At 68.1% G+C, this 57,671-nt stretch carries 51 protein-coding genes and 4 pseudogenes (2 of these 55 running past the window's edge); 17 read left to right on the forward strand and 38 right to left on the reverse strand.

All coding sequences use genetic code 11. The features are described from left to right. Nucleotides 1-123, forward strand: partial view of an SLATT domain-containing protein gene (locus APZ21_RS19370; protein WP_162240356.1) — the 3' portion only. Its footprint begins 486 nt before the window's first position; only the last 123 of its 609 coding nucleotides appear in the window; its start codon lies beyond the left edge, outside the window; its stop codon occupies nucleotides 121-123. Here APZ21_RS19370 and APZ21_RS19375 read toward each other — a convergent pair. From APZ21_RS19375 to APZ21_RS19405, 7 genes are all read right to left on the reverse strand, one after another. Next, complete coding sequence (locus APZ21_RS19375; RefSeq protein ID WP_054814745.1) at nucleotides 32-1,432, reverse strand: cytochrome P450; 1,401 nt, start codon at nucleotides 1,430-1,432, stop codon at nucleotides 32-34. The genes APZ21_RS19370 and APZ21_RS19375 overlap by 92 nt on opposite strands. Then, a complete protein-coding gene (locus APZ21_RS19380) occupies nucleotides 1,429-2,022 on the reverse strand; it encodes a TetR/AcrR family transcriptional regulator (protein ID WP_054814746.1) in 594 nt (197 codons plus the stop codon). The genes APZ21_RS19375 and APZ21_RS19380 overlap by 4 nt, the downstream gene beginning before the upstream one ends. 133 nt (nucleotides 2,023-2,155) lie before the next feature. Continuing rightward, nucleotides 2,156-3,196: an NAD(P)-dependent alcohol dehydrogenase gene (locus tag APZ21_RS19385; RefSeq protein WP_204249122.1), complete on the reverse strand. Its 1,041-nt coding sequence runs from the start codon at nucleotides 3,194-3,196 to the stop codon at nucleotides 2,156-2,158. A gap of 20 nt (nucleotides 3,197-3,216) precedes the next feature. Further along, nucleotides 3,217-3,870, reverse strand: a complete 654-nt coding sequence (locus APZ21_RS19390) for a DUF2306 domain-containing protein (RefSeq protein ID WP_054814812.1) — start codon at nucleotides 3,868-3,870, stop codon at nucleotides 3,217-3,219. 102 nt (nucleotides 3,871-3,972) lie between these two features. Further along, entirely contained in the window at nucleotides 3,973-4,635 is a 663-nt protein-coding gene (locus APZ21_RS19395) for a response regulator (protein WP_054814747.1), read from the reverse strand. Then, nucleotides 4,632-5,774, reverse strand: a complete 1,143-nt coding sequence (locus APZ21_RS19400) for a sensor histidine kinase (RefSeq protein ID WP_054814748.1) — start codon at nucleotides 5,772-5,774, stop codon at nucleotides 4,632-4,634. Before APZ21_RS19400 ends, APZ21_RS19395 begins: the two co-directional genes overlap by 4 nt. A gap of 153 nt (nucleotides 5,775-5,927) precedes the next feature. Then, nucleotides 5,928-6,251 (reverse strand): hypothetical protein, encoded by a 324-nt coding sequence (locus APZ21_RS19405; protein WP_156371194.1) that lies wholly within the window; start codon nucleotides 6,249-6,251, stop codon nucleotides 5,928-5,930. A gap of 464 nt (nucleotides 6,252-6,715) precedes the next feature. Here APZ21_RS19405 and APZ21_RS19410 point away from each other — a divergent pair, with 464 nt between their 5' ends. The 5 genes from APZ21_RS19410 (at nucleotide 6,716) to APZ21_RS19430 (ending at nucleotide 12,364) form a co-directional block, all read left to right on the forward strand. Beyond that, complete coding sequence (locus APZ21_RS19410; RefSeq protein ID WP_174553627.1) at nucleotides 6,716-7,978, forward strand: ABC transporter substrate-binding protein; 1,263 nt, start codon at nucleotides 6,716-6,718, stop codon at nucleotides 7,976-7,978. A 79-nt stretch (nucleotides 7,979-8,057) separates the two neighbouring features. Next, nucleotides 8,058-10,067 carry an ABC transporter permease gene (locus APZ21_RS19415; RefSeq protein WP_054814750.1) on the forward strand — a complete coding sequence of 670 codons (2,010 nt, stop codon included), beginning with the start codon at nucleotides 8,058-8,060 and terminating at the stop codon, nucleotides 10,065-10,067. Next, nucleotides 10,060-10,884: an ABC transporter ATP-binding protein gene (locus tag APZ21_RS19420; RefSeq protein ID WP_082393270.1), complete on the forward strand. Its 825-nt coding sequence runs from the start codon at nucleotides 10,060-10,062 to the stop codon at nucleotides 10,882-10,884. Before APZ21_RS19415 ends, APZ21_RS19420 begins: the two co-directional genes overlap by 8 nt. After that, a complete protein-coding gene (locus APZ21_RS19425; protein WP_054814751.1) occupies nucleotides 10,881-11,645 on the forward strand; it encodes an ABC transporter ATP-binding protein in 765 nt (254 codons plus the stop codon). Before APZ21_RS19420 ends, APZ21_RS19425 begins: the two co-directional genes overlap by 4 nt. 50 nt (nucleotides 11,646-11,695) lie before the next feature. Continuing rightward, nucleotides 11,696-12,364, forward strand: a complete 669-nt coding sequence (locus tag APZ21_RS19430; protein WP_054814752.1) for a TetR/AcrR family transcriptional regulator — start codon at nucleotides 11,696-11,698, stop codon at nucleotides 12,362-12,364. A gap of 64 nt (nucleotides 12,365-12,428) precedes the next feature. Here the strand turns inward: APZ21_RS19430 and APZ21_RS19435 are convergent, their stop codons facing one another. Beyond that, entirely contained in the window at nucleotides 12,429-13,262 is an 834-nt protein-coding gene (locus tag APZ21_RS19435; protein ID WP_054814753.1) for a helix-turn-helix domain-containing protein, read from the reverse strand. A 375-nt stretch (nucleotides 13,263-13,637) separates the two neighbouring features. Here APZ21_RS19435 and APZ21_RS19440 point away from each other — a divergent pair, with 375 nt between their 5' ends. Both APZ21_RS19440 and APZ21_RS19445 read left to right on the forward strand, forming a co-directional pair. Further along, on the forward strand, nucleotides 13,638-14,732 hold the full coding sequence (locus APZ21_RS19440; protein WP_162240357.1) for a pyridoxal phosphate-dependent aminotransferase: 1,095 nt from the start codon (nucleotides 13,638-13,640) through the stop codon (nucleotides 14,730-14,732). Nucleotides 14,733-14,851: 119 nt separating this feature from the next. Continuing rightward, complete coding sequence (locus APZ21_RS19445) at nucleotides 14,852-15,820, forward strand: 2-hydroxyacid dehydrogenase (RefSeq protein ID WP_054814755.1); 969 nt, start codon at nucleotides 14,852-14,854, stop codon at nucleotides 15,818-15,820. 11 nt (nucleotides 15,821-15,831) lie between these two features. On the opposite strand, the gene APZ21_RS19450 is transcribed toward APZ21_RS19445, so the two are convergent. Beyond that, nucleotides 15,832-17,052, reverse strand: coding sequence for an NsdA family TPR-like regulatory protein (locus APZ21_RS19450; RefSeq protein ID WP_156371195.1), 1,221 nt, complete (start codon nucleotides 17,050-17,052; stop codon nucleotides 15,832-15,834). A 544-nt stretch (nucleotides 17,053-17,596) separates the two neighbouring features. On the opposite strand from APZ21_RS19450, the gene APZ21_RS19455 reads away from it, so the two are divergent. Together APZ21_RS19455 and APZ21_RS19460 are read left to right on the forward strand one after the other, a co-directional pair. Next, nucleotides 17,597-17,920, forward strand: coding sequence for a hypothetical protein (locus APZ21_RS19455; protein WP_239476715.1), 324 nt, complete (start codon nucleotides 17,597-17,599; stop codon nucleotides 17,918-17,920). A 291-nt stretch (nucleotides 17,921-18,211) separates the two neighbouring features. Further along, nucleotides 18,212-19,504 carry a serine hydrolase domain-containing protein gene (locus APZ21_RS19460; RefSeq protein ID WP_162240359.1) on the forward strand — a complete coding sequence of 431 codons (1,293 nt, stop codon included), beginning with the start codon at nucleotides 18,212-18,214 and terminating at the stop codon, nucleotides 19,502-19,504. Between the two features lie 31 nt (nucleotides 19,505-19,535). Here APZ21_RS19460 and APZ21_RS19465 read toward each other — a convergent pair whose 3' ends face one another. From APZ21_RS19465 to APZ21_RS19520, 12 genes are all read right to left on the reverse strand, one after another. Next, the gene (locus tag APZ21_RS19465) at nucleotides 19,536-19,769 is read right to left on the reverse strand and encodes a DUF5652 family protein (protein ID WP_204249123.1); all 234 of its coding nucleotides are present in this window, start codon (nucleotides 19,767-19,769) and stop codon (nucleotides 19,536-19,538) included. A 99-nt stretch (nucleotides 19,770-19,868) separates the two neighbouring features. Further along, nucleotides 19,869-20,525: a class I SAM-dependent methyltransferase gene (locus APZ21_RS19470; protein ID WP_054814758.1), complete on the reverse strand. Its 657-nt coding sequence runs from the start codon at nucleotides 20,523-20,525 to the stop codon at nucleotides 19,869-19,871. 176 nt (nucleotides 20,526-20,701) lie between these two features. Continuing rightward, nucleotides 20,702-21,016 (reverse strand): gas vesicle protein K, encoded by a 315-nt coding sequence (locus APZ21_RS19475; RefSeq protein WP_054814759.1) that lies wholly within the window; start codon nucleotides 21,014-21,016, stop codon nucleotides 20,702-20,704. Next, nucleotides 21,009-21,227: a gas vesicle protein gene (locus APZ21_RS19480; RefSeq protein ID WP_054814760.1), complete on the reverse strand. Its 219-nt coding sequence runs from the start codon at nucleotides 21,225-21,227 to the stop codon at nucleotides 21,009-21,011. Before APZ21_RS19480 ends, APZ21_RS19475 begins: the two co-directional genes overlap by 8 nt. Next, entirely contained in the window at nucleotides 21,224-22,012 is a 789-nt protein-coding gene (locus APZ21_RS19485; RefSeq protein WP_054814761.1) for a GvpL/GvpF family gas vesicle protein, read from the reverse strand. Before APZ21_RS19485 ends, APZ21_RS19480 begins: the two co-directional genes overlap by 4 nt. Next, nucleotides 22,009-22,413, reverse strand: a complete 405-nt coding sequence (locus APZ21_RS19490) for a gas vesicle protein (protein WP_054814762.1) — start codon at nucleotides 22,411-22,413, stop codon at nucleotides 22,009-22,011. Before APZ21_RS19490 ends, APZ21_RS19485 begins: the two co-directional genes overlap by 4 nt. Continuing rightward, nucleotides 22,410-22,742, reverse strand: a complete 333-nt coding sequence (gvpO, locus tag APZ21_RS19495; protein WP_082393283.1) for a gas vesicle protein GvpO — start codon at nucleotides 22,740-22,742, stop codon at nucleotides 22,410-22,412. The genes APZ21_RS19490 and gvpO overlap by 4 nt, the downstream gene beginning before the upstream one ends. 5 nt (nucleotides 22,743-22,747) lie before the next feature. Then, a complete protein-coding gene (locus APZ21_RS19500; RefSeq protein ID WP_054814763.1) occupies nucleotides 22,748-23,005 on the reverse strand; it encodes a gas vesicle protein GvpG in 258 nt (85 codons plus the stop codon). A 4-nt stretch (nucleotides 23,006-23,009) separates the two neighbouring features. Further along, the gene (locus APZ21_RS19505) at nucleotides 23,010-23,762 is read right to left on the reverse strand and encodes a GvpL/GvpF family gas vesicle protein (RefSeq protein ID WP_054814817.1); all 753 of its coding nucleotides are present in this window, start codon (nucleotides 23,760-23,762) and stop codon (nucleotides 23,010-23,012) included. After that, the gene (gene gvpJ / locus APZ21_RS19510; RefSeq protein WP_054814764.1) at nucleotides 23,762-24,169 is read right to left on the reverse strand and encodes a gas vesicle protein GvpJ; all 408 of its coding nucleotides are present in this window, start codon (nucleotides 24,167-24,169) and stop codon (nucleotides 23,762-23,764) included. Before gvpJ ends, APZ21_RS19505 begins: the two co-directional genes overlap by 1 nt. Beyond that, the gene (locus APZ21_RS19515; RefSeq protein WP_156371196.1) at nucleotides 24,166-25,302 is read right to left on the reverse strand and encodes an SRPBCC family protein; all 1,137 of its coding nucleotides are present in this window, start codon (nucleotides 25,300-25,302) and stop codon (nucleotides 24,166-24,168) included. Before APZ21_RS19515 ends, gvpJ begins: the two co-directional genes overlap by 4 nt. 5 nt (nucleotides 25,303-25,307) lie before the next feature. Further along, a complete protein-coding gene (locus APZ21_RS19520) occupies nucleotides 25,308-25,892 on the reverse strand; it encodes a hypothetical protein (RefSeq protein WP_054814765.1) in 585 nt (194 codons plus the stop codon). A gap of 238 nt (nucleotides 25,893-26,130) precedes the next feature. Here APZ21_RS19520 and APZ21_RS19525 point away from each other — a divergent pair. Further along, nucleotides 26,131-26,763, forward strand: a pseudogene (locus APZ21_RS19525) (MFS transporter); the annotation flags it as partial. A gap of 211 nt (nucleotides 26,764-26,974) precedes the next feature. On the opposite strand, the gene APZ21_RS19530 reads toward APZ21_RS19525, so the two are convergent. Continuing rightward, nucleotides 26,975-27,478, reverse strand: coding sequence for a MarR family winged helix-turn-helix transcriptional regulator (locus APZ21_RS19530; RefSeq protein WP_156371197.1), 504 nt, complete (start codon nucleotides 27,476-27,478; stop codon nucleotides 26,975-26,977). A gap of 86 nt (nucleotides 27,479-27,564) precedes the next feature. On the opposite strand from APZ21_RS19530, the gene APZ21_RS19535 reads away from it, so the two are divergent. Further along, nucleotides 27,565-27,888: a rhodanese-like domain-containing protein gene (locus tag APZ21_RS19535; protein WP_054814767.1), complete on the forward strand. Its 324-nt coding sequence runs from the start codon at nucleotides 27,565-27,567 to the stop codon at nucleotides 27,886-27,888. A gap of 79 nt (nucleotides 27,889-27,967) precedes the next feature. Here the strand turns inward: APZ21_RS19535 and APZ21_RS19540 are convergent, their stop codons facing one another. Continuing rightward, entirely contained in the window at nucleotides 27,968-28,510 is a 543-nt protein-coding gene (locus APZ21_RS19540; RefSeq protein WP_054814768.1) for a TetR/AcrR family transcriptional regulator, read from the reverse strand. 462 nt (nucleotides 28,511-28,972) lie between these two features. Between APZ21_RS19540 and APZ21_RS19550 the strand changes: the two genes are divergently transcribed. From APZ21_RS19550 to APZ21_RS19560, 3 genes are all read left to right on the forward strand, one after another. Further along, nucleotides 28,973-30,802: a multicopper oxidase family protein gene (locus APZ21_RS19550; protein WP_054814770.1), complete on the forward strand. Its 1,830-nt coding sequence runs from the start codon at nucleotides 28,973-28,975 to the stop codon at nucleotides 30,800-30,802. A gap of 167 nt (nucleotides 30,803-30,969) precedes the next feature. Further along, entirely contained in the window at nucleotides 30,970-32,247 is a 1,278-nt protein-coding gene (locus tag APZ21_RS19555) for an oxygenase MpaB family protein (RefSeq protein WP_054814819.1), read from the forward strand. Nucleotides 32,248-32,277: 30 nt separating this feature from the next. Next, complete coding sequence (locus APZ21_RS19560) at nucleotides 32,278-33,339, forward strand: lipocalin-like domain-containing protein (RefSeq protein WP_054814771.1); 1,062 nt, start codon at nucleotides 32,278-32,280, stop codon at nucleotides 33,337-33,339. 232 nt (nucleotides 33,340-33,571) lie between these two features. Here the strand turns inward: APZ21_RS19560 and APZ21_RS19565 are convergent, their stop codons facing one another. Beyond that, nucleotides 33,572-34,117 carry a TetR/AcrR family transcriptional regulator gene (locus APZ21_RS19565; RefSeq protein ID WP_054814820.1) on the reverse strand — a complete coding sequence of 182 codons (546 nt, stop codon included), beginning with the start codon at nucleotides 34,115-34,117 and terminating at the stop codon, nucleotides 33,572-33,574. Between the two features lie 188 nt (nucleotides 34,118-34,305). On the opposite strand from APZ21_RS19565, the gene APZ21_RS19570 reads away from it, so the two are divergent. Further along, nucleotides 34,306-35,526: a cytochrome P450 gene (locus APZ21_RS19570; protein WP_054814772.1), complete on the forward strand. Its 1,221-nt coding sequence runs from the start codon at nucleotides 34,306-34,308 to the stop codon at nucleotides 35,524-35,526. 390 nt (nucleotides 35,527-35,916) lie between these two features. Here APZ21_RS19570 and APZ21_RS19575 read toward each other — a convergent pair whose 3' ends face one another. From APZ21_RS19575 to APZ21_RS19600, 6 genes are all read right to left on the reverse strand, one after another. Next, entirely contained in the window at nucleotides 35,917-36,915 is a 999-nt protein-coding gene (locus APZ21_RS19575; RefSeq protein ID WP_082393276.1) for a FecCD family ABC transporter permease, read from the reverse strand. A gap of 338 nt (nucleotides 36,916-37,253) precedes the next feature. After that, nucleotides 37,254-37,526: a hypothetical protein gene (locus APZ21_RS34180; protein WP_156371198.1), complete on the reverse strand. Its 273-nt coding sequence runs from the start codon at nucleotides 37,524-37,526 to the stop codon at nucleotides 37,254-37,256. A gap of 159 nt (nucleotides 37,527-37,685) precedes the next feature. Then, complete coding sequence (locus APZ21_RS19585; protein ID WP_054814774.1) at nucleotides 37,686-38,120, reverse strand: ester cyclase; 435 nt, start codon at nucleotides 38,118-38,120, stop codon at nucleotides 37,686-37,688. A gap of 621 nt (nucleotides 38,121-38,741) precedes the next feature. Beyond that, nucleotides 38,742-39,113 carry a hypothetical protein gene (locus tag APZ21_RS19590; protein WP_156371199.1) on the reverse strand — a complete coding sequence of 124 codons (372 nt, stop codon included), beginning with the start codon at nucleotides 39,111-39,113 and terminating at the stop codon, nucleotides 38,742-38,744. Nucleotides 39,114-39,385: 272 nt separating this feature from the next. Beyond that, nucleotides 39,386-39,766, reverse strand: a complete 381-nt coding sequence (locus APZ21_RS19595) for a peptidase inhibitor family I36 protein (RefSeq protein ID WP_162240360.1) — start codon at nucleotides 39,764-39,766, stop codon at nucleotides 39,386-39,388. 126 nt (nucleotides 39,767-39,892) lie between these two features. Next, on the reverse strand, nucleotides 39,893-40,807 hold the full coding sequence (locus APZ21_RS19600) for an AraC family transcriptional regulator (protein WP_156371200.1): 915 nt from the start codon (nucleotides 40,805-40,807) through the stop codon (nucleotides 39,893-39,895). A 494-nt stretch (nucleotides 40,808-41,301) separates the two neighbouring features. Here APZ21_RS19600 and APZ21_RS19605 point away from each other — a divergent pair, with 494 nt between their 5' ends. Further along, nucleotides 41,302-42,231, forward strand: coding sequence for a tetratricopeptide repeat protein (locus APZ21_RS19605; protein WP_054814778.1), 930 nt, complete (start codon nucleotides 41,302-41,304; stop codon nucleotides 42,229-42,231). 72 nt (nucleotides 42,232-42,303) lie between these two features. On the opposite strand, the pseudogene APZ21_RS33120 reads toward APZ21_RS19605, so the two are convergent. The 8 genes and pseudogenes from APZ21_RS33120 to APZ21_RS19645 form a co-directional block, all read right to left on the reverse strand. Continuing rightward, nucleotides 42,304-42,881: pseudogene (locus APZ21_RS33120) on the reverse strand (3-hydroxyacyl-CoA dehydrogenase NAD-binding domain-containing protein); the annotation flags it as partial. 61 nt (nucleotides 42,882-42,942) lie between these two features. Continuing rightward, nucleotides 42,943-43,098: pseudogene (locus APZ21_RS36385) on the reverse strand (enoyl-CoA hydratase-related protein); the annotation flags it as partial. A gap of 16 nt (nucleotides 43,099-43,114) precedes the next feature. Next, nucleotides 43,115-43,297, reverse strand: a complete 183-nt coding sequence (locus APZ21_RS35675) for a hypothetical protein (RefSeq protein WP_239476717.1) — start codon at nucleotides 43,295-43,297, stop codon at nucleotides 43,115-43,117. 146 nt (nucleotides 43,298-43,443) lie between these two features. Further along, nucleotides 43,444-44,238 (reverse strand): thioesterase II family protein, encoded by a 795-nt coding sequence (locus APZ21_RS19625; RefSeq protein ID WP_054814781.1) that lies wholly within the window; start codon nucleotides 44,236-44,238, stop codon nucleotides 43,444-43,446. Continuing rightward, nucleotides 44,235-45,254 carry a Gfo/Idh/MocA family oxidoreductase gene (locus APZ21_RS19630; protein WP_239476718.1) on the reverse strand — a complete coding sequence of 340 codons (1,020 nt, stop codon included), beginning with the start codon at nucleotides 45,252-45,254 and terminating at the stop codon, nucleotides 44,235-44,237. The genes APZ21_RS19625 and APZ21_RS19630 overlap by 4 nt, the downstream gene beginning before the upstream one ends. A gap of 743 nt (nucleotides 45,255-45,997) precedes the next feature. Beyond that, a pseudogene (locus APZ21_RS36390) lies at nucleotides 45,998-46,342 on the reverse strand (saccharopine dehydrogenase NADP-binding domain-containing protein); the annotation flags it as partial. Then, nucleotides 46,339-51,819, reverse strand: a complete 5,481-nt coding sequence (locus tag APZ21_RS19640) for a non-ribosomal peptide synthetase (RefSeq protein ID WP_162240361.1) — start codon at nucleotides 51,817-51,819, stop codon at nucleotides 46,339-46,341. The pseudogene APZ21_RS36390 and the gene APZ21_RS19640, both read right to left, overlap by 4 nt. Next, nucleotides 51,816-57,671 carry the 3' portion of a non-ribosomal peptide synthetase gene (locus APZ21_RS19645; protein ID WP_239476719.1) on the reverse strand. Its footprint extends 3,093 nt past the window's final position, so only the last 5,856 of its 8,949 coding nucleotides appear in the window; its start codon lies off the right edge, out of view — the gene reads right to left on this strand; it ends in the stop codon at nucleotides 51,816-51,818. Before APZ21_RS19645 ends, APZ21_RS19640 begins: the two co-directional genes overlap by 4 nt.

The following is a 57,671-nucleotide window of genomic DNA, read 5'->3' on the forward strand; positions in this document are numbered from 1 at the left end:
CTCAAGGAATTCTCCTATCGAGCCAACGAGGTCATCGCCCGCGAAACCAATACATGGACCTCACAATTGCCTCTCTCCGCCGAACCCCGCGGCCCCCGCTTCGATCGGAGGAATGCCTACTGATCGTGCGTACAGCGTCGATCTCGCTGCTTTCCCGCCGGTGGTCGTGTCGATCCTGCTGACCGGTGCCGAGTCGCCCGGCCTCCGGTGCGGTCAGCGGGCGTTCGTCGGTGCAAGTGACCGGTTGACTGCGCAGGCCGCGCAGGACCGGACTCTCGACACGTCGAGGCGGCGCCGATGGGGTCAGGTCGGGAACCCTGCCCATGATCTCCTCGATGGCCGCGGTGGCTTCGAGACGGGCCAGCGCGCCGCCGATGCAGTAATGGATGCCCGCGCCGAAGCCGAGATGGTCGTTGACCTCGGGTCGGTGCAACAGGAATTCGTCGGGATCGGTGAAGTGGCGTGGGTCGCGGTTGGCCGATCCGATGAGCGGCAGGACATAGGAGCCCGCCGGAATGGTCGTGCCGCCGAGCTCGACAGCGGTGGTCGCGCGTCGCAACAGGGCCTGGGCCGGCCCGTCGAATCGCAGGGCTTCGGCGACCACGGCGGCGGCCAGCTCCGGCTGTTCGCGGATTCGCTCGCGTAACGCGGGCCGGTCGAACAGTGCGAGCATGGTGTTGGCGATGAGATTGGTCGTGGTCTCGTGTCCCGCGACGAGTAGCAGGATGCAGAAGTTCACGGCTTCGCCGGTGGTGAGCGATTCCTCGCCCGTGCCGGTGACCAGTGCGCTGATCAGGTCGTCGCCGGGCGCGGCGCGGCGACGACGGATGATACGGGCGAAGAACCAGGAGATGGCGATCGCGCTGCGGACCATGGCGATTCGGCTGCCACCGGTGAGCAGGCCGTCGATGAGTTCGTCCGACCACCGCTTGAAGTCGTCGCGGCGTTCGGCGGGCACACCGAGGATTTCGGCGATGATGATCGCGGGCAGCGGTGCGGCCAGGTCGCGGACCAGATCGGGCTCGTCGGTGTCGAGCAGGGCATCCACGAGTCCTGCGGTGACTTCCCGAATCCGCGGCTCCCATTCGGCGATGCGGCGGGGAGTAAACGCCCGCGCCACCTTGCGCCGCAACATGGTGTGATCGGGCGGATCGGTGGTCAACAGCACCCGCGCGGTGGGAATTCGAGTGAGTATGGCGGACAACCACTTCGGGGTCGGCGAGGGATTGAAGGGGTCCGACCCGATCGTGGAGATCACCGAAGAGAACCGCTGCGCGTCGCGGACAACGGTGCGGACATCGTCGTAGCGGCTGACGATCCAGAGATCGGCATCGCTGCGGTGATGGACGGGCGCGTGCTCGCGTAGCAGCGCGTAGCTCGGATAGGGGTTCGCGATCACGGCCGGATCGTTGAGATCGAAGGTGTGTGTCATGGTTTCGCCCCCAGCGTGGTCATCAGCGAGTCGACCCATCCGTCGATGAATCGGTCGTCGGTCATGCCGAACGGACTATGGTGGTGGATGTTCGACATCACCCAGTAGTTCTCGATCGCGCCGAGCCATATCGTTGTCAGCGCTTCGAAATCCTGTTCCGGCAGGTGTTCCTCGGCGGCGCGCTCGGTGAGCCAACCGGCCAGATATTCGTAGGCGGGACTGAACAGCCGCTCCCGCGCCTGGACCATCACCTCGGGGAACTGGTCGGATTCCTTTATCATCACCCGAATCAGGTTGCGCCAGTTCGACATCAACAGCAGTGAGCCCCGCCCCACGAGTACCAACTCGGCTCGGAGGTCGCCGAGCGGGAACATCGGCGCCAGCGCGAATCCGGTCTCGGCCAATTCCACCGCGGCTTCCACCGCCGCCGCCAACACCTGCTGTTTCGATCCGAAGTGCGTGTACAACGCCCCCGACCGGGGGGACAGGCCGGCCGCCTCCTCGATCGCCGCCACGCTGGTCGAGGCGTAACCCTGTTCGGCGAACAGCCGCAGCGCTTCGGCGACGATCCGATTCCGAGTACTGTCCATCTCGGCTTTTCCAATCAATCGTTTGGATGAGCCGATCGTACGCTTGGATCCGCGCGCGCGACAAGGACCGCGAGACCGGCGCTCACGTCCTCGACCCCCGCGATCGGAATGACCTGCCGGGCAGCGACTTCGGCTAGATGGTGATCGCGACCTTCCCTCGGGCGCGGTGGGACGTCATGTGCTCGACCGCGGCGGCCGCCTCGGCGAGCGGGTAGGTCTTCTCGATGATGACCTCGAGTTCCGCGGAGACCAGCAGGTCGGCGAGGGCGCGAAGGTTGTCGCGGTTCGGGACGCAGGTGACGGTGCGGACATCGGTGGAACTCCACCGCCGCATGACCATGGCGTATCCGATCCGCGGCATACTGCCGAATACCCCGCGTGCTTCGCCGACGCTGTTGGGGATCAGAATGCCCGTTGGAGTGAGCAATCGGGCGTTGACCCGGGGCGAATGGTTCAGCACATTGTCGAGGATGACGTCGTAGCGCCGGGTGTCGCGGGTGTAATCGGTTCGGGTGTAGTCGATGACGTCGTCGGCGCCAAGCGACTGGACGAATTCGACATTGCGTTCGCCGCACACGCCGGTGACCCGTGCGCCGAGCTTCTTGGCGATCTGCACCGCCAGTGTCCCGACACCGCCGGACGCACCGTTGATCAGCACATGCTTGTCCGGTCCGACCTCGCCCACCTCGCGCATGGCGGCCAATGCGGTGAGCCCCGACATGACGGACGCCGCGGCCGTCTCGAAGGACAGTTCGGCGGGTTTGGCGATGAGTTGGGACGCGGGCGCTACCGTGTATTCGGCGAAGGTACCCGCGGGAGTCGAGACGGTGTTCTGCCACGCCGAGCCGAAGACCTCGTCGCCGGGCGCCAGATCGGTGACCTTGTCGCCGACGGCCGCCACGACGCCCGCGATATCGGTGCCGCGCACGGGTTTCGCGGGAGTGCGTGAGCCGAACTGGAGCCGCAGGACATACGGCACACCGGCGACGGCGAGCCAGTCCGGTGTGTTGACGCTGGTGGCGCGCATGCGCACCAGCACGTCGTCGTCCGCGATCGCGGGCCGGGGGATCTCGTCGAGAGCCAGGACCCGCCGCGGTGGCCCGTAACCGCGTTGCACCACGGCTTTCATCCGTTCGTTCGGGGACGAGTCCGGGGTTTTCATCGATGCCGACATGATGTCCTCCTTCAAGGTGCTCACATCGCGGGAATGTGGGCGGGGGTGTTCGTGTGTGCCGGATGCGCTCGCCGCCGGATGACCGTTTCGGCGACCGCGAGATTCAGCGCCCAGGCGGCGCCGCTCAGCACTGCCCGTGCGAGCGCGTCGGTCGCCCCCGTCGCGCCCTCCCAGAACCCGAGCAGCAATGCCTGGGTCCCGGCGCCCATGCCGATGGCGTAGGCGCGGGTCATCCACGCGCCGTGGCGGGCGAAGTCTCGGCGCCGCAGGGCCGAGACGCCGAGCAGAATCGAAACGGCCATGCCGCTCCCGAACAGCAGCCGGAATGTGTTGAGCAGATCCGAATCATGTTCCGGCAGTGGGTAGGTCAGCGTCATCCACAGCCCCGACAGCGCGGCGGCGAGTCCGAGCGGAGCCAGCAGGCGACCCACACGGCGATGCCAACGGCCATGCCGCGGCGCGAATTGCAGTGCGCCGAGGACGGTGAACAGGCTCGCGGCGATCACGTGCACGAGAATCGGCGCGGGTGCGGCGAAGAAGCGTGCGTTGTCGGCCGTGACCTCGGCCGTCCCGGACAGTTCGGCGACGCGAATACCGCCCGCGAGCACCGGAATCGCGCCGAGAAGGACCAGCCCGATGGGTACGAGCCGATTCGAACGAGCAGATGAGACCATACCGGAAATTCTGGCGATCTCCGCGTCGCCGGACATCGGTCCGACGGCTCGAATCGCCTCGTCCGATGGTGCGACGGCGCGGTCGTACTTTCGGCCGACGGCTCAGCGCGCGACCCGGCGCGTCTCGTAGGCCCAGATGACGATCTCCACCCGATTGCGCGCGCCCAATTTGGCCATCAGACCGGCGATATGCGTTTTCACGGTGCTGAGGCTGATGTGCAGTTCGGCCGCGATCTCACTGTTGGTGCGCCCGCGCGCCACGACCGCGAGGATCTGCTCCTCACGCGCGGTCAGCGGCGTGCTCGGTGGTGGCGATGTCGGATTCGGTCCGCCGGAGGCGAAGGCGGCAAGCAGTCGCGCGGTGACGCTGGGTGCGATGAGCGCGTCACCGCTCGCGGCGGCACGCACGGCCTGGGCGAGCATATCCGGGCCCGCCTCCTTCAGCAGGAATCCGCGCGCACCCGCGCGCAGGGCCGCGTAGACGTATTCGTCGAGGTCGAAGGTGGTGATGACGACGACGGCGAGCGGGTCGGTGACGGCGGGCCCGGCCAAACGCCGGGTCGCCTCGATGCCGTCGATCCGCGGCATGCGGATATCGAACAGGCACACATCAGGACGCAGTTCCCGCGCGAGTTCGACCGCTCGCAGCCCGTCCGCGGCCGTGCCGACGACCTCGATCCCCGGTTGGGCATCGAGGATCATCACCAGCCCGGTGCGGACGATCTCCTGGTCGTCGGCCACGAGCACTCGCAGATTCCCGGTCATCGCGGCGCCTGCGTGATCGGCAGCACCGCGCGCACCCGCCAGCCTCCGCCGGGACGCGGACCCGCCTCGCAGGTGCCGCCGAGCAGTGCCGCGCGTTCGCGCATTCCGAGCAGACCGTAGCCGGGAGAGGTGAGTCCGCGCGTGGGATCACCGTCGTCGGTGACGATCAGACACACTGCGGCGCCGTCGGTCTCGACGCGGACCCGCACGCGGCTCGCGTTGCGCGCATGGCGCAGGGCATTGGTCACCGACTCCTGGGCGAGCCGGTAGACGGCGGTCCCGACCGCCGCCGACAGATCCGCTGTCTCGCCGCGTATCTCGACATCCACCGGCGGCCCGTGCCCGGCCTCGCGGGCCAACTCCGCCACATCGCCGATACCGGGGCCGGGACTCAGGACCGCGTCCGGCGCCGACCCGTCGGCCCGCAACATGTGCACCATCGCGCGCATCTCGCGGAGCGCGCGGGTGGCCTCGGCCTCGATCAAGCGCAGTGCGTCGATGGCCGCGTCGGGTCGTGCCGCCGCCGTCGCCAGACCCGCCTGCGCCCGGATCGCCATCGCCGACACGTGGTGCGCGACGCTGTCGTGCAGATCGCGGGCCAGCCGTTCGCGTTCGATAAGTTTGACCTGGTCGAGCTCACGCGCCTTGGCTCGCGCCCGGTACCGCAGTGCCACGCCGAGCGTCGTCACCGCGAACAGCACGATCGCTGCGCCCGCGACATCCGCCGCCGCGAGATGCGAAACCGCCATGGAGAAACCGGTGCTGAGAGGCACAATCGCCATTCCGAGCACGATTTCGCGGCCCGACCCCCAGCGGAGCAGCGCGAACGGCAACAGCAGCATCACCGCCAGGGTGAACAATCCGGACTGCTCACCGCCCGCCAGGACGGTGCCCGCCGCCGAGACGGCGAAGGCGATGGACACCATCGGCAACGGCCGTGTCCGCCGCCACAACAAGGTCGGCAGGATCGCCAGTGCGACCACGGCCCACAACATCCGATGCGGAAGTTCCGCGCGCACCAGGACTTCCAGCACCACCAGTGCGGCGCACACCGCGACCAGCGCCCGATCCGGCCACGTCCGGCGCGGCGGATTCGGTGCCCGTGGTTCGTCCCACACCGAGCGCAGAAGCTTACGCACGAGTCGATGCTACGGAAGCGGCGGTGGCCGCCGTGGCCCGCGGTGCAGGTCACGCGTGCGCCGGTGGCGGAATCGGCCGACCCGCCACCGGCGCACGCGTCGAAGACTACGCCCGCGTGGCTCGTTTCCCGCGAGCTTCGGAACGGCCGTCGTTCACTTGGTCGCCGTCGCGCACGGGCTACGGAATCCCGACAGCGTGATCAGGTCGCAGACGCCGCTGGTCAGGGCCACGAAGGGGGTGCCCGCCAGCAGGAGCAGCATACCGATGACATCGCCGTGCTGGATGTACCACACGGCCGTGTTCGCCGCCGTCGATCCGGTGTCGAGCGCGGACGAGCCGGTTCCCGGTGCGGCTTGCGCCACTCGGGCGGGCGCTGGCGCGGAGTCGATCGGTTCGGCCGTCGCGCCGGCGGCGGTGACGACGAGTGTCGCCGCCGCGACCGAGCCTGCCACGAGACGAAGGGGTGTACGCATCATCGCGCTCCTCTGTGAGAGAATTATCATTAACATAATAACCGCGTGCACTCGATTTTCGGAAGCGTTATGGAAGAAGTTGACGTGTGAGGCAGTGCTTTTGCTCGATGGGCAAGTGGACCTCTTCGGTCGCCGCAGAGGACGCAAGTGCGGGTTGTCGGTAACATAAAGGTGCGGGCGGAGGTCGCCGGTCATTCGCAGGCGGGTGCCGTGGTGGCCGTGTCGATGGGCTCGGGTCGGCGGAGTGCTGTCGCTCATGGGGCATCTAACTCGCATTTCACCCGCAAATGAAACACGCGGATTTAGCTTGACACTCATGTAAGGCTGAGCTAGCTTCTAGTGGCCCAGATCACATGACGATCGGGTCGCCGGAAACGTCGATGATGCGATCCGGTGCGGAAATACGGAGCTCGACGGGGTGGCCCGGCGCTGATCGCGGGCACGACCGGCCTGGAAAGGCATTCAGAATGGGTATCAGAACCGGCCGAATCGCGGCGGCGGCGTTGGCCGTCGCGTGCGTGTTTTCCGTCGTCTCGTGCGGTGACGACAGCAGTTCCGACGCGGGCGGCGCGACCGGCGCCACCGCACCGGGTATCAAGGCCAGTGGTGAGCCGATCAAGGTCGGCCTGTTCAATCCGTCCAAGGGTCCGGCGACCCAAGCGGGCGTGACCACCGGCAAGAACGCGGCCGTCGACTACATCAACAATCAGATGGGCGGCATCAAGGGCCGTCCGATCGACGTCGTCGACTGCGGTATCGACAACACCTCGCCCGAGTCCACGATCTCCTGCGCCAACCAGTTCGTGCAGGCGGGCGTGGTGGCGGCGATCGACGGCTACAACGCCGAATCCTCGGCCGCCATGCCGATTCTGACCTCCGCCGGTATTCCGATGGTCGGCCAGATCCCGTTCAACACCGCGACCGCCGCCGTCGTGGAGAACCGCGTGTACTTCGGACCGCCGCCCGCCGCCTTCCTCGTCGGCTTCCTCCAGTCGCTCAAGCAGGCGGGCAAGAACTCGTTGACCCTGGTGAACGCCGATCTGCCCCAGGCGCATCAGGTGTTCGACAACCTGCTCACCCCGCTGGGCAAGCAGCTCGGCATCGATGTCAAGAGCGCGTACTACCCGGCCGCGGGACCGAACTTCACCGCGCTGGCGACCACCATCGCGGACGGTTCCCCCGCCGCGGGCGGTTTGATGACCTCGCCGAACGACAACACCTGCAACAAGCTCGCCCAGGCGCTGAAGTCCGTGAAGTACTCGGGCACGGTATTCCTCGCCGCGTGCACCGAATTCGTGCAGACCATGGGCGCACAGGCCGTCGGCGCGCAGGCGTATTCCCCGGTGTGGCTGCCGCCCGCCGTCGACGCCGCACCCGAACCCGCGAAGTCGAATCTGAAGACCACCGAACAGTTCGTCGAAAAGGCCGGTGGCACAGCCGGTTTCTATGCCTACGGCACCTTCGCCACCTTCGTCGACTTCGCCCAGGGACTGAACTCCGCGGCTCCGGCCGAATTCACCGGGCCCGCGATCCTCGCCGCGCTCAAGGGACTGACCGACTACCAGAGCTTCCTCGGCCCCAAGCTCACCTGCGGTAAGGCCACCACCCCCAACTGCACCACGGACATGCTGCTGTTCGAGGTCACCGGTGACCGCAAGCAGGCGCCGGTCACCGGCGGGTACATCACCCCGAGCCCCGAGGTCCTGAAGTTGATCCCGGGCGCGGCCTGACCGACAAGTCCCGCGGTGGGCAGGTTCGGCGCGACGAGCCGCCTGCCCATCGTTCGACTATCGAAGAGAAATCGGGCATATGGGCCAGTTCCTGCAATTCGTCTTCCTTGGTCTGTCGACCGGCGCCGTCTACGCCGTCCTGGCCTCCTCGCTGGTTGGGGTGCACGCCGCCACGGGAATCATCAACTTCGCGCAGGGCGCGTTCGCGCTGTGGGCCGTCTACGTCGTGGCGGCGCTGCGCACCGACGGGACCTTCGTCCTGCCGATCGGCGACATCCCCCTCGGCAGCGCGGCCCATCCGACACCGATGGCCGCCGCGATCGGGCTGGGAGTCGGCTCGGCGGCGGCGTGGGCGCTGCTGGCGCATGTGGCGGTGTTCCGTCCGCTGCGGCACGCGCCGGTACTGGCGCAGGTGGTCGCCTCGGTCGGGCTCATGCTGTTCATCCAGGCACTTGTCGGCCTGCGCTTCGACACCGAAAATCTCTTCGCCACACCGATTCTGCCGGAGAACACGGTGACGGTGGCCGGCGCCGTGGTCAATGTCTCCGACCTGATCCTGGCCGGGGTCGCCATCGCCGTGGCCATAGGTTCGAAGGCGTACTTCACGCTCACCACGGCGGGCATCGCGACCCGCGCGGGCTCGGAGGACGAACTGGCCGCACGCCTGACCGGCTATTCGCCCGACCGGCTCGCCGCGATCGTCTGGACGCTCACCGGCGCCGCGTGCGGTCTCATCGGCGTGCTCGCCGCGTTCACCATCGGACTCAACGAGACCAGTTACACCTTCTACGTGATCCCGGCACTGGCCGCGGCGCTGGTCGGCCGCCTGTCGTCGTTCGCCGTGGCCTGCGCGGCCGGGCTGGTGCTCGGGTCGTTCCAGGCGGTGCTGCTGTGGGTCGACACCAAGGACTTCTGGCCGAACTGGGCACAGGCCGGACTCGGCGACGCGGTGCCGTTCGTCATCGTCGTCATCGCGCTGTTCTTGCTCGGCGGCCGGATTCCGGCGCGCGGATCGCTCGGCGCGGTGCAGATGCCCGCCGTGCGCATCCCGCGGTTGCGTGTCGTGCCGACGCTCGCGGTGATCGCGGTCGCGGTCGTCGCGATCGTCGCGACCACGGGTACCTGGCGCTACGGCGTCGTCACCTCGATCATCTTGTCGCTGATCGCGCTGTCGCTGGTGCTGCTCACCGGGTATCTGGGCCAGATCTCCCTGGCCAGTATGGCTTTCGCGGGTACGGCGGGATTCGCGCTGTCGAAACTGGCCGACGGGTGGCACATACCGTTCCCGCTTGGCATGATCCTCGCAGCCGCGGCCGCCACCGCCCTCGGCATCCTGGTCGGCGTGCCCGCGCTGCGCATTCGCGGCGCGCAACTGGCGGTGGTGACCCTGGCCGCCGCGCTGGCGATCCAGAGCTTCGTGTTCAACAATCCGTCGCTGACCCCCGCGCGGGGCAACCTCATCTCCGACCCCACCCTGTTCGGTGTCGACCTTGGCGTCCGCGACGGCACCGACCTCGTCACCCTGCGCTTCGCGCTGATGGTCCTGGTGGTGGTGGCACTGTGCACGCTGGCGGTGATGCGGATAATGGCCGGCTCGACCGGTCGGGCGTTGCTGGCGGTGCGATCCAACGAGCGCGCCGCGGCATCGGTCGGAATCGACGTCGCCGCGACGAAACTGCTCGGCTTCGCCGTCTCGGCCTTCCTCGCGGGCATCGGGGGCTGCCTCATCGGCTACAGCCGGGGTCAGCTGTCGGCGGGGTCGTTCACGGTGGTGATCGGGCTGACGGTCCTGGCGATGACCTACGTCGGCGGCATCACCTCGGTCACGGGCGCCTTCATCGCCGGCACCGCGGGCCCGCTCGGCGTGGGCTACGTCTTCCTCAACCAGACCCTCGAACTCGGTGAATACTACGACCTCATCGCCGCGGGAGTACTGCTGCTCATGGCTGTGCTGAATCCGGTCGGCATCGCGGGGGCGATCGCGTCGACGCTCGAACGCCTCACCGCGGTGCGAGCGCGTCGCGCTGGCCGCACGGTCGCGGACGAGCACGCCTCGGACACCGGAAAGGAAGCGCCGGTTCATGTCTGACAACAACGGGCCCGCATTGCGCACGCACGGCCTGTCGGTGCGATACGGCGGCGTCGTCGCCAACAGCGAGATCGATATCACCGTCGAGTCAGGGGAGATCGTCGGCCTGATCGGACCCAATGGCGCGGGCAAGACGACCTTCGTGGACGCGGTCACCGGATTCACCAGGTCCACCGGCGGGGTCACCCTCGGCGGTGTGGCACTCGACCGGCTCGGCCCGCATCGCCGCCGCCGCGCCGGACTCGCCCGAACCTGGCAGGCGGGGGAGTTGTTCGGCGATCTCACCGTCGCGCAGAACCTCGCTGTCGCCGTGCAGCCCACCGGCCTGCGCTCGATCTTCGGCGATATCGTCAAGGGATCCGCCCCGCCCGGTGAAACCATCGACGCGGCACTGGAATTGGTGGGCGTACCGGGTGTCGCCGACCAGCGGCCCGGCGAGTTGACCCTCGGCAGACAGAAATTGGTCGGCGTGGCACGCGCGCTCGTCGGCGGCACCAAGGTGGTACTGCTGGACGAACCCGCCGCCGGACTCGACACACACGAGAGCCGCGAATTCGGGTCGCATCTGCGTCGGATCGCGGCCTCGGGCATCGGCGTGCTGCTCATCGACCACGACATGTCGCTGGTGCTCGACATCTGTCGTCGGCTCTACGTCCTGGACTTCGGGGTCGTCATCGCCGCGGGTGAACCCGAGGTGATCCGCGAGGACCCACGGGTGATCGCCGCCTATCTCGGCACCACCGGCACCACCGGCACCACCGGCACCGGCGGCACCGACCCGGCACCGGCCGCCCGACCCGCAGGAGAGACCGTATGACAAGTCCGGCGACATCCGAATCACCGGCGCGCGAGGCGAATCCGGCTCTCAGCATCGAGGGGATGACCGTCGGCTACGGCGGCGTCCCCGCGGTGCGCGATCTGGATATCCGCGTGCGACCGGGCGAGATCCTCGCGCTGCTCGGACCGAACGGTGCGGGCAAGACCACGACACTGCTGGCCTCGGTCGGCGCGCTGCCGCTGCTGGCGGGCCGGATCACCGCACTCGGCGCGCCACTGGACAGCCGCGTCGAGCGCAATGCGCGCCGCGGCGTCGTTCTGGTCCCCGACAGCCGCGGGGTGTTCCATCGCCTGTCGGTCGACGACAATCTGCGCCTGGCGCGCCGCAGGAACGGCCCGTCCGTCGAGGACGTCTTCGACTACTTCCCCAAACTCGCCACGATGCGCTCGCGCGGCTGCGGCACGCTCTCCGGCGGCGAACAACAGATGCTCGCACTGGCGAAAGCACTGTTGTGCCAACCGAAGATCCTGCTCATCGACGAACTCAGTCTCGGCCTGTCACCGATCGCGGTGGAGGATCTGCTGCCGCGGCTGCGCACGATCGCCGACGACCGGCACATGGCCGTGCTGCTGGTGGAACAACATATCGAGCTCGCGTTGTCGATCGCCGATTCGGCGGTCGTGCTGCACCACGGCAGGGTCGCGCTGACCGGCTCGGCGTCGGAGCTGCGCGCCCGCCGCGATATGGTCGAGGCGGCGTATTTCGGTAACCTCGAGGAGTCCGTGTCCGACCGGAGGTGAAACGACGCCGACCGCATGTGCGACAGCGTCGAGGCAACGAGGGAGGGAGCGTGACCGACACCCGGCCCGCGGGCCGTCGGAAGCCCGCGTCCACCCGCCGCAGCACCCGCAACCGTCCCACCGACACCGAATTGCTGGACGCCGCCTGCGCGGTGATGGCCGAAGTGGGCGTCGACCGGGCCACCATGGACACCATCGCCCAGCGTGCCGACACCTCCAGGGTGACCCTCTACGCCCATTTCGGCTCCCGCGACGCCCTCGTGGACGCCGTCATCGACCGTGAACTCGACGCCCTCACCACCTGGATGTTCGAGATATACGACAGAGGCGAGACGATGCAGTACGGCGAGCGCGCCCGGTACTCGGTCGAATCGCTGTTCGTCTACGCCCGCCGCAATCCGCAGGGATTCCGTGTCCTGCTCGACAACCGGTACGCCGACACGCACCCGGGTCGCCAACTGTCGGCCGCCCTCGAACCGCGCATCGCCGACCGCCTGCGCGCCAACTACGCCGAACAGGGCACCCCCATCCACGGCGGCGCCGACACCCTCGCCACCATGCTCCTCGGTATCAGCCTCGACATCGCCTACCGCGCCGTCATCGTCGCGGGCGCCGGTATCGACGCCGCCAGCGACCTGGCCGTCACCGCCACCCTGGCCGTTCTGCGAGCGGTGCGGCCCGAACAACTGCGCGCCATAGACGCCTCCCGATCGCCATAGTCCGGGTCGCGCGGGCGGCGATCGGATCGGCTCTCGATTCGGTGCCGGAGAAGAATTCGGTGATTCAGACGCGACGGGCGGCGTTCCAGTCGCGGTCGAACTGCCGCAGTGCCGACTCCAGATAGACGGGCTCGATGGTGAATCCGCCTTGGGCGTCGTCACGCTGGACATTCATGTATGCCCAGACCCCTTCGGCGGTGATACCTCCGCGGTGGCGCTCACGCAGGATCGGCTCGCGCTGTTCCACCAGTGCCAGATCGAGATCGAGGATGCAGACCGCGCACACCAGTTCCTGTCGAATATGCCTGAACTGAATGTTCTCTCGTACGATCTCCTTGGGCACTCCTGCCCGCTCGATCAACTCCCGCAGTCGATCGACCTGCGGGCTCAGCCTGTCTATTTCACCGTAGAGCAGATACTCGTACGTCCGTCCCTGATTGAGGTTGCTCACGACCACCTCGAAGAACGGGCCGGGTTCACCGTCGCTGATATCGGACTGAAAGATCCGGGTCATCACTCTGACGCGGCGGGTGCACGTCTCCATCCCGATGGCCTCGGCATTGGTCACGAAGCCGACCGGGGCCGAATAGTCGCCGAGTTCGGCCAGCTTGCGGGCCGTGGAGTCGATCTCGTTCTGTAGCGTCCGCGCGATGCGGGAGAACATGTCGAGATGGCGGCCGCTGAGGTCGCTGGCCTCGGCGATGGCCAATCGGATCTGGGCTTTCATCAGCGTCGACTCGTCGCCGATCACCGCGTCGGGACGTTCGCCGAAGATGAGATAGTCCATGCTCACGTCGAAGAACTGCGCGATGCCGATCAGTGCGTCGAAACTCGGTTTCGCTCGACCGTGCAGATAGTGCGACACCGTCGCCTCGTTGACGTGAAGCGCGCGCGCCAACTTTTTTCTACTACTCGATACCGTGGGTGATTCGATAAGCGAGCGCAGGGTTGCGGGAAACGCAACGGGCCGTGGCTCTTGCGTCAAGATCATTACCTCCACCACAGGATGTCGGCCCCGGTCCCCCGACCGACAATATTCACAATATAGAGCTCTATAACGCTACGACGCGTCGAGCTTGCCACGGCCGAGCGCTCGCCGCTACCGTGAAGTCAGGCAATGGGAGTGCACACCGTGGTTGGAAGTGAGGAGTATTCCATACACGGCGGAAACGAGGTAGTGGGCGCTATCCGTGCGCCACATTGTTGATCATCATCGACCGATATCCACATGCAGCTGGCTGTACTGCCATGCTCGAAAACAAGGAATACGACCATGAGGTCTGTTTTGCGACGGCCGCCGACCCTTACCGAATATGAAACGGCGGGCCTCCAGGTGGAATGCAATCTCGCAGACGGTCACGCCAAGCTCCGTCCCGATTCGGTGAGCTTCACTCCGGAATTATTGGAGACGCTCGCCGCGGCGAGCCAACACGACCTCGAGTCCGCGTTCCTCGACGCGCTGATCCGCAACGGTTCCGTATTACCGCATCGGGATGTCGTCTTCTTTCCCTCCGCGAGCCTGGCGATCGACGCGGTCGCGAAAGTGCTCGCCGCCGAGGATCGGCGACGGGTGGCGCTGATCGAGCCGACATTCGACAGTCTGGCACTGCTGCTGAAACGGGCAGGGGTGACGATGACACCGATCGGCGAGAACGCCGAGGAGATTCTGGGCGCCGCGCGGACCCATGACGCCGTATTCCTGTGCGCTCCCAACAATCCCACCGGATGGCATCCCGACCCCGAGCTCTGGGCGCAGCTCGGTCGCATACTCGACCGCCACGACACCGTGCTCGTCGTCGACCGCACGTTCAAGTTCCTGGGCGATCCCGACCCGGCATTGGACGCACTGGTCGAGAACCACCCGATGGTGCTCGCTGTCGAGGACACCGGCAAGATATGGTCGACCCTCGAATGCAAGGTGTCCATGGTCGTCACGGGCAACAAGGATCTCCGCGAGTCCGTCCGCGAAATCGGTGCCGAGATCACGTTGAACGTGTCGCCGATCAGCCTCCATCTCTGCACCGAGGTGATCACCGCGGATCGGGGTTCCCGGCGCATCGAGCAGGCGATACATCGCAATGCGAAGATATTGTTGCCCGCCATGCGGGAGCTGGGATTGACCGGCACGACGGCCTTGAGCTTCGCGCTCGTAGAAATTCCCGCCGGCTTTCCGGGCGACGATGTGGCATTTGTAAACGAGCTGCACGGCCACGGACTGGCGCTGTTGCCGGTCAGCAAATTCTATTGGTCCGGCGAAAATGCCGACACGACTCGGGTTCGAGTGTCGCTGGCCCGTCCCGAATCCCATATATTCCGCGCGGCCGATATCTTGACCTCACCTGCGGTGCGGGCAGCTCTCGCGAACTGACCGCCGATAGTCGATCCGGAATTTGGAGGTGTAGCACCCGAGCTCGACAGGGCAACGGGCTCGAACAATATCGCAGTAGCAGTATCGACGACCGCAACGGTCGATCGGGGGTATTCACAATGCAGAAGTCGCCAATAGTCCTCGTTACCGGTTCGAGTATCGATCCGAAATTCTTGAAGCAGCTCGAGAGCGAGGGGTGCGTGGTTCGCACTGTCGCCGAGGAGCTCCGTACCGAGGACGCACTGATCCGAGCGCTCGACAATGTGCGGATATATCTGCTCGGGGGGAACGAAGTCGCGACAGCGGAAGTCATACGATCCGCTCCCGACCTGGAACTCATCGCGTTCCTCGGTGTCGGGTACGAGAGTTTCATGGATGTGGACGCCGTTCGCGAACGCGGCATCCGCGTCACGAATACACCGAACATCTCCAGCAACTCGGTGGCCGAGTTCACCATCGGGCAGTTGCTGAACTGCCGCAGAAGGCTCACCGAGTACTCGATCCAGTACTCCAACGGTCTCGACGGTGACGAGGAGAAGCTGCGAGACGTCCGGGGCCATTCCGTCGGAATCATCGGCTTGGGCGGCATCGGCACGCGGATCGCCGAAATTCTGACCCGTGGTTTCGGCGCGGAGGTCTGCTACTACAGCCGCACTCGCAAGCGGGATGTGGAGGACGCACTCGGCATCACCTATCGCGAACTGACCGAGCTGTTCTCGACGGTGGAGTCGGTGATCGTGATGACTCCGGGAAACCGCGAAACCGCCGGGCTGATCGGCGACGACCAGCTTTGTCGACTCTCGGAGGGGAGCGTGCTGGTCAATACCGCCCGCGCCGAGGTCGTCGATCCGTACGGTCTGCTCGAACATCTGAATTCGGGACGGCTCGGGGCCGCCGCCTTCGACGGGTTCTACCGTGACGACCTGCCGGTCACATGGGAACTGAAGAAGATGCAGCCGAGTCCGCTGTCGATCACCGGCGGAATCGCCTCGCTGACACACGACGCCCGCGATGGCATGGCCGAACGGACAGTCCGGTCCATTCTGAACTTCCTCCGCGACGGCACCGACGAGTTCCTCGTCGAATAGGCGATCGGCGATCACGTCAGGGCCGACCGGTCGAACCTCGAGTCGCGGTCGGCCCTGATACTTTCCGGCGAAGTCGATGATTCGAGCCAATCACGTAATCTGCGGATCTCCCGGCTCTGTGCGTGGGCGGGTTTCACACCGTCGATGATGCGCAGCACACGCCGCGGGATCTGACCGACTCTGAACTCGGCGGGCAGGGCTTCCCACATCGAGGTGATCGCACTACATCCCGCGTCGAGATCGCCCGCACCCATCCGCAACTCGGCTTCGTCCAGACGCAGTAGCGCACGGCCGACCTCGTCCTGCCGGGCGAAGGGTAGTTCCAATGCTCGAGCGCGCAGGATATCGGCCGTCGCCTGCTCGCCGATGACGGTCAGCGCATTCGACTGATGCCAGCGCAGGAAGTACTCGGTGATGTGTAGTCCGTCGGCGACGGTCTCCGAGTCCGGCAACGCGGCGAACATCCGATCGGCTTTGCGTATGGCGTCCAAAGCCGCACGGCGGCTACCGGTTCGAGCGCGGGCGCCCGCCTCGGCGAGATAGCCGAATACCGCGGCGGCGTTCGGAGCGTCGCCGCCCGCCGCCTGTGCCATCTGCGCGGCGGCGAGACCCGCGTTGAACGACTGCCCGTAGCAGGTGCACGCATCGCAGATGTGTCCCGCGACCCATGCTTCGACCGCCGGATCATCCGCGCGCCGTGCGGCACGGCGCGCGATGCCGAACCATTCGAAGGTGTGCTCCATGCCCGCGACGTCGTTCAGACGAATGGCGATGAATCCGGCGTTCTTGGCGAACACCCGGTGCAGTCGTCGTTGGAGATCGGACGAGGTGACGGTGAGCAGACTCGCCTCCACGCGACCGAGATCGACCATTCGCGCCGAAACGAATTCCGCGGGCGAGGCGGTGTACAGCGAATATCCGCTTTCCTCGACGAGTTCTTCGAGCAGGGTGACATAGGCGAGCATCGACCGGCCGTGTGCGGGCACGATGTCCTCGTATCCACCCGGTGCCGCGATCGATGGCGGCGTCGACATGAGGACCGAACTGGCCGCGGCCGAGCTGAGGAAATGACGTCGGTTCACGGCTTCCTCGATTCTGGGTTCGAGAACCGATTCGGGCTCGGAATAGTCGTTTCCGAATCCGAGCCGGTCCGGCCGGGAGCGATACAGGAAACACAGGGCGTCCAGATAACAGGACGTCGGCATATCGCGACCGGTCTCCCATTGCGACATGCGTTGGTGCGCAAGACCTTCGCGCGGTGTGCCGCGCGTGCGCAGTATTTCTTTCAGTCGTTCGGTCGCCTCGACCAGAGTGAAACCGTTCGCGATGCGATGGGCCCGCAGGAGTGAGACATGGCAGTGCCGGTGAATGGCCGACGCGGCGTCGTGCTTCGAACCGCCCGACGCCGCTACGTTATTGGCCAGGCGGCGCCCACAGGTACTGCTGTGTTGATTCGTCACTGCCCTTCCGGCCTCCCCGGCGTGGCGGATCTTCCCAGGTTACCCGGATTCTATCCGGACGTCCTCGGTCGTTCCCGCGATCGGGCCGGGCTGCCGATATCAAGGGGGCTATCCCACTCGGGAGAAGCATTCCGCGAGCGTATCGGCGCTTCGGGGCGATTGTCGATGCGGCGCCCGAGAATGCACGCGATGCGTGCAGAACACTCACGGACCGCGAGCATCGGGAGCCACCCGTCGTATCCGGCGCCATTCTCGGGAAGGTGATCACTACGCGATACCGCACTCCGGCGCCCGGCCGGACTTCTTCGAAGCGGAGGTGAGCGTGCATATTCACGCCACTGACTGGACCATCACCAGCGAGATAACTCCCGAATGGGCCTATCGGGTCGCCGACGGCCACGGAGCCGTGTGGCGGCTCACCTGGCTGCCCGACCGGCGACTCACACGCGAACAAGCACTGGCGGGAATGGAACTCGACGAGATCGTCAGCGTTCCCGCGGCCGTCGACGATCGCTTCGCTCAGGCGCGGGCCCGGTGCTGCGCCGATCGACTCGGGATCCTCTGGGAGCTGGCGGTGATCCTGCTCTGGAAGCAGATGCAGGTCCGACTGGTCGAGGCACCCCATCCTGTGTCGCACTAGCGATGCCGACGGACCCGCGTATCGCTCGGCGAGGGGTCGGGCGAGCGCCGGGGCTCGCGTGCCCATGCATTCCGCGGCGGGCACGCGAGCAGCCGACATCCTCCCACCGGCCTACCGGGGCGTCGAGATCGCCGAAAGGTGGCCTCGGCAATGGGTTCGGCGTGTCCGTGGCAACCAAGGGCGAAAGTCTCCGTATTCGCGTGAGCGGACCGCGAAGGCCGAGTGTGCGATGCTGGTGTCGACCGGAAGGAACCGATGGACAGCGACTTCCACACCAGATTGTCGGCCCGAGTGGCAAACCTTCGGGCCGATGCCGGGATACCGAGCCTGCTCGCGGCGGTGGGCATGCGCGGGGAGCCGCGCGCGGTCGCCGTGGCGGGGGAGGCGAATGTCGAGAATCGTGTGGTCGCGACGGGTGAGAGCGCTTACCGAATCGGTGCTGTCACCAAGAGTTTCACCGCCGCGGTGACGCTGCTGCTGGCCGAGCGCGGTGATCTGGGGTTGGACGAACCGGTCGAGAAGCATCTGCCCGGCACCCCGTTCGGGCGTGTGAGTCCGCGCATGCTGCTGTCACATACCAGTGGTCTGCAACGGGAAGCGCCCACCGATATGTGGGTGACCATGCGCGGGCCGTCGCGGGCCGAACTCCGGGAAGTGTTCTCGCGGGTCGCCTTCGTCGCCGAACCGGGTCGGCGGTGGCACTACTCCAATCTCGGGTACGCGATTCTCGGGCAGGTGATCGAATCGGTGTGCGGCCGGTCGTGTGAGTCCGTGATCACCGATATGTTGTTCCGCCCCTTGGGGCTCACCACCACGTCGTGGGCGCCGCCGGACAATGCCGTCGTCGGGTATCGGCTCGACCCGTTCGTGGCGCGGGTGCATCGCGAACCGGTGATGGATCAGGGAGCGATCGGTGTCGGAGGCCAGTTGTGGTCCACCTCCACCGATCTGCTGCGGTGGGGTTACGCGCTGGCCGGGGGAGAACCGGCCGTGCTTTCCGGCGGCGTCGTCGAGCAGATGCACACCCCGCACACCATGGTCGACGCTTCCGGCTGGACCCGCGGCTGGGGCCTCGGTCTCGCCCTGGAACGGCACGACCACGGCATCGTCGCGGGTCACACCGGAGTGATGCCGGGCTTCCGGTCCGCGCTGGTCCTCGATCGCGACACCGGCATATCGGTCGCGGTGCTGGCCAATATCGCCCGTGGTGTCGAACCCGCCGCTCTCGCAACGGAAATACTGATCCAAGCCCTCGGCGAACAATCCGCGCCGACACCCGCGGAGTGGTATCCGGCACTGTGCCCGCCGCATATCGAACCCATGCTCGGCAGTTGGTGGTGCGAAGCCGACGAAACGATCCTCCGCTGGGAAGCGGACGGTTTGCACTCGCACCTCGCCGTCGATCCGACCGCGAGCGACACCCGTTTCACCGAGGAGGAACCCGGACGTTTCCGTGCCGTGGCGGGCAGGCTTCGAGGCGAACTTCTCCTCGTCACCGACACTTCCGACGGGATGGACCTGCGATGGGCTGCCTATCCCCTCACACGCACACCGCGCTCGATCGGACCCATCGATCCGACGTAGGGCTCACGCCGCTGTCCCGATCGCGATCGTGTCAGTCCGTGTCCGGGGTGCGTCGCGCGAGGAGGAAATAGGCGAGCGGGACGGCGCCCACCGAGTTCACCAGCAGAATGACGGTGGCCCAGAGGCGCTTGGAACCGCGGATTTCCTCCTCGGATCGGCGGCTGAGATCGACCAGCGCGGCGATCTTCGCGATACCGTCGAAGACGCTCGCGACCACGATGAATCCGCGTTCGCGCTCGCTCAGGTCGCTCCATCGCTTTCTCACCACAGTGACCTCTCTCCATCGCAAGGTACGGACCGGACCCCATTCTGCCGCAACCGCGGCATCGCCGGTCGACTCCGCCGCGGACACCTCCGGCGTGGACTATAGCCCCCGCGGGAGCCCGTCGAGCGGGGCGCGTTGCAGCACCGCGATATGGCGTCCGCCGACCTCGATGCTCGCGCGGACACGGAAACCGGTCGCCCGTGCCAACGGTGCGGCGCACTCCATGCCGACGTGCGCCCACGGGAACCAGGCGCCCGTGCTGTTCGGAGTCTCGAGCCGTAGTCGCCTGAGATTCATCCCGGTTCCGGGGCGGTCGAATTCGACCACCGCGATCCCGTCCGCGACGAGCAATCGGCGGATCCGCGCCAGCAGCCTGGCGGGGTCGGCGCCGATACCGATATTGCCGTCGGCGAGCAGCGCGAACGACCACCGTCCGGTCCCCGGCAATGGTCCGAGCACATCGCGTCTCAATGCGGGCGCCCCGCGACGTCTGGCGATCGCGACGGCGGTGGGGGAGATATCGACCCCGAGTGCGACGACGCCGCGGCGGACCAGCGCGGCGACCAATCGACCGGGGCCGCAGCCGAGATCGATCGTCGGCCCGCCGCACAGGCTGACCATGGCGTGGTCGGCGAGCAGGTCGCCGGGGTCGGCGTCCCCCAGCCAGCGGCGTGTCGGCAGCGGACAGGTCGTTCCGTCGGCCGCGCGCAACCAGCATTCCGCGCCGGTCAGCGCGCGATCGAAGGTGGTGCTCATCGCCCGGTGCGGGTTGGCCGGGGCCGACCCGAGGTGTCGGCACAGTATCGCCCGACGGCCGCGTCGCGCCGTTCGTCGTTGGAATCGTTCACCCGTGCGACGCTATGCGGTCGCGGGCCCGCCAGGCTCGTGCCGCGCGTGACGATTCTCTGACATCGCGTCGGGGTCTGTCCGGGTCAGCGGGATCCACCATCGGGCGGGTCGCGGGGCAGCAGGGTGCCGAGGGGACCGAGGTCGATATTGAGGTCTTCGGGGGTGAGCCCGAAATGGTCGCGTAGTTCGTCCATCCGATGTTCGAGCGCCATCAGGGTCGTGCCGAGGCGTTCGATCTGGGCGTCGGTGAGATCACCCGCGTCGACGCGCCGCAGCGCTTGGCGTTCCATCAGTTGCCGCAGGAGTTCCACCAGCGTCAGGACGAGCGTGACCAACCCGCGCTCGACCGATTCCGGGTCCGTGTCGATTCGCGGTGTGAGGCCGTCGAATTCAGTCATCGCTGTCCGGTTCCAGCGCGTCGCGTGGCGCGGACCCGGCCATGGCGCTTATCGAGGAGAGCAGGGCGCGCAACGAGATACGGACGAGGTCGATGTCGGCGACGGCGAGGGTGATGTCGCCGGAGATGACCACGCCTCCGGCGAGCACCCGGTCCAGGAGGTCGACCAGCGCGACACGGCGATCGGCGGCGACAGGCACGGACCGTGTCATGTCGGCTCCCGCTCGACGCCCGCGAAGGAATACGGTGGCCAGGGGCCGGTGAGTTCGAGCCGGATGCCCGGATAGGCGGCATCGAGCATCGCGACCGCCGCGGTGAACTCGTCGCTGTGGTCGTCGTCGACGAGGTACGTCCCGTTGAGCAGCATCCAGTCCGGTCGTCCGCTCACCGCCGGGTCCGTCAGCGGCTGACGTCGTCCGGCCGCGGCGTGTTCTACCAGACGCGCGTGTATCTCCTCGGTGCATCGCGCGGCATCGCGTTCCACGCTCTCCGTGGCGGACAGTTGCGCGCGCCGCCGGGCCAGGTACGCGGCGCCCGGTGTCGTCGTGCCGCGCTGATCGGCGGCCTCAGCCACGGTCGCGCGAAGGGCATCGCGATCCCCGTACGCGCGCACACCCCATTCGGTGCGGCCGCTCACCAGGTCGAGAGCCGCCTCGAAATCGGCTCGTCGCTCGTCAAGCAGCTCGAGTACCCGGTCGTCGTCGCGGAAGACGGTGGCCAGTCGCAGCGGGACGAGCGGCCCTCGGCGCGCCATGGCGGACACGACCGCGTCGTGTGCGCGTGCCGTCGCCTCCAGCCAGGCCAGATCCTCGAAATGCGCGCGCAGGGGTTCTTCGCCGAAGACGTCGGAGGGCACCGAGCCGACAACCGCGCTCAGCTCGCCCGAGACGAGTGTCCGCAGCGGCTCACCCGCGACACCCGTCAGTTCGGCCGGTGCCCCTCGGTCGTCGCCACGGGCGGTCACCGCGTACAGCCAGACGCCGGAATCGTCGGTCACGATCGTCGCGTTCCCGGCTCATGGCCGCGTTCGGTGGATCGGCCGCGTTCGAGGGGCTGGCGGCGCTCGTCTGCCGCCTCCAACTCGGCTATCCGGTCTCGAAGTTCCCGGTTCTCGAGCTCGAGGTCGCGATCGGACCGTTCGAGGGTTCGGGCCTTGCTGTTGAGCCAGGGATCGGTCTCCCACCAGTCGATGCCGACGGCCTTGGCCGTCTCCAACGACGCGACCACCAACCGCAGTTTGATGGTGAGCAGTTCGATGTCGAGGAGGTTGACCTGGATATCGCCCGCGATCACCAATCCCTTGTCGAGGACTCGTTCCAGGATGTCGGCGAGGTTGGTGGACTGATGACCGCCGCCATAGGGTTGCGGCGCATACGACCCCCCTCCGGCCACCGTCATCGCCGCCCCCTCGGATCGATGTCGGTACTGCCGCGGCTGTAGCGCTTGATCCTGCGGTAGGCCAGCAGGTCCTCGTCGAAGTCGATCTCCACCTCGTAGAGCGCCATCATGTCGGCCGAGGAGGGGATGCGGCGATCCTCGAGCACTTCGATCTCCACCAGCCAGCCGTCCTCGGTGGGTTCCACGCGGGTCACGCCCTGTATCTGTCGCGACGTCAGTTCCTCGAGACGCGCGACCGCGACCGCGGCCGCTCGCCCGGCGGTCGCCGCGGACTTCTCCGGTGTCGCGGCATCATCGTCGGGATCGTCGGACACGCTCTTGCGGACCACCGTGTTCACTCCTTCCCATCCGCGGCGATCGCGCCGCCGGTGGGGCGGATCATGCGATCGAGGATCGCCTGCCGTGCCTCTTCGCACTCGTGTCGGGACAGGTGACCGGCGGCCTCCGCCCTGTCGATCTCCTCCAGTTCGCGCCGCAGTTGCGCCGGATCGTGGAGTTGCCGCTCGACTTCGTCCTGGATCATCTCGCCGAGCCAGACCACGCCGCGCACCGGTGCGAGCGGCAGCAGCACGATCGACGAGAGCAGACCCATGTCCTCACCCTTGCGCGGCGGGCGCGGTCACGAAGTCGTAGGGCGCCATCGGTCCGAGCAACTCCAGTTCCACTCGCCCGTCCCAGTCGGCGATGAGCCTGCGCACCACGTCCTCCAACTCCTCGAGTCTGCTCGAATGGATCAGCACCGCGAGGTGGACCGCGTCCTCCTCGTGGCTGGGTTCGCGCCGGTTGACCAGCACATCGAGGTCCTCGAGTTCGGTCACGACCCGTGCGGTGTCCTCGGCCCGTTCGTTCTCGATCGCCCGACTGATCAGCTCACCCAGCGCGATCCGCGCGTCGCGGGTGGCCTCGGCCGGTCGACCGCGGATCTCCTCGCGCAGGCGGGCGGCGTCGGCGTTCTCGTCGAGCAGTCGCGGCAGGACGGCGTCTTCGACGTAACGGCCTCTGATCACGTACTGCGCCCGGCCCTCCAGTTCCTCCAGCGCGGCGCGGAATCGATCCTCGTTGGCCTCGAGCAACTCGGCCTCCACCGCGTCGGCGTCGGTCATCACCGCGCCGAATCGCAGCGGCAGCACGGGCGTGACAGCGGCCGATCCGTCCAGCAGTTCGGCGTGGGCGGTGAGGTCGTCGGGCGTGCCCAATGGCCGCGTGGACTCGAGCGGACTGACGAGTGCGGCGATCTCGCCGTGGCGGACTACCGTCACGTGCGCGGGCGGATCGCCGACACCGGTGACATCGGGTTCGGGTTCGACGTCGGCGGGCACGATGCCGTATACGTAGACGCCGCTCGTCATCACCGCTCCTCGCGGGTGGACGGCCGCCGTGAGGTCCGACGTTTGTGCTCGACGTCGTCGAGGAAGTCGGACACCTTCTCGCCCGCCGCCTCGAGGGCGCCCTTGGTCTTGTGCTTCGACGCGCCCTCGGTGACGTCGCCGACGATATCGGTCAGGCCCTTCGGCTCGCTGCCGGAAATATCGAGCCGATCGACCGCCTCGGCGAATCGCAGGTAGGTGTCGACACTGGCCACCACCACGCGCGCGTCGATGGTCACCAATTCGATGCCGACCAGCGACACACGGGCGAACGCGTCGATGACCAGACCCTTGTCGAGGATGGTGTCGACGACATCTGCCAGGCTCGACGAATTCGGTCGAGCCAACGTCGCGGAGCCGCCTCCGCCCGCCGCGGGTTCTATGGTCATCGGTTCGCTCCTTGCTTCGCACCCGAGCGACGGGTCACCTTTCGGCGGGCAGCGGGTCGACGGCGCGGTGGTTGTCGCTCCTCGTCGGTTTCGCGCCGCTCCTCGTCTTCCTCGCCCGCTGCCTCGTCCGACGGGCCTGCCTCGTCTTCCTCCGTTTCGTCGGTTTCGTCGGTATCCGTCCACGCTTCGTCGGTATCGGCCTCCTCGCGACGTGCCGTCTCGTCGTCCTCGACGACCTCGCTGTCGTGGATTTCGCCGTGCCAGCCGACGATGTCGTCACCGTGCAGCACGGCCTCGGTCATGACGTGGCGCTGGAAGTGCTTCAGCTCCAGCCGACACCGCCGTCCGGCCGCGCGCCACAGATTCGCGGTCTTCTCGAACACGCCCTGCGGGTGGTATTCGAGCACGACGAGGATGCGGGTGAGATCCGGGGCGATCTCGTGGAATGTGACCGCGCCGTCGATATAGCCCTTGGCGCCTTTGGAACGCCAGATGATCCGTTCGAACGGCACCTGTTCGATGATCGTGGATTCCCAGGTCCGTCTCGACCAGAACACCTTGCCGGTCCAGCTGAGCTTCTGGTCCTCGACCTGCTCGACCTGTTCGAGCTTCTTCATGAACTTCGGGAAGTCCGCGAATTGGGTCCACTGGTCGTAGGCCAGCTCGATCGGCACGCCGACATCGATGTGTTCGACGATATTGGTCAGCTTCAGCTTCTTCCCCCCGCCTTTGCGGCCGCCCCCGGTGAACGACTCCTTCACCGCCTCGAACTTCTCCCGGACCGTATGCCCGAGTTTGCTCATCCCTCCGCTCATGGCGGCTTGGAGCGGCGACGCGCCGCCTGCCAGCTTCTCCACGCCGGTGACCGCCGCCAGCAGACTCCCTTGCCCGGTCTCGGCATACTCGTTGAGCCGACCCGCGGTCTTCGAAACCCGGTCCGACAGCCCTGCCACCGCGCGTTCGGCCAGGGTTCCGGCGAGATTCTGCACGGATTGTTGCAGCAGTCCGGTCGGTGCGGACGTCGATTCGCGGGCCGTCGTCCCGGCGCGAGTCGCGGTCTCCGCAGCCCGGCCGACAGTTTGCGAGGCCGCCTTGCCGACTCCGGCGGCCGTGTCGCGCAGTGTCTTCGCCAACGGTCTCACCTCCTCGTGCGCCGCACCGGCGCGGCGTCGGCATCGGCGCGAGCCCGGCGCCGGGGCGCGGCCGCGGACTTGCGGTCCGCCGACCCCGACCTTCGTTGCGTGGTTGGGGAGGCGGTCTTGCGCGCGGCCCGTGGCCGACTCGGCCGCGCGGCGGGGCGGGGCGCCTCCTCGTCGCGCTCGCCACCGGACTCGGCGTCCTCGACCTCCTCGCCCGCCGAGTCCTCGGCTTCGAGCGTGGCGTCGAATTCCTCGTCCTCGGTCCCCGATGGCTCGGTCTCCGATGGCTCGGACTCCTCGGCGCCAACACCCGAGACGAGCGCCGGACCCTGTTGTAGCCGATTGTTGAGCGCGTCGATACGGTTGCTCGCCGCGGTCACCGCCGCCGTGCGTACCGCACCCATCAACTCCCCGCGGATCTCGTCAGTGAGCTGCGTCAGCTCCGGTGACGATCTGAGCAGCGAACTCCCGCGCCCCAGCAATTCGGACGGTAGTCCCGTGGACCGCCTCGACATCGCGGCGCCCGCCAGCGACAGTGCGAATTTCATCTTGCGCGTGCGCCCCAGCACGTAACCGACACCCACCCCTATAGCGATTCTTGTGCCACCTTGCATAGCTGACTCCTTGCTGGACCACCACCACACCGGCGTGGCCGGGATCGGTCGAGCAATGACACCCCAGCCAGTGAGGTAGACCACATTACGAACGGCTTATTTCAGCGTATACCCAGTTACTGTCCTTGTCGGCCGTCCTTCGAGCCCGTTCTACGCAACCTCTCTGCCGTGTTCACCAGGTCCGACCTTCCGCGCAGCCGCCGCCGGACCCTCTCGGTGTCTTCTTGACATCGCTCAGTTGCTGCTGGGTGCGGCGTGGGTGCCGATGTGGTTCTTCTTGAACCTGTACCTACAGCAGGTCCTCGGCTACAGCGCCTTCCCGTCCGGTGCCGCCCTGCTGCCGATGACCACGCTGATCATGTTCGGCATGGTGGTGCTCGCACCGCGAGCGATGCAGCGTTTCGGCGCCAAGCCGATGATCGTCACCGGCCTGGTCGTACTCGGTCTCGGCCTCGGCATCATGTCGCTGGTCCGGCCCACCGGCAATTTCTGGATCGACGTGCTGCCCGCGTCTCTTGTCGCCGCGAGCGGAATGTCATTGGCCTTCATCCCCTCGCTCGGCACGGCCATCTCCGCGGCGCGTTCGGAAGAGGGCGGCCTGGCCGCCGGCCTCGTCAATGTCAGCTACCAGGTCGGTTCGGCCGTCGGGCTGGCCGCGATGACCGCCGTTGCCACCGCGTTCGGCGCCGACCGGATCGGTGACGTACCCGAACTCACCAACGGGTTCTCCGCGGCATTCCTCGGAGCCGCGGTCGTCGCCCTGACAGGCGCCGCCATCACGGCGGCGACCATGCGCGGCACCGCCCCGGAATCCGTGCCCGAGGCCGCTGCCGCACTGTGATCGCTCGGCAGTGCGCCTCCGCTGCCGGGAACCAGGCCGAGCCCATCACCCGGTGCCGTGTTCCTCGAAGACCACCTATCTTATTGCGGGACTTGGTGGTTCGGGTGTGGGCGAGGTCGGTTCCGCCGATATCTCGGGCGAGAACCATGCCGAGGCGGCCTCGGACACGCGGCCCGTGCCCGATTGCCGCCCATCGCCTCGACGACTTGGTTCATGTCGCGCCGGCCGTATTCGATTCGGCGTCTCCCTTCGATCCGTGGATCGGATCGCCGTTTTCGGCCGGCCGGAGCACTCTGCGCAGCACTGCCGTGACAGTCCTCAACTCGTCCGCGTCGACCCCGTCGAATCGGCGTTCGATACCTGCCAGATAGTGCGGAGCGGCCTCGCGCAACCGGCGTCGCCCGGCATCGGTAATGGAGACGAATGCCGACCGTCCGTCGTCCGGGTTCGCTTCACGAGCGACCAAGCCGTGCGATTCGAGCTCGGTGACCAGCCGACTCACCCTGGTTCGACTCAGCACCACGCGTTCCCCGAGATCGCTCATGCGCAATCGTTGCGGCCGATCCAGTTCGAGTAGCACGTCGTACCAACCGAGGGGCAGACCGGTGGCGCGACGTAGCTCGGCGTCGAGCTCCGGCACCAATGCGGCGTGCACCTGGAGCAGCGCGGCCCACGCATCGACGGCCGGATGGAAGCGGTTCGTGGAATTCGGCACCGCCACAGCCTAACAGGTTGCGTGCGTACGCACGTATATAGTAGCGTGCGCACGCACCTTAAAGTGCCTATCGAGAGGAAAGTGTCATGACCGAATTGATCACCCGCGAGGATCTCGTGAAGGAACTAGAGGCGGGTTCGGTGACCGTGGTCGACGCGCTCGGCGCCGAGTACTATGCCAAGGCGCACCTGCCCGGCGCGCTCAACCTGATCGAAGCCGACGTGGAAACCCTTGCGCCCCAAATACTCCCCGACAAGAGCGCGGCCATCGTCACCTACTGTTCGAATCCCGCCTGCCCCAACAGCGGACGAGTAGCCGCCGCGCTCGAGGCGCTCGGTTACACGAATGTCCGTAAATACCGTGAGGGCATTCAGGATTGGACCGAAGCCGGACTGCCGATCGAGAACTGACAGGTCACGAGCGAACCTTCGGCGGCCGGCACATGTACTCCGGTCATTCGGTCGCTGAAGGCCGCTTCTCCGAGCCGGATTACCGCGATGATTGTCGGTCGGGAGGCGGTACGGGCGCGATGAGCAGGTCGATGACCGCGTGGGCTTCCGCGGGCGTGGGGAGGGGCATGCTGTTTCGTCCGTGTATCAGGCCGATGCCGAGATAGACCATGGCGCCGGCGCGCAGGCGAGCCTGTGTCTCGTCGAAACCGATCTCCAGCATTGTCTGCTGGACGGTCTCGAAGACTTTGCGCTCGAGCGCGTTCACGGCGGCGGCTACCGTGGGGTCGGTGCGCGCCCACTCGCGAATGGTGGCTTCGACAACCCATGTGCTGTGGTCGACCAGCAGCGTGGTCATCATCTCGATGCGTTGTTCGACCGGGATGGTGTCGATGGCGCTCAGCGCGCGGATCGCCTCGCCCTGCACGGCGGTCCACCGGTCGGCCATGGCCTCCATGAGTTGGTCCACATCATCGAAATGCCAGTAGAAGCTGCCCTTCGTGACACCGAGCTCGGAACACAATCGGGGGATCTTGATTGCCGCGACACCCTCGCGGGCCAGCAGTTCCAGTGCCGCGTTCACCCAGTCGTCATGCGACAGTCGAGGCGAACGGCCGCGGCCCTTGCGCTGCGCCTCCGCCTTCTTCGACCGACGGGGCGTGCCTGATACCGGTTGTGGTGGGAGCCGGTTCAGGGCGGAATCGGGGGGAGGATCGGGAAGTGCCACGTCTTCGATGCTAGGTCACCGGCCCGGTCGGCTGTCGGAGCGCGGCCACGCTGAGACGCTGGACGTCCGGGTCGTCCGGCAGGCCGAAGTGGCTGGTCACGCCGGGTCCGGTGAATTCCGTTGCGTCGCGCCCGATGTCGTATGCCGGCGCGACGGCGGCGAGGCACGGGCCGCCGGTGTCCGGTGCGGAGTGGGCGGGTGCCGCGGTAGTCGTTCGTCGTTTCTGATCGTTCTTGCCTGTCGGTCGCCGCTGTGTACCATACAGCGAAGTACCGTTGACTATACCGAAGGGTATGATCACATGCGACAGGATGCGTGATGAGTTCGTTCGATGACGTCGGCGGGCCGCGTCCACGGATCGATCGCCGACGTTTCATCCGGGGCGTCGGAACCGCGTTCGCCGCGACGGCGTACGGCCTCACCACCGCCCGCGCGCTCGGCGCTCCGCCGCCGGAAGTGCAGAGTCCCTTGCTTTTTCATTCGCCGTTCATGCGGCGGTTCGTCGACGACCTTCCGGTTCCCCCGGTCGTGCGTGGCGGTGGCCTCGACCTGGTCGCCGCGTCGACGACACACCGTTTCCACCGGGACATGGAACCGGTTGCGGCCCTCGGATACGGCGGGATGGAATACCTCGGTCCGACCATCGAACATCGCGTCGACGAACCGCTGACCATTCGATTTCACAATCGGATCGGTGCCCACCCGTTCGCGGCCGATATGGACACGAGCCTGCACGGCGTCGACGAGAGTTACCGGACCGCGCCGCCCTGTTCGCTCCACCTACACGGCGGGGTGACCCCGCCCGACAGTGACGGACGACCCGAACAACTGGTCTTCCCCGGACAAGACATGGTCCACCAATTCCCGCTCCGGCAGCCCGCGACCGCGCTGTGGTATCACGATCACGCGATGGGCATCACCCGCACCAATGTGTATGCCGGGCTGGCAGGCATGATGCTGCTCCGCGACGAGTTCGACACCGGTGAAACCGGAAATCCGCTGGGGTTGCCCGCGGGCGAATTCGAAGTGCCATTGGTGTTGCAGGAGAAATTGTTCACCCCCGACGGGCGGCAGAACATCCGCTCGACGGTCATCGTCCCCCAGGGTTCGTGGGAAGGTGGGGCGGTCGGCGATGTCGGGGTGGTCAACGGCGCGGTGTGGCCGCAATTCGATGTCGCCCGCGGGCTCTACCGGTTCCGGGTGCTGAACGCAGGCTCCTACAGCGTGTGGAACCTGTTCTTCGGCAATCACATGCGGTTCTGGGTGATCGGTAACGATCACGGATTGCTCGACGCACCGGTGGCGGTGCAGAACCTGAGACTGGCGCCGGGTGAACGAATCGATCTCCTGGTCGACTTCTCCGAATTGGCCGGCGGCGAGACAGTCGAGTTGCGCAACGACGAACAGCCCCCGTTCCAAGCTGCCGTACTCGGGGAGGTGGCGATGCCGCTGTTCTGCCGATTCCGGGTCGGCAGCGCGCGCGGCTTCACCGGATCGGTGCCGCAACGGTTGCGCGGCGGACCGGGTCTGCCGCCCGCGCTGCCGCCGCTGGAGTCTCCGACCGTGGTGCGCGATGTGAGCGTGAGTCAACCTTACGCGTTGCGAAATCCACCGGCGATCATGACGCTGAACAATCTGAAGTTCACCAGTCCTGACATCGAGATGCCGCGCCAGGGCACGGTCGAACAATGGAACATCGTCAATATCACCCCCGATCCGCATCCGATTCATTTGCACCTGGTCAATTTCCGTATTCTGGGACGGACACCACTGCGGACGGTCGACCTGCAAATGGCCGATCCGCAACCCGCGGTCGGCGTGAAGTGGACTCCTTCGGCGGAAGACTTTCTCGCCGGACCGCAACAGCCGCCCGCGCCGTGGGAGGCCGGTTGGAAGGACATCGTCCGGGTCGACGGCGGCACGGTGACGCGCATTATCGTGCGGTTTCCGACCGCCGAGGAATTGGGATTCGACCCCGACGCCACATTCCCCCGCACCACGCACGTGCACGACGCGGGCATGCACGGCGGGCATCACGGGGCCGGGGCGGAAAGCGACGAATTGCAGGGCTACATCTGGCACTGTCATCTGCTCGACCACGAGGACCACGACATGATGCTGCGGTACCGGACGGTGCCGAATGAATGAGCGCGCGGCCGATGGAACGCGCCGCCGAGGATATCGGCACGGCCCTGCGGTGGCCACGGGAGACCCTGCCCGACCAGCCGCACGGCATACCCGGATCGTGCGGCGGCCGCGTTCCTGGACGCGCGCGCATGTCCTCGATCACCCGACTCACACTTCAGGAGGAAACGATGTCGGTAGAAGCGCCCTTCGCGCAGGTAGGTGAACCAGCGCGCTGCCCGACGGCTTTTCGTTATTGGGAGGCGCGAAACGAACCGAAATTCCGGCGCCTCGAGCGGATCGTGAAGTCGCTCACCGGCGGCGCTCTGTTTCCCACCGACGAGCAGGCCAGGACGCTGTGTGCGGACCTGTTCGCGGGCGACCCGGTCGCCGAACGGTTCGTCGCCGAGGTCATGCACGGGGAAATCGGCCCGCAGGGCGGGCGCGCGATGATGGAGACGGCGCTGAGGACGGGAATCGGCTCGGTGCCCGACGCGCCGGAATCGATGCGCGCGTTGTTCGACGAATTCGAGTCGGTGCCGGATTGGGTGGATCCGAAACTGGTCGAACAGGGTGCGGCAATCTGGCGTCGCTGGGGCACAATGCTTTTCAGCTTCGCGGGCGCCGAAACTCTCGAAATGTACACCGAAGCGGCGGTCGCCACGCCGCTGTCGCTCGCAGGCGGTTACGCCGGCGACAGCGCCCTGCGCAGATTCCTCGAAACCTGCCGGTTCTGGATGGATGTCTCTCAACCCGGGGCATTGCTGACTCCCGGCTCGCCCGGTCGCGCGACCGCGTTGAAGGTTCGCGTCATGCATGTGTCGGTGCGCGCCCGAGTCGCAGAGCATACGGAGTGGGACCTCGAGAAGTGGGGGCTGCCGATCAGCCAGACCTATCAACTGCTGACTCTGTTGGGCGGAAGTCTCACCCCGGGCCTTGGGCTGTGGGCACTGGGATATCAGACGACGCTCTCGGAGATCCGTGCGCTGCTGCACTTCCAGAAATATATGGGGCACCTCCTCGGCGTGCGTCCGAGATGGTATCCGGAGTCGGTGGCCGACTCCCTGCGCGTCCTGGCGATGACGATCGCCTCGCGATCCTACGACGCGGGCGCGCACGGTGCCGAACTCATCGAATCCTATCCGGCGGCGTTCGCCCCGCGCGACGGTCACCGGGGTCTGACCCGGCTGCGGGAGATGTACAACTTCCGGATCAACTCCGTGTACTCGGCGATGTACATGGCACCGGCGACCCGGCGCAAATACCGGATGCCGCCGGCCTTTCCGTGGCTGCTCATTCCGGTGGCCCGCTTTCCGCTCATCACCGCGATGGAACTGGCACGGCGCGCCTTCCCGCCCTTCGCACGACTTCAGGAAAGGGTCATGGTCCGGCACCGGGAGAACTGGTATCGCGCTCAAATGATCGGCCGTGAAGCGGAATTCGATGCCAGTGGCGCCCTGCGGCGCTGAACCGGTTCACCTACGAAACGAAGGACTCTCATGACAACCCGGATCGTCGAAGCGTGGAACGGCCCCGGCCGTCGCGATGCCACGCTCACAGAGGTGCAGCCACGTCACAACGCACTGCACCCGTCCACCAGCAAGCTGGCCTTCGAACACTGGTATTTCGATGCCCGGCTCGACACGGGACACGTGGTGGTCGGATTCCTGACCAAGCGCAGGCCCGAGGATCTGCCCGGCGCGAGGCCATGGGTGGAGATGATCGTCTATTTTCCGGACGGGACCCGGCGGCAGGCATCGAAGAAATACCCGCGTTCAGCCGCCTCCTTCGCCACCGACACCTTCGACGTCCGCATCGGGGACAACCACGCCCGCACCGAGTTTCCCGGCACGGGTCATCCCGTCCATCATGTGCACCTGGCGGAGGCCGGACTCGAATTCGACCTCACCTTCCACAACGAGACGCCGAGCTGGATGCCGGGCAAGGGCGAGACCCGCTTCGACGCGCGCAACTCCTTCGGCTGGGTAGTCGGGGCGCCCCGGGCCCGTGTGAGTGGCACGGTCCGAATCGACGGCACCGTCATCGACGCGACCGGACGCGGATACGCCGACCACAACTGGGGCGTCGGCGACATGAAGAAGATCATCGACCGCTGGCATTGGGGACGGCTCTACGACGACGAGTACTCCCTGTTGTTCGCCCATGTGCTGACTCAGCAGCAGCGCGGCGCTCACGAAATCGCTCCGCTCATGCTGGGTCGTGGCGGCGAGGTGGTGCTGTCGACGGGCGAAACGGTGCTGACCGAGGGACCCAAACGCTACGACGCGGTCGCGGGACGCGAATATCCGGAATGGATCCAACTGCACGTACCCGATCAACTCGATCTGCGGTTGGACGTCGAATCGGTCATTCACGCACACGATCTTCTCGATGACTTTCCGATCGTCCGCACGCGCTTTGTGAAACCATTGGCGCAGCGCGTGATCGGACATCCCGCCTACTTCCGCTTCCAGTCCGCCTTCGAGCTGACGGTCCGCGGTAGCGGGCGACCGCAGACCCTTACCGGCACCACCCTGCACGAACTGGTCGCGCTCAAATAATCGACCAGATTCGGTTGAGTTCGCCAATGCCCTTTGATCATTGGAGGCGATGGCACTGCGCACACGAGACGCTGTCCCTTCGGATACGGTGCGCCGCCATCTCTCTCATGACAGCGATCCCGACGAGGTCGAAGTGCCCCGCCCGTTGATCCGGGGTGTGCAAGGCCGACTGATCCCCCAACCGGATGTACAGACCGCGGAAGCGAGTCGTGGACCGGGTTGGACAGTCGGTTCACGGGGTGAATGCTGGTGCGACGTAGTTGCGGATCATATGTTGTTCGATGTCGTTGTCCGGTAGCGGCCATTGGGCGAAGGACAAGACGACGCGGACGATCCACTGCGCCGCGTCGGGGTCGTGATCGGTGATTCCGGTGAGCTCCGCCGCCAGACCGCTGAGTAGCGGTGAGGTGTGCATCCGGTCGAGGTCCATTGCGCGTGAGTTGGGCATCGTCGGATGGAGCGGGTTGGACCTGATCTGTTCCAGGGCCACGCTGATGGCGGTGACGACTCGTTCGGCGCCGCTGAGTCCGTCGACGGCCTCTCGGACGGTGTCGACGATGTCGGAGGCCAGGCGCATGAGGACGGCGTCGCGGATCTGGGCTTTGCCACCGGCGTAGCGGTAGATGGTGGCTCTCGAGCAGTGCACCGCGCGGGCGAGTGTTTCGATGTCGAAGGCGTCCAATCCGTGCGTGAGGATGAGGTCGGTGGCTGCCGCGTGGATGCGCTCGGCCGCCGCCACCCGTCGACTGTCTCCGACCACCCAGTCATCGCGAACCATCGCCATCTCCGTCCGTGAGTCGTTTCCGCGTGACTTCTCGAATCTGAGACGCCGTACTCGGAACGTTTCACCATTCTCGCAGGTGGACCGAGTCTCGGTGAGACGGCTGTGTGGTGGCGCACGATCCACCGGTCGCAGCTTTGGCGCAGGTCATTGACGTGGTTTCGGCGTCCGGCCACGGTGGAGCGATGACTTCGCTCGATGGTGGCCTCGGCCTCGCGCTGTTCGAGGACGACAACATCCAGGATCCGTACCCGCTCTACGAGCGGATGCACCGGACAGGTCCGGTGCACAGGATCGGAGATTCCGATTTCTATGCCGTGAGCAGTTGGGAGGCGGTGAACGAAGCGGTCACCCGCTGCGCCGACTTCTCCTCCAATCTGACCGCGACAATGATGTACGGGCCCGCGGGCACGGTCACCGCGTTCCCGATGGGTGAGCTCGGCGGTCCCACGCAGGCATTGGCAACCGCGGACGAGCCGACTCACGGGGTGCACCGCAAAGCGCTGCTTCCGCACCTGGCCGCCAAACGCGTTCTGGCCTGTGAACCGTTCATCGCCGAGACCTTCGAGCGGCTGTGGGACCTCGCCCTCGATGGCGGCGGGATCGAGTGGATGGCCGCGATGGCGAACAAACTGCCGATGACGATCGTCGCGGGGATCGTCGGTGTGCCCGACGGCGACGTCGACACACTGATCCGCTGGGGATATTCGGCGACGCAGGTGGTCGAGGGGTTGGTCTCCGAGGAGCAGATGCGGGACGCGGGTGTCGCAACGCTGGAACTCGCTGCCTACATCGCCGACCAATTCCGACAGGCGTCGATCGGTTCGCGCGAGGGTCTCCTCGGTGACCTCGCCGGAGCGAGCGCCCGCGGCGAACTCGACGACACCGCGGCGCTGGTCATGATGATCACCCTGTTCGGTGCCGGTGGGGAATCGACGGCCTCGCTGATCGGCACCGCGGCCCGGATACTCGCGACTGACCTCGACATTCAGCGACGACTTCGTGAACACCCCGAACTCCTGAGCCCCTTCCTCGAGGAGGTGCTGCGTTACGAACCACCTTTCCGAGGCCACTACCGGCACGTCGTCGGTGACACCGAACTGTGCGGGGTGCGGCTGCGGAAAGGCTCGCGGCTGTTCTTGTTGTGGGGTGCGGCCAACCGAGATCCCGCGCACTTCGACGACCCCGCCGAATTCCGGCTCGACCGGGTAGCGGCGAAGGACCACGTGAGTTTCGGCCGAGGATCGCACTTCTGCGTCGGCGCCGCTCTGGCGCGGCTCGAAGCCCGGATCGCGATCGGCGGTCTGCTGGATCGAACCGCCACCTTCCGTGCCGATGACGCGGGGCGGTGGTTGCCGAGCCTGCTGGTCAGACGCCTGGAGCATCTGCACCTGAACATCGGATGATCGGCCGGACGGCAAGCGCGCCCGGGTGCCTCACACTGTCGGCCCGTGTGACGCCATCGACGGCCGCGCGCGCGGACACCTGCTCGGTTTGTCCGCCAGCACTTCGAGACCCTCGACGGCGACCGGTCCGGGGCCGGTGTAGCCGAACGGAACGGCGATGATGCGGTCGGCGCGGATGGCTTCGACTCCGGCTAGTTCGGGGCGCGAGCGCAGTGCCTGGCGAGCCGACTCGGGAGTCTGATCGCCCTGGGTGAGCAGGATGACGACCTCGGGATCGCGCGGTGAGTCCCGCGACGAGGGCGACGGTCGCCGACAGCAAGGCGGGCCGCCGGAGACGGCGGAGGTGGAGGGTATTCACTGTTGTCGCCATTTCCTTTGCTGGACAGAGGGTTACGTTGGAGTTGCGCGCATGCGTCTGATGAGCACGAGCAGTAGCGGGGCGCCGACGACCGCGGTCACGATGCCGAGCGGCAGTTCGCGCGGGGCGAAAGCCATTCGGGCGACGACGTCGGCGGCGACCAGGAATATCGCGCCGATCAGCGCCGAGACGGGGATGAGGGCGCGGTGGGTGGCACCGACGCACAGCCGTGCGATGTGCGGGATGACCAAGCCCACGAATCCGATCGCGCCCGAGACCGCCACCACGGCGCCTACGCCGAGCGCGACGCTACCGAGAGCGCAGACACGCAGTCGGACGGGTGAGAATCCCAGCGTTCGCGCGGTGTCGTCGCCGACGGCCAGTGCGTCGAACCGGGTGCCCATGGCGAACAGGGCCGCGAGGAAGACCAGGACCACCACGCCGGTGATGCCCACGGAGGACCATGCCGCCGACCCCAGCGAGCCCAGCAGCCAGAACAGGACCGCGCGGGCGCCCTCGGGCGAGTCCGAGGCGAAGATGAGGAAGCTGGTCGCCGCGGAGAATATGTAGGCGATCGTGACACCGCCGAGCAGCAGCCGCAGGGAGGTCATCTGCCCGTTGATCCTGGCGACGAGGAACAACAGGACGGTGGCGACCATCGCGCCGAGGAAGGCGCTCGAGGTGAGGGCCGCCGCGGAGGCGGCGGTGGTCGAACCGAACAGCAGGCAGACCGCGGCCCCGGTGGACGCGCCCGAGGTGACGCCGAGGATGTGCGGGTCGGCCAGTGCGTTGCGGATGATCGTCTGCAACACCGCGCCGCCGACCGCGAGTGCCGCGCCGACGCATACTCCGAGCAGCACCCTCGGGGTGCGCACCTGCCACACGATCGAGTCGTGCGCGCGGGTCCAGTCGACGACGCCCGGCCACCCGAACACGTGGTGGGACACGATTTCGGTGACGGTCAGCGGGGGGACCGACACCGGACCCAGTCCCGTCGCGACGACGATCGTGACGACGAGGATCGCGCTCAGCCCGCCGAATGGACATCTTCGGCTTCCTCATCTGCGTGTCGGGTGGGTCGGCGTCGAAGACATATTACTGAAAATGATTGCCATTTGCATAATGAGGATGGCCAAGCGGCGGCGCGGGATCGTCGCGCCCGTCACCGAAGCGGGTCGCGCGGCCGGGGTTGTCGGACGGCGACGGCAGGTGAAGCGCTGTGGCACTCGGGAATCGACCCTCGGGGGGATGGCCGGTTTCGCCGGATCCGATCTCGCCGAATGGTCGCCAGGGGCGGCCGGGCGACGAGACTCGTCGCCCGGTCTGTTCGCAGGCGACGCTCGCGCCCGCGAGGATCAGCTGCTCGACGTCACTCGATCAACAGCCGCGCCGCGCGGCAGCTGGCCCGCTGGCACATCGGGAAGCTCGGGGAAACCCCCAGCCCGACGCCGAACGCGTCGCCTTCCTGGCCAAACTCGCCGAGGTCGGTGGCCGGCCGGCCGGAATGCGGCGCATCGGTGTCGCCAACGGTGTGGACACCGGCCGGGGCAACGGCATCGATCCCGCCCGGACCGCGGTCTCGGGCCGGGGTGAACTGCTCGCCGCCACGCTGCGCATCCAGAGTGAGCATCTCGTGAGCCATTCGGCTCACCGCTGACCAGGGCAGCCGTATCGCCGCACGCCGGTGCGGCTGCCCTTCCGCGGAGGCACGGCGCCCGGCCACCGGCCGCGAACGATATGCCGGTGGCCACGAAATCGACGAACCCGATCATTCCCCTCGGCGGGCGGCCAGGATTTCGAGTCAGGTCGTCGCGGAGTGCGCCGACGGGACGACGCCGAGTTGCTGCATCATCCCGAGCGCGTCCCAGCACGCCCAGCTCTCGACTATCTTGCCGTCCCGGAGGCGATTGATCGTCATTCCTTGTACTACCGCCGGTTTGCCCGTGGCGGGCATGCCCATCATCTCGCCGTCGTTGGTTCCTGTCGCCGTCCATCGGGTGGTGACGAAATCGCCTTCGGCGATCTGTTCGTTGATCAGGAACCGTTGATCCGAGAACGCGGCGAGATACATACGCGCCAGCTTCTCGAGGCCCTCGGGGCCGTGGATGTCGGCGAATGGGTTCTGCGGGTCGTGGTCGATAGCGTCGGCAGCGATCACCTCGGCGAATACATCGAAGTCTCGGCTGTTCCACGCGTCGAAGACGCGCGCGGACGCGGCCTTGTTCTGCTCTGACATTGATTTCCTACCTTATGGTGGCGCCGAACCGGCGAAGGCGGCTCGTAGTCGCTACGCGCAGCGTTCGCGGCGCCCGGCGTTCGTGTGGGATGCGCTCGGGCCGCGATGTCGACGGTGGATCCAGGCGCCACAGCCCGGTACGGGACGCTGCTATCACGAGGATGCCCGTCCGTATGTTCGTCGGCGGGCATCGAGCACCCGCCGGTCACGAACCTTGAAGCCGGTATACGGTCCCATTGTGCGCCTTTTTCCCGCGCGAAGTAAGAGCCGACGGTGTGCGGGCGCAGGCACGCCGCACGGTCCGGCCGATGGCGGCTCCGTCGCCGGTGACAATTGCACGAGGCTCTGGGTAAACGGTCTTGGCCGCCCGAGCGTTGGCCGAGATCCCTGTGCTCGGTCCGGGACTGCGACTACCGCTGGGACCGTCCGAGTGCGATGCGTGTTCACTTGTGCAGGTAAATCGACGATGCGCTGAGAGGCATCCTCGCAGCCTCCGCCCCCACATCGGGATGCGACACGCTCGGGACGTGTCGATTCACGTTGTCGGATAAGCATTTTCGAGCCGGCTTGGTAGAGTGTGCGAGCTGGCTCCGGCATGACGGCATTGCGCGCTGTCTTCGCTCATGGCACCCGGACCTGCGCGGGCACCGTCCAGCCCTGCCGGCACGTCGAGTGGCCGTCACAGCCTTCGACAACCACCAGGTGGGTGCCGCGCCCGGGTGAGCGCACGGTCTTGCCGCTCCGGCCGCCCGGCGTGTTGTTCTGGCTGCCGTCCACGCTGACGATGAAGCGGTCGTAGGAGTACGGCGTCGTCGGGCCCCACTCGACGTAGATGTTGCCGTCGTCGGTGGCGACCGCCGCGACGGTCATCTCGCCGCCTTGGTGCGGTGACCAGACGATGTCGCCGTGCTCGAACAGCTGATGTCTGCTCTGCGCGCGCAGATCCTCGCCCATCCCCGGTGGGAATCCCGGCGGAATGTGTTCGGGAACCATCTCTCCGGTGATCGGGCACCCTATCGAGATGTAGTGTTGTGCGAGCAGCTGCCACCGGGTCGAGATCAATCCGTCCGGCTGGAACGAACAGTGGGGAACACCGGTGTGCGCAGGCGACGCTAGGCCGGTGCCGGTCTGGGGGGGCATGATCGCCGCGACCGCCGACAACACGCCCGCAATGCGCCGAATCACTCTGTGTGACAAAGGATTCTCCTTCGTGCGACCAGCCCTCCCGGCGGTGTGCCGGGAGGGTCTGCCGAGTGGTGCGAGCCTCAGCCACAGACCCACAGGGCGTCGGCCTTGTTGTCACCGTCGGTGGGCACATTGCCCCTGCTGTTGTCGGGGACCGAGACGAGCAGTTGCCACTCCTGACCGGTCCAGTTGTAGACGCCGACCGTCTTTCCGGTGCGATTCCAGTACGAGCTGAGACGGTCTCCTATTCCTTCGTTGCCGATGTCGTGCAGCAGGCAGTTGTTGTCGACCTGCACGAACATTCCGGTGCCGTCGCGGTGGTCGTAGCCGCAGAACAGTCCGCCCGGGCAGTCGTAGGTCGCCGACGCCGGCGCGGGCGCGAGGGCCGCGCCGTACCCGGCGACCGCGATGGCGGCCGCCGCCGCGACGGCGAGACGGCTGAACAGTCTGAGTGACAACATGATTGACCCTTCGAGGCCGGTGGGATCGAGTATCGGCGGGCAGGAATCCGCCGCACTCATGATGGGCGGAACGGACCGTCCACGACTATCCACCTCGCGCGAGTTCTGTCCGGGCCGCGCGGTGCGTCAGGCGCGCAGCGTCACCGACGGCGACACACCCCATCGCCGCCGGTACACGTCCGAGAAACGGCCCAGATGCCAGAACCCCCAGTCCGCGGCCACCGCGGCGACCGTGGTCATAGTGGGGTCCGCGGCGACCAGCGCGGTGTGCACGCCCACCAGCCGGGCTTCACGCAATCGCGCCGTGGGTGTGGTGTCGAGGTATCGCCGGAAGCCCTCCTGGAGACTCCGCACCGAAAGTCCCACCACCTCCGCGATATCGGTGACGGTGAGCATTTCGTGCGCGTGGTCGACGATGAGTTGCTCGGCCAGACGGATTGGTCGTGGCGTCGACTTTCCCGGGGCATCATCGAGCAGGAGTTCCGAGCAGCTGTTCGGCTGCGCCAGCAGGAATTGCGACATCATCAACTGCTCGACCTGCGGCCGCAGCCGCGGATCCAGAAACAGGCCAGGACCTTCGGCATCGGTCTTCAACATGCGCAGCGATTCGAACCAGGTCCGGGCGGCCGGTGACCGCAACCGCATGGCGATGGCCATCCGCAGCGGACGATCCGGCGGCCGGCCCAGCATCCGCCGCAAATGGTCGTCCAACGCGGCACGGTCGAATCGGACCAGCAGTTGCCTGCTGCTTTCGTGCCAGTTCATGTCCAGGGGCGCATCCGGATCCGGAACCGAGGCCACCGCCGGGTCGCAGGCGATATCGGCGTTCCCGTCGAGCACCCGGACCCACCCGGCCAGCGGTATCTGAATCAGGCGGAACGTTTCGATGGGATCGGTCCGGATCCGGACTTGAACCCCGTAATGCTTGTAGACCAAGCCGATATCGCCGTACCGGACGATATTGCAACTGGCTTCCATGGTGGAAGCGCCCGGGTCGAGCCGGTGCTCACGCAGGAGCCCGGCCATCCTCGCTCGGGCCACGTCGGGGTCATCGGTCCGAAAATAGCGATGCCCCGACAACGGTTCGACGAACACTACGACTGCCCTCCCCGGCAACAGGCATCACGCGAACAGACTTGGATCAATGGATGCCGACGATACTGTCCGCCGGTACACCCCGGGCACACAAACTCCGCGGGAGTTCCGCCGACAACCAGGTCGACCAGAACTCCGACACGTCGTCATCGACATCGCCGGTGACTTGTGACGCTCTGGCTTGGCTTCGTGACCGGGTTCAGTCGTGACGCTCATGCGGGCGCGTTTCCTCTCCCCATGGATTATGTTGCCGGCCGGCGCGTACAGCCCCCGACAGGGGGGCAACTCGAGGCTCCGCGCGCCGCCGATCGAGGCCGCGGTCTGATAGCGGTCGCCGCCAAGTCAGCTGTATTACATGCCAACACAACATGATACGCGGTGACCGCCACCCGACGGCGGGCTCCTGGCAGCCGCCGATCCGCGGCAGTTACAGTGCCGGGATGAGCACACGACCGGAGGCGACCCAGGCCGCGGAACTGGAAGCCGAACTCGACCTCTATCCCGACCAACGCGGCGAGATCCTGCTCGAGGCGGCCCAATATCGGCATCGAGCCGGAAACCACGCCCGCGCCATCGAGCTGCTGACCGAGGCCATTCGTACCGGCGGCGAGGACGGCGGCAACGCCCGCGTGGCGTTGGCGGAGGTACTGTTCGATCTCGGGCGTGACACCGACGCCCGCACTGAACTCGATACATTGCGGCACAACAGAACCGAGTCGCCGGTGCCTTATCACATGGCCGCCGAACTGCTGGAAGAACGCGGTGACCACCAACAGGCGCTGACCTGGTTCAACATGGCCGTCTCCCGACTGACCGACGAAGACATGGCCGAGACCGGCACCGAATTCGGATTCCTGTCCTACGCCAACAACGTCCTCGCAGGACGGCGACGCATCCGCCGAGCACTCGGCATGCCCCCCGACCAGCTCGACGAAACCGCCCAGAGCCTCGCCGAACAAATCGGCGACATCGCCCACGCCTCGACGTCGCCGCTCACGGCACCACGCCACGCACGGATCCTGTTCTGGCCTCGTGACCAGTTCTCGAATGCGCACCAGAACTGGCCAGGACTGATCGAACACACCGACTTCGACACCTTTGCCACCGACCGCGACAAAGCCAACCGCGAACTGACCGACTCCGGCATCGCCCACATCACCATGGTGCCGCTGACAGTCGCCAAACTCCTCGAATACACCACCCGCACCGGCACCGACCCCCGCGACTCCGAAACACGCATGGCCTGCATGCACGAGATCATCGAAGAAGGCAACACCATCAACTGGCCACCCCCACGAAACTCACCATGCTGGTGCGGCTCCGCCGCCAAATACAAGAAATGCTGCGGCCGCCCGATCAATACCGAGTAGACCTCTCCACATTCGGCAATGAAGGCGAACTTCACCGCTGCCGGCTCGCGAAGAAGGTGGGGGAGTGACCAGTCATCGCAATGTTCGCTTCTGTTTTCGATAGCTCAGGGTTTCGCCGGCCTGGGCCTTCTGACGGAGAGATTCCGGTACTTCGAATCGGTCGCCGTACTTGGCGCGCAGTTCATCGGCACGTGCCACGAATCCGGCGAGGCCGCCCTCGTATTGGTTGATGTACTGGACGACACCGCCGGTCCAGGCGGGGAAACCGATGCCGAGGATCGCGCCGATGTTCGCTTCCGCCACCGATCGCAGCACACCTTCGTCGAAGCAGCGCATGGTGTCGATCGACTCGGCGAACAACATCCGTTCCTGCATGTCGATGAAGGAGATGCCGTGGTCGTCCTTGGTGTACAGCTCGGCTACGCCAGGCCAGTGATCGGCAGCGTCGAGGTGTTCGAGCCGAGGAGCGCGTCGTTGTCGACGTAGTCCTCGATTTCGGCGAAGACCTGCTTCTTGAGTTCGGGACTCTCGAATACCGCCTCGATGACGAAATCGCAGCCCTTGGCGTCGGCGGCGTCGACGGTAGGATAGATGCGGGCCAGGACCTCGTCGCGCTTGGCCTCGGTGATCTTGCCCTTGGCGACCGCCTTGTCGATCGCGGTCGATCGCGCCGCCTGCGCCGGGCAGGAGGCCGAGCGAGACCTCGGGCAGGCCGACGACGGTGTCCTTGCCGTCGAGCAGTACACGGTAGTGCGTCGCGAGCGCGATCTCGAAGCCGCCGCCGAGCGCGGTGCCGTTGATCGCGGCGACCACCGGCTTGCCGAGCGTCTCGATCCGGCGGATGCAGTCCTTGGTGAAGTCGAGCATGTCGGCGATCCTCTTCTCATCGCCGGTTGTCGAGGCGGTCGAAGCGCGTCGACAGCCCGCATCCCAGATCCACCACGGTGCCGTCGGGATGCTTGCGCAGGAATCCGCGCACGTACTCGTCGAACATCGATGCGCGCAGCACCGCGCCCGCGAGCGTCGGCCTGCGGAACTTCCCGAAGTCGTAGTCGATCGCGTCCACCAGTTCGATCGCTCGACGATCCTGGAGGATGCCGGCCGGTTACGCCGCGTCACGAGCCCGACCGTACAGCGGGATCAGCAGTGTCTCCTGGACTTCGCCCAAAGCCACCTGTTCGCCCATGCCGCCCACCCTATACTTAGGGTCACCTAATAGACCAGGGGATTCCTTGTCGGCGCGGTGGGGCCGGTGTCATCGGACGGGCCGCCGGTCGCGCGGAGGGCGGCGCGCAAGCCGGTCTCGAACATGGTCGGGTCGGTCACGAAGGTGAAATGTCCGCCGCTGTGGGTCCGTAGCTGGAAGCCGGAGCGCGCGTGCTGTTTCCAGGCGGTGGCGCCGCGTTCGGACACCTCGGGGTCGTCGGCGCCGCGGATGACGGCGACGGGACAGGCGACGGTGTCGGTGGGCGCGGCCCGATAGGTCTCGACCAGGCGGTAGTCGGATCGAAGGGTGGGCAGGACGAGCCGCGCAAGTGTCGGCTCGGCCAGCGCCGCACGCGTGCGCGGGTCCAACTCGGCGATATGGTCCGCGAGTTCGGCGTCCGGGGCCGAGTGCCAGTCGCCGGGCGCGCCGATCGACGGTGCGTCGGCGCCGCTGACGATCAGGCAGTCCGGCCGCGGACCGGCCCGCTCGAGCGCCCGCGCGGCCTCGAAGGCCACATAGCCGCCCATCGAATGGCCGAGCAGGACGATGGGCCCGAATCGTGCCGCCGGTTCGATGGCCTCGGCGCAGTCGCGCGCGAGGTCGGGCAGGTCGGCGGGTGCTGCGCTGCCGACGAGTGCGTCGCGACCCGGGTAGGTGATGCCGACGAGGGTGAATTCCGGCGACAGCGTCCGGGTCAGCGGTGTGAAGAAGCGCGGCGTGCCGCCCGCGTGCGGGAAGACGAAGACGGTGATGTGCGGGTGGCGGCGCGGCGCGGCGAGCGGTTCGATGCGTACGGTCATGGTCCGATCAGGTCCTCGGCGGTGACCGCGGGAATTTCCGGCGGTGCGATGAGAACGGCGGGACCCATCGCGGAGGTTACCGAGGCCCACAGCCGTGCTGCACGAATTTGCCTCTGTGACAGAGTATTTCGTGAGGTGCCGAGTGCGGTGGCAAAGGTGTCGACGGCGTGCCGCACGGCAGGCGGCCACAGCGTCCGACAGGTCTCGGCGACGGTGGGGTCGAAGGTTTCGCCGATCCGCTGGGCGATCGGTGCGTCGGTGGGCGCGCCAGAGCGTCGCCGCCGCCAGTACGTCGATCCGTGCGTGTGTGCCAGGCTGAGCTCACCCGCCTCGGTGCCGACGGTGAATTCGTGGAGCAGGCGGAGATAGTTGTCGGGGTCGTCGGCGCAGAGCTGGTTGTCGATCAACAGGTCGACGGCGACGTCGTCGAGCGTGAGCCGGACCGAGGCGAAGGGCGCGGCCGGTGCGGGCAGCACGTCGACGCGCGCGGGAGTCAAGCGGGGCAGGATGCGCGCGAGCATGCCGAACAGGGGAAAGGCGACCTGGAGCGCGGCACGGGCATGAACGTAGCGGATCGGCGATATCCGCGCCAGATTGGCTGCCGCGCCGATGAATTGGCGGACCGGCTCGACGCCGCTGTAGAAGTCGTTGACACCGTATCGGACTCCGTGGCGCGCCGCCGTCCTGGCCAGGTCGATCATCTCCTCGGCGTGCACGGGCTGCTCCTGGAGCACATGGATTCCGCGTTCCAGCAGTCGGGCGCTGATGCGACTGCCCGGACCCCCGACGATTCCGGCCCGGACCACGACCACCGCCAGGTCCACCGGAGGGACGCGGTCGATGTCGGTGTACAGCGGAAGTCCGAGGCTCTCGGCCAGTGCTCGGGACCGGTGTCCTCCGGTCCCGACGATGCCGACCAGTCGAACGGCGGATTCGGGCGCGGTCAGCGCACCGGCGTACACCGCGCCGAACGTGGCGCCGACCACCACCGCCGTCCGTTCGGGAGCCGCGCTCACAACGCGCCCTCCTCGTAGGTCGGGCGCGGCGGGACGGCGGTGTCCGCGCCGAGCAGCAGCTCGGTTCCCGCCGCGCGCCGCGGAAGTTCGCGCACCAGGACGCCCGCCTCGGGGACCGACCAGAGCGGATGGATGCCGGGCCGCACCGCGGTGGCCGCGGTGGCCGCCCACGCGGTCACCGCGCCGGTCAGCGCGTAGCTGTCGTGGGTGCGGAGTAGGAAACCGGCCTCTCGGGCGCCGCGGCTCGCGCGTGCGAACAGGGTGAAGTACGGCCTGCGCCCGAACAGGTCCAAGCGCGCGGCCGCGCACATCTGCTCGATCGACGCCGGATCGGGTGCGGCGCCGTCGAGCTGCCACCGCCGGATCGCGTGCTCGGTGCGGACCGCGTCGGTGACGTTGACCCATTCGACATCCGGGACGCCGAGGTGCGAGGCGACCTCGGCGACCTCGTCGTCGAGGTGCGCGTGTCCGCGGGCGGAGTCCGGGAAGACCCCCGGGGGCGGCGGGCTGACCCGTGCGGGCGACACCGGCGCCCGCACGCCGTGCCGCAGTAGCGTCGACGCGCCGCGGCCGCCGAGATCGTTGAGGTATTCGGCGACCGCCGCCGGGGTCAGCGGCTGCAATCCGCCGCACCAGGCCGTCATCCGGTCGGCGGTGCCGCCCAGCTGTTCGGCGAGCATGCGCAGCGCCAGACCCGAGACGCCGGGTTGCACACCGGTCTGCACGACGGCGACGCCGTCGCCGGGCATCCGCCTGCGCAGCTGCTCCATCGTGGCCCGGTCCAGGCCGGGGTCGACATAGGCGGCGCCGCACAGCATCACCACCGTCGCCACCGATCGACTGTAGGCGTGGGAGGGACCCGCGCAGTTGACGACGACGTCGGCGTCCTTGGCCAGCGCCAGCAGGCGGACCCCGTCGCTGGCGATGGCGGCCAGGTCCAGCGTGTGGTCCGCGGCGGGCGGCGGGTGGCCGCCGACGGCGCGGCGACCCGCGACGGTGACGACGACGCGCGGATCGGCGGCCAGCAGCCGCAGACACGCTCGGCCGACCGCGCCGGTCGCGCCGAGCAGCAGCACCCGCGTCCTCATCGCGGCGCCGGGTCCTGCCACCGGGCGGCCAGCCCGCGCGCCACCGCGTCGGCGTTGGGCCCGGTGAGACAGTCGAAGTGGTTGCCGTCGATGTCATCGATGACCAGGTCGCCGAGGCAGGACGCCCGCCAGAATTCGGTCATGTCCTCTTTCAGCGTCGGCAGGAAGTGGACGTCGCCGCGCTGCCGGAGGAATCGGACATCGGTGAAGGTCGGCTCGCCCGGGTACCTGGCTACGGCGCGCAGGCTGTGGGTGAAGATCGCGCGCAATTCGACGAGTGCTTCGGTCGTCCAGTGCGCGCCCAGCGCTCCCGACCGCGCGAGCCGGGCCATGCGCGCGCGGCCGGGTTCTGGTCCGTTCGACAGCGCCGCACCCAGTGCCGGACTGCCCGCGCGCAGCGCCGCGGCGGGAATGAGCGCGGCATGGGCGGCGCGCGCCGCGGCGAACGCCTCGGTGAAGACCGCGTCCTCGACGGGCATGCCGACATCGGCGGCGCGCACGCCCATGATCTGGGCGAAACAGTAGTCGAGTACGTCCTCGTCCTCGATTTCGACGGGCACCCGGTACGCGCTGACGACGGTGACCTCACCCGCCGTGATCCCCGATTCCGCCAGACAGCGCGCGATTTCGACGGCGAGCAGCCCGCCCATGCAGTATCCGACCAGATGTACCCGCTCGGGCCCGAGTTCGACGATCGCCCTGGCGTAACGGGCGGCGAGCGTCGTGAACAGTTCCTCCGGCGGGATGCGGGTGTACCCGTCGTCGGGAACTCTGCGCAGCCCGTACAGGTCAGGGATCGCGGGATGCCGCGCGAGTGCGCGGACCAGCTCGTCGTAGGGCGCCAGCCCGCCGCTCCCGTCGTGGACGAGGACCGCGATCGGTCGCGGTGCGCCGGACGGCGGCGCGGCGGGCGCGCCGAGGCGCACGAGCGGTGACCGGGGGACGGACGCGGGCGGCGCGTCGGCGGCGGCGGTACCGAGGACGGCGCGTTCGGCTCCCGCCAGGGTGGGATCGCCGACCATCGCGCGCAGCAGTTCGTCCCAGGCGGAATCGGCCGCTTCGGGCAGGTCGCGGCGGATCCTGCCGATCGACTGCGCCAGCAGCAGCGAGTCGCCGCCGAGTTCGAAGAAGTCCGACCGCGTGGTGAGCGTGCTCGGATCGGCGAGTCCGAGAACGTCGGCCCAGATCGCGGCGATGCGAGCCCGGATGCCGTCGAGTTCGGCCGCCGCGCCGGGCGCGCGGTTTTCGGCGCGGTCGGCGACGGCGGGCCCGAGGGCGAGGCGGACTCGCTGCCGGTCCACTTTCCCGTTGTCGCTCAACGGAAGTGCCGACAGGGTCCGCACGTGTCGCGGAACCATCGGCGCGGGCAGCAGCTCGCGCACCCGGGTCAGGAGATCGTCCGGCCGGATGTCGGTCGCGGGCGCGGCGGTGAAGCACCAGAACAGGTGTTGGCCGAACTGTTCGAGGACATGCCCGGCGGGCGGGTACGCCGCTACGTCGCCGAAAGCCGACCGAGCCAGCATCCGATGCCACTGCGCGCCGGTGAGGAAGGGTGACTCGGTCTCCGAGCGCAGATCGGTGTAATGGTGCAGCCCGTCCTTGAACTCCATCGAGATCATCAGCGCCGGATTGACGCGGGTGGAGTCGATCAGCGCGAGTGCGCCGCCCGGGGCCAGCACGCGGGCGAGGCGGGACAGGCACTGTTCGATGTCGTGCGCGTTGTGCAGCACGTTGGCGCACACGACCAGGTCGAAGGAGGCTTCGGCGAGGCCCTGCTCGACCGGATCGCGGTTGAGGTCGAACAGGGCGTAGTCCAGATGGCCGGGCGCGCCGAAACTCTCGCGCGCCCGGTTCAGGAAGAAGGTGGAGACATCGGTGAACGTGTAGCGCAGGGCATGCGGGTCGGACGCGGCGAGCAGGCACTCGGTGGTCCCGCCCACCCCCGCTCCGACCTCCAGGACGCGCAGGCGCCGGTGGCTGTCGAAGCCGTGGCCGAATTCCCGCACCTGCGCGGCGAGTACCGCGTGCAGGTAGCGGCTGATCAGGTTCTCGCGATAGGCGGCGACCGCGGTGCGCAGGCCGGCTTCGGGGAACAGCAGGGCGAGGGGGTCGGCCCGGCCGGCGAGCAGTCGGGGCAGGTCGGCGACGCAGTGGCCGACGTAGGCCATGAGCTCGTCGCCGTAGTCGATGGCGCGGGCCGAGCGGCGGACGGCCGCCCACTCCGCCGCCGCCTGCTCCAGGCTGTAGTTCGCTGTGAGCGTGAGCTTTTCGCCGGAGCGGGTGATCAGGCCGCGGTCGGTCAGCAAGGCGATCCAGCGGCGCAGCAGCGGTCTGTGCGCCGTGGCGACATCCGGACCGGCGGCGACCTCGTCGAAGGAGCGCGGTTGCCCGGGCGGCAGGGCGGCGGCGGCCAGTGCCGCGCCCATCGCGTGCACGGCGGCGGTGTCGGCCGCCTCGGCGAAATCCGCGAGCGCGTCGGGTCGCAGGTCCGCGGTGGCCGACCGGTGGGCGGATTCGGCGGCCGCGCGGACGGCCGCGGCGGTCGCGGTCCGCCGCCGCAGCTCCTCGGCGTCGGCGACAGCCGCGGTGACCCCGACCGCGAGGACCGGGTGCTCGCGCTCGCCCAGCACGCACGCGACCGCGGCGGCGACCTGCGGGCACTGCTCGAAAGCGCTCTCCACGTCCCCCAATTCGATGCGGTGCCCGTGGATCTTGACCCGCCGGTCACGACGGCCGATCAGCTCGATGACGCCCGTCTCGTCGGTGCGTCCGAAATCGCCCGTGCGGTAGAGGCGTTCGGTCCCTATGGTGGGGAACGACGCGGCGGTGCGGCTGTCGTCGCAGAGGTATCCCACGGCCAGTCCCCTTCCCCCGATGTGGATTTCGCCGATCTGCCAGGGGGCCGCCGGTTCGTCGCGGTGGGTCAGCACCCGCGCGCTCTGGTCACGCAGCGCGGTGCCGTAGGGGACGCTGCCGCGGTAGGTCCGCGCCTCGAGACGGTGGTGGATGGACCAGATCGCCGCCTCGGTCGCCCCGCCGAGACTCCACGCGAGGGCGTGCGGCGCGGCGGTCGCGATCTCGGCGGGCTGGGTGACCGGAATCCAGTCCCCGGACAGGAGTATTCGGCGCAGTCCGGTCAGCGCCCGGCGGCGCGCGTCGACGCGGCAGTGGTCGAGCAGCACCCGCAGTTGGGCGGGGACCGAATTCCACACGGTGACGCCGTCGGATTCGATGGCATCCAGCCAGGCTCGCGGGTCCGAGCGCGCGCCGTCGCGCGGGAACACGATGCGCCCGCCCGCCGCCAACAGCCCGAAGATGTTGTAGACCGACAGGTCGAAGGTGTGTCGGGAGACCGCGAGGACGGCGTCGTCGCCGGTGATGCCGCATCGGTGGTTGATGTCATCGATGGTGTTGACGACCGCCTCGTGGGTCATGATCACGCCCTTGGGCTCGCCGGTGGTGCCGGAGGTGAACATGATGTAGGCCGGGTCGGCGGGGTCGCCGTCGCGGAAGTCGTCCTCGACCGTCGACAGCGGCGTCCACGCCCCGGGTGTCGTGAGCAGGCGAGCGATGGGTCCGTCCTCGTCGACGCACGCGGACGGACGGACCAGGTCCAGTATTCGCGCGGTCCTCGCTCGCGGCCAGTCGGTGTCGATCGGTACGTACGCCGCGCCCGCCATGACGGTCGCGAGGAGCGCGGCGACCTGCGCCGGGCCCGCGGGAAGGCGTATCGCGACGCGGTCGTTGCGGCCGACTCCGCTTCGGCGCAGTTCGGTCGCGACCCGGCTCGCCGCCCCGCGCAATTCGGCGAAGGTGTGTCCGGCGCGGCGGTCGCCGACGGCGACGGCATCGGGGGTGCGGGCCGCCGACTCGAGGAACCCGTTGTGCAGCAACCCTTCCGGGCCCGTCGGCCGCGGCCGGAGCGCCGTCGGGGCGGGCGGCGTCCGTGGCAGCAACACCCGGCCCCAGGCAGCGGGTTCGGTCGACAGCGTGCGCAATGCCGCGGTGTAGTCGGCGAAGGCGCGGTCGAGCACGGTCGCGGGTACGGCGCCGTCACGACTGTCCCAGTTGACGTCGATACCCCCGTCGACCTCGCTGACCTGACAATCCAGCAGCACCTGCGGCGTCTGGCTGAGACCGCGGCCGCTGACCGGCCGCAGTGTCGGCCGGTCGGCGATGTCGTCGCGGGTGCGGACGAGGCCGACCGACGAGGTGAACACCACCGGCGACTGCCCGCCGCGCGCGCCGTCGTCGCGCTCGGCGAGCAGGCCGAGCACCTCGACGCCGCCCGCGTAGGCGTGGTCCATATCGTCGAACATCTGGGTCGCGACGCGATGGGCGAGCGCCGCGAACGGGTCGGCGCCGCCGACGTCGACGGCGAGGACACTGGTGCCGGTGAAGTCGCCGACCAGCGTGTCGACGGCGTCGACGACCCGGCGTCGGTTCATGGTCGTGAGCGTGAGGGTGAAGCGATCGCTGTCGCCGTAGCGGCCGAGCACCCGCGCGAACGCGGCGATCAGCGCGGCGGTGGGCGTCAGGGCGTGTTCGGCCGCCCGCTCGGTGAACACCGCCCAGCCCGCGGCGGGCAGGTGCGTCGTCCGACGGCTGAAGCGCACCGGGCCGGTGTCGGCTCGCGGCGACAGCGGAAGTTGGAGCGGCGCGGGCATGTCGGCCATCCGCGACCGCCAGTAACGACGGTCGCGCTCGAGTCTGCGCCGTCCCCGCGCGGTCCGGTCGGCGCGGGTCAGGGTGAGCAGATAGTCGCGGAAGCCGAATTCCTCGCGCGGCAACCGGATCGCGGGATCGGCCAGACAACGCTGGAAGTCCCGCACGACGAGCGCGATGCTCACGAAGTCGGCGATCATGAGATCGATCGAGAAGTGCACGACGGTGTCGTCGGGTCCGATGGTGACCACCAGGTCGAACATCGGCCCGGCGCCCGGCCGGTATCCCCGGTGGGCGAGGTCGGCGGCCAGTTCCGCACGGACCGCGCCGATCTCGTCGGCGCGGAGGACGCGGAGTCCGGTGGGTGTCTCGGTGGTGCCGAGGCCGAGTTCGACGCGCTGGTATCCGTCGGGGTGCACGACGCAGCGCAGCATGTCATGACATTCGAGCACACAACGCCAGGCGCGACGGAAGTCGTCGGCGGACAGGCGGGCCGAGGGGCTCTCGCACACCTCGAATTCGGCGTAGCCGTGGCATCCGACCCCGCCCCACCGGAACGCGTCGGTGCGCCCGACCAGATAGGACGCCTGAACCGCGGTGAGCGGGAAGGGATCCGCGCGATGCTCCGGCTCGGTGACGGGGGCGTCCTCGGCCGCCAGGACGGCCATCACCTCGGCCTTCTTGTCCAGCAGCGCCGCCTTGTGGTGTTCGTCCAGTGCGCCGCGCGGTGCGGCGAAGCGCAGACTCGCACCGTCGATCCAGAGTTCGACGCCCGACCGGCGCAGGTGTTCGACCAGTTCCGCGGGATTCACAACGAGCCCTCCTCGACATCGTTCTCGGTGGTGTCGGCCTCGGTCGACATCGCCCGCGAGAGTGCGGCGGCGAAGTCGGCGACGACCGGGTGCGCGAGCAGCAGGCGCAGGGTGGCGACCGGGGTGATCTCGCGGTGGATTCGTTCGATGACCGCGGTCGCGGTGACCGAGTCGCCGCCGACGCGGAAGAAGTTCTCGCCCTCGTCGAGTGACGGCCGGTGCAGCGCCGCGGCGCATATCTCCGCGATCCGTCGCGCGATCACCGTTTCGGCGGTCGCGGAATCGGTCCGCTGCGCGGCCAGCAGGGATGTCAGCTGCCCGAGGTGGCGCTCGGCCGCCGACGGCGCGATCGCCTGCGTCACGAAATCCCAGGTCAGTCGCAGTGCACCGCCGTCCTCCCACACCTGGAAGTCCAGAACGGTCTGCGGGGTCTGGGAGATTCCGTACACCAGGTTTCCGAAACTCAGGCCCGCAGCGGCGTCGAGGTCGCCCAAGCCGAGCCCGCCGGTGAAGACGACGGGGAACATCGCGGCGTGCGGGTCGCCGCGGCGCGCGAGCAATTCGCGTTGCAGCCACACGGCGTCGGCCTCCCGGTGCGGCAGGTCGGCCAGCAGCTGCCGTTGCAGTGCGCGTGCCGAATCCCACACCGGCCGTGTCGGTTCGACGTGGCATTCGAGCAGGATCAGCGAGGTGAAGTCTCCGATGACGCGCTCGATGCCCGCGATATCGGAATCCCGGTCGAAGAGTGTGACATTCAGGCAGAACCGGCGTTCGCCCGACCACTCGGCGAGGATGTGCGCGTAGCACGCCATGAGCAGCGCGGAGGGCGTGACGCCCTCGACGCGGCATCGCGACGAGAGGTCCTTCCAGTCCGATGACGCGATCGTCGCGGTCGCGCGTTCGAAGTGCGGCCGCTCGACGGCCACGAGGACGGCCGCGGCGGCCAGGGGCGGGGCGGGCGGTAGCGTGTCGATCCTGCTCAGCCAATAGCACTGTGCCGCAGTCGGTTCCGTGGCCTTCGTCGCGGCGGCCCGCACGCGTCGCCGGTGGACATGGTCGGCGAAGGTGCGGGGCAGCGGCGGAAGGTCCCCCGCGGGCAGGCCGCGGTAGAGGTGGTCCAGTTCGGCGAGCGCGGTCATCATGCTCGCTCCGTCCAGCAGCAGATTGTCCATGCCGATACCGATCAGCGCTCGTCCCCGCTCCGGGTCGAGGAATTGCACGCCGACGTCGAAGCCGGATCGGGAGGTCAGGTCGATGACCTGGTCACGCATCGCGCCGCGGACGTCGTCGAGTACGCGGACCGTCGGCTCGATCGGATCCGCGTGTTCGGTCGCGACATCGTCGCGGACGGTGGTGCGCAGACCGGGATGGCGGCGGACGAGATCGGTGACCGCCGTGCGGAATCGGGTGGAATCCAGGTCTGTGGCGGCGAATTCGACGTAGCAGTGCGCCGCGACGCCGGACAGCAGATAGCCGCGACGTCGCCCGTTGGCGTACGCGCGCTGGATGGGAGTCAGCGGATAGGTGGTCGGGGGATAGGCGGTCGGGGCGACCGCGACGGGCGCGGATTCGGCGGGCGCGCGATCGGGCGCGCCGCGCCGGGAGCCGAGACGTTCGGCCAAGTGCCGCAGGACCGGGTAGTTGAACAGGTCGACCATCTCGACGTCCGCGTAACCGGCGTCGCGCAGGTCGGTGTAGATCCTGGTCGCCGTGAGACTGTCGCCGCCGAGGAGGAAGAAGTCGTCGTCGGGCCCGGCGGCGACCCCGAGATGCCGCCGCCACAGCGAGGTCAGTACGGCGGTGGCGTCGTGTGCCGCCGGGCCCCGGTCGACGCGCGGCGGCGAGCAGGGGCGCGCGATCGCGGGCTCGGCGTCGGTGCGGCCCGCGAGGGCGAGGATGGTCGCGCCCGCACCCGCGAGCCGCAGGGTCGTCGGCCGCAGGCCGGCGTCCGCCAGCAACCGCCACCAGTGGGTCGGCTCCTGCGGCGCGGCGTCGAGCAGTCCCGGATCGAGCACCGCGGCGCTGATCAGCGAGGCGTCGGTGAAGCGGTGATGCTCCACCAGCCACAACCAGCCGTCGGCCCGCATCGGCACCGCGCGCAGCAGGGCGGCCGGGTCGGCGAGCCGGTGCAGCGATCCGCAGCACAGCACCACGTCGAACGGCGCGCAGTCCGGCAGTTCCTCTGCGGACAGCCCGCGGACACCCGCCGTGGCCCGGTCGGCGGCGATGGCGCGCAGCACGGGTTCCGGCTCGACGGCGGCGTACTCCTCGACCACCGGCCACAGGTCGGCGTGCAGCCGCGCCGCGCAGAGCCCGGTGCGCGATCCCAACTCGGCGATGCGCAGCCTGCGCGCGCGGGTTCGCGCGTGCGCGAAGACCCGTTCGGCCAGTGCGGTGAGCGCGGCGTCGACATCGGGGTCGCGGAGCAGCAGCGCTTCCGGCGAGATCAGCGGGTGGGCGAGCAGTGCCCGCGCGGACCTCGCCCCGGTGACGATGTCGGCGAGCAGCCGCCCGGCGGCGTCCGCCGCGGCGTCGGCGCGCTCGTCGGGCCGGTGAACCGCCCGCCACCCGCGGACCACGGCCGGGTACCGGTCGAGGACCGGCCGTGCGTCCGCGCGTGACAGCTGTCGCAGCGCCGCGGCGATGATCACCGGCGGCGGCGCGTCGCCGCCGTCCCCGCGGTCGGCCGGGATCGCGGACTCGGCGTCGACGTGGGCGCGCACCGCGCGCTCGAAGTCCGCGAGCGCGGGGACGAGGTCGTGGGGCCACGGCGCGTCGTCGGCGGTGTCCCAACTGAGCGCGACTCCGCCGTCGCGGCGTTCGATCTGGCAGTCGAGGGCGACACCGGGTGTCCTGGTCAGCGTCCGCACGGTCCGCAGGGACGCGCGCTCGGGGCGGTCGAGGCCGAGTGTGCTGGTGAAGACCACCGGATAGCCCGGCTGCCGGTCGCGGGTCGTGGTCCGCGCGATGCGCGCGGTGGCGTCGTCTCCGGTGGCGACGATGGCGCGCAGTCGGCGGTGGATGTCGGCGATGGCTTCCGGCGAGCCGGGACGGTGGGTGCGGTAGTCGGCGACGCACAGCGACAGCCGGGTGAAATTGCCGAGCACTTCGCGATCGCGCGGCGCGTAGTCCGGTCGGTGCGCGTGCGGTATCGACACCGCGAACCGGTCTCCGGCGCCGTGGCGGTGCAGCGCGTGCGTGAACGCCTCCAGGATGAGCGCCGTCGGTGTGGCACCCGCGTCCGCCGCCGCCGAGTGCAGCGCCGCGTACTCGGCTTCGTCGAGCGTGAAACCGCGCCGGGTGAACCGCCCCGTCACGGGCCCGGACACCGTCGCGGGCAGCGGCGGTGGCGGTGCGTCGGGCTCGGCGCCGTCGACCGTGTCGTCCGGGGTGGTCGCGTAACGCCGGAAGACCTCGGCGCCCGCGTCGACGGACAGCGCGCGGGCCGTGCCGTCGTAGTCGGCGCGGATCGCGTCGAGCACGGCGGTGACGCTGCGCGCGTCCAGGGCGAGGTAGTTGATCAGCAGCGCGACATTGCGGGGCCGCGGAGCGGCGGCGTAGCACCGCAGGGCGCACGGCTCGTGCGGCGACGGGTCGACGCCCGCGAGGCGGGCCAGCAGCGCGTCGGGGTCGTCGTCGATGCCTGCGAGGACGGTTACGCCGACCGCCTCAGCGGGGGCGATCGACTGGGTCACATCGCTGTCGAGGCGGCACCGGAGGATGTCGAATTCGGCCACACACGCCGTGAGCACCGCGTGCAGCCGCATCGTGTCGATCGCGCGGTCCTCGGCCGCGGCGAGGACGACGACGAGCGCGGTCGGCGCGCGCAGCACGCCGCGCAGGCCGGAGCTGCCGAGCACGTAGCCCTGTTGCAGCCGGGTCAGCGGGAACGGCGAGAACGGGTCGGCCGCCGGTTCCCGGTCGTCGGCGCCGGGCGTCGGGCCCTCGCACAGCACGCAGTGCGCGGCGAAGTCGGCCAGTGTGGAGTCCGACAGCAGCGTCTCCACGTCCGCGCCGCGCACGCCGCGCTCCGACAGCACGCGGCATACCTCGGTCGCCCGCAGGCTGTCCCCGCCGTGGGCGAGGAATCTCGACTCCGGCGCCAGCGCCCGCGGGCCGAGCACCATCGTCCACGCCCGGGCCACCTCCGCCTGCGCGGCGGACAGCGCGCCGCCGCGCCCGTCCTCGGACGCCGCGTCGAGGAGTTCGCGGGCGGCCGTGCGATCGACCTTGCCGTTGGCGCTGTGCGGTATCGCGGTGACCGGCAGATAGGTCGTCGGCCGCAGGTATGCGGGCAGCCGATCGGCGAGATACGCGCGCACCCGGTCGATTTCGACCGGATCGAGACCGGACCCCACCAGCAGGCAACCCAGCGCCGAGTGCCCGCGCACCGGCACGACGACGGCGTTCTCGACGCCGGGACATCCGCGCAGCACATGTTCCACCTCGCCGCATTCGACCCGGTGTCCGCGAATCTTCACCTGCGCGTCCATCCGCCCCAGGAAGATGAGTACGCCGTCGGGCCGGTAGCAGCCGAGGTCCCCGGTCCGGTACCAGCGCACACCGTCCTCGTCGACGCGGAATCGCGCGGCGGTGAGTTCGGGGTCGTTGTGATAGCCGGACGCGACTCCCGCGCCGCCGATCCACAGTTCACCGGCGACATGGTCGGGGCAATCGCGCCCGTCGGCGTCGACGACCCGGTATCTCTGATTGGCGAGCGGGACACCGTAGGGAATGGAAGCCCAGGCGAGATCGACGTCGGTCACGACGAACTCGTTGGACCAGATCGACGCCTCGGTCGCGCCGCCCATCGCCACCACCCGGGCGTCGGGTGCGCACATCCGCACCCGCGCGGGCAGGTCCAGCGGTATCCAGTCGCCGGACAACAGGATGTGACGAAGCCCCGGGAAGCGGTGCGGTCCGTCGGCGGCGGTGATGAGCAGCATCTCCATCAGCGCGGGCACCGAGTTCCACACGGTGATGTCGAAGATGTGCAGCAGGTCCCGCCACCGGAACGCGTCCCGGCGCGAGCGCTCCGCGATGGTGACGACGGCGGCGCCGCGGCCGAGCGGACCGAAGATGTCGTAGACGCTGAGATCGAAGTCGAGCGCCGACAGTGCCAGCAGGGAGTCGGTGTGGTCGATTCCGTTGCGGCGGTTGATATCGGTCACGGTGTTGCGGGCCGCGGCGTGGGAGACGACCACGCCTTTGGGCTCGCCGGTCGAGCCCGAGGTGTAGACGATGTACGCGGGGCGGGCGGGATCGACGGGAACCGGCTCGCACGGTTCGCACCGCAGCGCCTCCGCGATCCGGTGTTCCACGAGTTCGCCCGCGGGGAAGTCGAATTCGCCGTCGTGAATCAGCCCCCGCATGCCGGACCGACGGCGGATCGTGTCGAAGCGCGCGGGCGGCTGGTCCACCGAGACCGGCAGGTAGACACACCCCGCCATGAGCGTGCCGAGTACCGCGACCACCTGCGCGGGCCCCTTGGGCAGCCGGATTCCGATGATCGACCCGGGCTCGTGGTCGGCGCGGAGGGCGCGGGCGAGCCGTCGGGCGAGTCGATCGAGTTCGCCGTAGGTGAGGCGGTCGGGGTGTGCGGAAGCCGCCGGAATCGGCGGGCGGTCGTATTCGTCGGCGGCCCACCGCAGGGCGACGCGGTCCGGCGCGGTCGCCGCGCACTCGCGGAAGGAGTCGTACAGCGACCCTTCGGGCGATTCGGTGTCGGTGGCGTTGCGCAGTTCGCGCGCGCGCCGCGACCGCTCCGGGAGGTCGACCGCCGCGACGCCGTCCCACGGCGACTCCGCGAGATGGTCGATCAGGCCCGCGTAGGCGTCGAACATGTCCGCCAC

Origin of the sequence: Nocardia arizonensis (assembly GCF_001310275.1) — a bacterium.
Taxonomy (GTDB): Bacteria; Actinomycetota; Actinomycetes; order Mycobacteriales; family Mycobacteriaceae; genus Nocardia; species Nocardia arizonensis.

Coding starts and splice junctions, on each gene's coding strand:
- APZ21_RS19375 (WP_054814745.1), bottom strand. CDS start 1,432: ATGACACACACCTTCGATCTCAACGATCCGGCCGTGATCGCGAACCCC.
- APZ21_RS19380 (WP_054814746.1), bottom strand. CDS start 2,022: ATGGACAGTACTCGGAATCGGATCGTCGCCGAAGCGCTGCGGCTGTTC.
- APZ21_RS19385 (WP_204249122.1), bottom strand. CDS start 3,196: ATGTCGGCATCGATGAAAACCCCGGACTCGTCCCCGAACGAACGGATG.
- APZ21_RS19390 (WP_054814812.1), bottom strand. CDS start 3,870: ATGGTCTCATCTGCTCGTTCGAATCGGCTCGTACCCATCGGGCTGGTC.
- APZ21_RS19395 (WP_054814747.1), bottom strand. CDS start 4,635: ATGACCGGGAATCTGCGAGTGCTCGTGGCCGACGACCAGGAGATCGTC.
- APZ21_RS19405 (WP_156371194.1), bottom strand. CDS start 6,251: ATGATGCGTACACCCCTTCGTCTCGTGGCAGGCTCGGTCGCGGCGGCG.
- APZ21_RS19410 (WP_174553627.1), top strand. CDS start 6,716: ATGGGTATCAGAACCGGCCGAATCGCGGCGGCGGCGTTGGCCGTCGCG.
- APZ21_RS19415 (WP_054814750.1), top strand. CDS start 8,058: ATGGGCCAGTTCCTGCAATTCGTCTTCCTTGGTCTGTCGACCGGCGCC.
- APZ21_RS19420 (WP_082393270.1), top strand. CDS start 10,060: ATGTCTGACAACAACGGGCCCGCATTGCGCACGCACGGCCTGTCGGTG.
- APZ21_RS19425 (WP_054814751.1), top strand. CDS start 10,881: ATGACAAGTCCGGCGACATCCGAATCACCGGCGCGCGAGGCGAATCCG.
- APZ21_RS19440 (WP_162240357.1), top strand. CDS start 13,638: ATGAGGTCTGTTTTGCGACGGCCGCCGACCCTTACCGAATATGAAACG.
- APZ21_RS19445 (WP_054814755.1), top strand. CDS start 14,852: ATGCAGAAGTCGCCAATAGTCCTCGTTACCGGTTCGAGTATCGATCCG.
- APZ21_RS19450 (WP_156371195.1), bottom strand. CDS start 17,052: ATGTCGCAATGGGAGACCGGTCGCGATATGCCGACGTCCTGTTATCTG.
- APZ21_RS19470 (WP_054814758.1), bottom strand. CDS start 20,525: ATGAGCACCACCTTCGATCGCGCGCTGACCGGCGCGGAATGCTGGTTG.
- APZ21_RS19475 (WP_054814759.1), bottom strand. CDS start 21,016: ATGACTGAATTCGACGGCCTCACACCGCGAATCGACACGGACCCGGAA.
- APZ21_RS19480 (WP_054814760.1), bottom strand. CDS start 21,227: ATGACACGGTCCGTGCCTGTCGCCGCCGATCGCCGTGTCGCGCTGGTC.
- APZ21_RS19490 (WP_054814762.1), bottom strand. CDS start 22,413: ATGACGGTGGCCGGAGGGGGGTCGTATGCGCCGCAACCCTATGGCGGC.
- APZ21_RS19500 (WP_054814763.1), bottom strand. CDS start 23,005: ATGGGTCTGCTCTCGTCGATCGTGCTGCTGCCGCTCGCACCGGTGCGC.
- APZ21_RS19505 (WP_054814817.1), bottom strand. CDS start 23,762: ATGACGAGCGGCGTCTACGTATACGGCATCGTGCCCGCCGACGTCGAA.
- gvpJ (WP_054814764.1), bottom strand. CDS start 24,169: ATGACCATAGAACCCGCGGCGGGCGGAGGCGGCTCCGCGACGTTGGCT.
- APZ21_RS19535 (WP_054814767.1), top strand. CDS start 27,565: ATGACCGAATTGATCACCCGCGAGGATCTCGTGAAGGAACTAGAGGCG.
- APZ21_RS19550 (WP_054814770.1), top strand. CDS start 28,973: ATGAGTTCGTTCGATGACGTCGGCGGGCCGCGTCCACGGATCGATCGC.
- APZ21_RS19555 (WP_054814819.1), top strand. CDS start 30,970: ATGTCGGTAGAAGCGCCCTTCGCGCAGGTAGGTGAACCAGCGCGCTGC.
- APZ21_RS19560 (WP_054814771.1), top strand. CDS start 32,278: ATGACAACCCGGATCGTCGAAGCGTGGAACGGCCCCGGCCGTCGCGAT.
- APZ21_RS19565 (WP_054814820.1), bottom strand. CDS start 34,117: ATGGTTCGCGATGACTGGGTGGTCGGAGACAGTCGACGGGTGGCGGCG.
- APZ21_RS19570 (WP_054814772.1), top strand. CDS start 34,306: ATGACTTCGCTCGATGGTGGCCTCGGCCTCGCGCTGTTCGAGGACGAC.
- APZ21_RS34180 (WP_156371198.1), bottom strand. CDS start 37,526: ATGGCTCACGAGATGCTCACTCTGGATGCGCAGCGTGGCGGCGAGCAG.
- APZ21_RS19585 (WP_054814774.1), bottom strand. CDS start 38,120: ATGTCAGAGCAGAACAAGGCCGCGTCCGCGCGCGTCTTCGACGCGTGG.
- APZ21_RS19590 (WP_156371199.1), bottom strand. CDS start 39,113: ATGGTTCCCGAACACATTCCGCCGGGATTCCCACCGGGGATGGGCGAG.
- APZ21_RS19595 (WP_162240360.1), bottom strand. CDS start 39,766: ATGTTGTCACTCAGACTGTTCAGCCGTCTCGCCGTCGCGGCGGCGGCC.
- APZ21_RS19605 (WP_054814778.1), top strand. CDS start 41,302: ATGAGCACACGACCGGAGGCGACCCAGGCCGCGGAACTGGAAGCCGAA.
- APZ21_RS19625 (WP_054814781.1), bottom strand. CDS start 44,238: ATGACCGTACGCATCGAACCGCTCGCCGCGCCGCGCCGCCACCCGCAC.